At 53.7% G+C, this 57,671-nt stretch carries 57 protein-coding genes, 1 tRNA gene and 1 pseudogene (2 of these 59 cut by a window edge); 30 read left to right on the top strand and 29 right to left on the bottom strand.

Going from position 1 to position 57,671, the window contains the following annotated elements; translation table 11 throughout:
- The 3 genes from M987_RS01150 to M987_RS01160 form a co-directional block, all read right to left on the bottom strand.
- A protein-coding gene (locus M987_RS01150) for a GntR family transcriptional regulator (RefSeq protein WP_014071608.1) crosses the window boundary here: on the bottom strand, positions 1–393 show its 5' portion. The gene continues 381 nt to the left of window position 1, outside the view; only the first 393 of its 774 coding nucleotides appear in the window; its start codon is at positions 391–393; its stop codon lies beyond the left edge, outside the window.
- A gap of 91 nt (positions 394–484) precedes the next feature.
- Positions 485–1,912, bottom strand: a complete 1,428-nt coding sequence (locus tag M987_RS01155; RefSeq protein WP_014071609.1) for a glycoside hydrolase family 1 protein — start codon at positions 1,910–1,912, stop codon at positions 485–487.
- A gap of 7 nt (positions 1,913–1,919) precedes the next feature.
- Positions 1,920–3,245, bottom strand: a complete 1,326-nt coding sequence (locus M987_RS01160) for a PTS sugar transporter subunit IIC (RefSeq protein ID WP_014071610.1) — start codon at positions 3,243–3,245, stop codon at positions 1,920–1,922.
- Positions 3,246–3,544: 299 nt separating this feature from the next.
- Here M987_RS01160 and M987_RS01165 point away from each other — a divergent pair, with 299 nt between their 5' ends.
- Positions 3,545–4,561, top strand: a complete 1,017-nt coding sequence (locus M987_RS01165; protein WP_014071611.1) for a LacI family DNA-binding transcriptional regulator — start codon at positions 3,545–3,547, stop codon at positions 4,559–4,561.
- Here the strand turns inward: M987_RS01165 and lysA are convergent.
- The gene (lysA, locus tag M987_RS01170; RefSeq protein WP_014071612.1) at positions 4,553–5,815 is read right to left on the bottom strand and encodes a diaminopimelate decarboxylase; all 1,263 of its coding nucleotides are present in this window, start codon (positions 5,813–5,815) and stop codon (positions 4,553–4,555) included. The genes M987_RS01165 and lysA overlap by 9 nt on opposite strands.
- A gap of 123 nt (positions 5,816–5,938) precedes the next feature.
- Between lysA and M987_RS01175 the strand changes: the two genes are divergently transcribed.
- Entirely contained in the window at positions 5,939–6,871 is a 933-nt protein-coding gene (locus tag M987_RS01175) for a LysR family transcriptional regulator (RefSeq protein ID WP_014071613.1), read from the top strand.
- Between the two features lie 19 nt (positions 6,872–6,890).
- On the opposite strand, the gene M987_RS01180 is transcribed toward M987_RS01175, so the two are convergent.
- Together M987_RS01180 and M987_RS01185 are read right to left on the bottom strand one after the other, a co-directional pair.
- A complete protein-coding gene (locus M987_RS01180) occupies positions 6,891–7,439 on the bottom strand; it encodes a flavodoxin family protein (RefSeq protein WP_014071614.1) in 549 nt (182 codons plus the stop codon).
- A 41-nt stretch (positions 7,440–7,480) separates the two neighbouring features.
- Complete coding sequence (locus M987_RS01185; RefSeq protein WP_014071615.1) at positions 7,481–7,906, bottom strand: DoxX family protein; 426 nt, start codon at positions 7,904–7,906, stop codon at positions 7,481–7,483.
- A 177-nt stretch (positions 7,907–8,083) separates the two neighbouring features.
- On the opposite strand from M987_RS01185, the gene M987_RS01190 reads away from it, so the two are divergent.
- Entirely contained in the window at positions 8,084–8,482 is a 399-nt protein-coding gene (locus M987_RS01190; RefSeq protein ID WP_014071616.1) for a winged helix-turn-helix transcriptional regulator, read from the top strand.
- 26 nt (positions 8,483–8,508) lie between these two features.
- Here the strand turns inward: M987_RS01190 and M987_RS01195 are convergent, their stop codons facing one another.
- A complete protein-coding gene (locus tag M987_RS01195) occupies positions 8,509–9,201 on the bottom strand; it encodes an aspartate/glutamate racemase (RefSeq protein WP_014071617.1) in 693 nt (230 codons plus the stop codon).
- A 135-nt stretch (positions 9,202–9,336) separates the two neighbouring features.
- Between M987_RS01195 and M987_RS01200 the strand changes: the two genes are divergently transcribed.
- Complete coding sequence (locus M987_RS01200) at positions 9,337–9,660, top strand: cupin domain-containing protein (protein WP_014071618.1); 324 nt, start codon at positions 9,337–9,339, stop codon at positions 9,658–9,660.
- A gap of 29 nt (positions 9,661–9,689) precedes the next feature.
- Here M987_RS01200 and wzz(fepE) read toward each other — a convergent pair whose 3' ends face one another.
- Positions 9,690–10,826 carry an LPS O-antigen length regulator Wzz(fepE) gene (wzz(fepE), locus tag M987_RS01205; protein ID WP_014071619.1) on the bottom strand — a complete coding sequence of 379 codons (1,137 nt, stop codon included), beginning with the start codon at positions 10,824–10,826 and terminating at the stop codon, positions 9,690–9,692.
- 546 nt (positions 10,827–11,372) lie between these two features.
- Between wzz(fepE) and M987_RS01210 the strand changes: the two genes are divergently transcribed.
- The 5 genes from M987_RS01210 to M987_RS01230 all read left to right on the top strand — a co-directional run bounded on the left by M987_RS01210 (position 11,373) and on the right by M987_RS01230 (position 16,793).
- Positions 11,373–12,263 (top strand): carbohydrate ABC transporter permease, encoded by an 891-nt coding sequence (locus M987_RS01210; RefSeq protein WP_014071620.1) that lies wholly within the window; start codon positions 11,373–11,375, stop codon positions 12,261–12,263.
- Positions 12,256–13,158, top strand: coding sequence for a carbohydrate ABC transporter permease (locus M987_RS01215; protein WP_014071621.1), 903 nt, complete (start codon positions 12,256–12,258; stop codon positions 13,156–13,158). The genes M987_RS01210 and M987_RS01215 overlap by 8 nt, the downstream gene beginning before the upstream one ends.
- A 12-nt stretch (positions 13,159–13,170) precedes the next feature.
- Complete coding sequence (locus M987_RS01220; protein ID WP_014071622.1) at positions 13,171–14,298, top strand: ABC transporter ATP-binding protein; 1,128 nt, start codon at positions 13,171–13,173, stop codon at positions 14,296–14,298.
- Between the two features lie 13 nt (positions 14,299–14,311).
- Complete coding sequence (locus M987_RS01225) at positions 14,312–15,598, top strand: ABC transporter substrate-binding protein (protein WP_014071623.1); 1,287 nt, start codon at positions 14,312–14,314, stop codon at positions 15,596–15,598.
- Positions 15,599–15,665: 67 nt separating this feature from the next.
- Positions 15,666–16,793 (top strand): oligogalacturonate lyase family protein, encoded by a 1,128-nt coding sequence (locus M987_RS01230; protein ID WP_014071624.1) that lies wholly within the window; start codon positions 15,666–15,668, stop codon positions 16,791–16,793.
- Between the two features lie 88 nt (positions 16,794–16,881).
- Here M987_RS01230 and araE read toward each other — a convergent pair whose 3' ends face one another.
- The 3 genes from araE to kduI form a co-directional block, all read right to left on the bottom strand.
- Entirely contained in the window at positions 16,882–18,315 is a 1,434-nt protein-coding gene (araE, locus tag M987_RS01235; protein WP_254916167.1) for an arabinose-proton symporter AraE, read from the bottom strand.
- A gap of 296 nt (positions 18,316–18,611) precedes the next feature.
- The gene (kduD, locus tag M987_RS01240) at positions 18,612–19,373 is read right to left on the bottom strand and encodes a 2-dehydro-3-deoxy-D-gluconate 5-dehydrogenase KduD (RefSeq protein ID WP_014071626.1); all 762 of its coding nucleotides are present in this window, start codon (positions 19,371–19,373) and stop codon (positions 18,612–18,614) included.
- 63 nt (positions 19,374–19,436) lie between these two features.
- Positions 19,437–20,273: a 5-dehydro-4-deoxy-D-glucuronate isomerase gene (kduI, locus tag M987_RS01245; RefSeq protein ID WP_014071627.1), complete on the bottom strand. Its 837-nt coding sequence runs from the start codon at positions 20,271–20,273 to the stop codon at positions 19,437–19,439.
- A 411-nt stretch (positions 20,274–20,684) separates the two neighbouring features.
- On the opposite strand from kduI, the gene M987_RS01250 reads away from it, so the two are divergent.
- Positions 20,685–21,860 carry an oligogalacturonate lyase family protein gene (locus M987_RS01250; protein ID WP_014071628.1) on the top strand — a complete coding sequence of 392 codons (1,176 nt, stop codon included), beginning with the start codon at positions 20,685–20,687 and terminating at the stop codon, positions 21,858–21,860.
- A gap of 157 nt (positions 21,861–22,017) precedes the next feature.
- Here M987_RS01250 and M987_RS01255 read toward each other — a convergent pair whose 3' ends face one another.
- The 3 genes from M987_RS01255 to M987_RS01270 form a co-directional block, all read right to left on the bottom strand.
- Entirely contained in the window at positions 22,018–22,701 is a 684-nt protein-coding gene (locus M987_RS01255; protein WP_014071629.1) for an oligogalacturonate-specific porin KdgM family protein, read from the bottom strand.
- A 318-nt stretch (positions 22,702–23,019) separates the two neighbouring features.
- Positions 23,020–24,198 carry an acetyl-CoA C-acetyltransferase gene (locus M987_RS01265; RefSeq protein WP_014071630.1) on the bottom strand — a complete coding sequence of 393 codons (1,179 nt, stop codon included), beginning with the start codon at positions 24,196–24,198 and terminating at the stop codon, positions 23,020–23,022.
- A gap of 92 nt (positions 24,199–24,290) precedes the next feature.
- Positions 24,291–25,157, bottom strand: coding sequence for a LysR family transcriptional regulator (locus tag M987_RS01270; protein WP_014071631.1), 867 nt, complete (start codon positions 25,155–25,157; stop codon positions 24,291–24,293).
- A 101-nt stretch (positions 25,158–25,258) separates the two neighbouring features.
- Between M987_RS01270 and M987_RS01275 the strand changes: the two genes are divergently transcribed.
- Positions 25,259–25,720, top strand: coding sequence for a multidrug/biocide efflux PACE transporter (locus M987_RS01275; protein WP_014071632.1), 462 nt, complete (start codon positions 25,259–25,261; stop codon positions 25,718–25,720).
- A gap of 119 nt (positions 25,721–25,839) precedes the next feature.
- Entirely contained in the window at positions 25,840–27,069 is a 1,230-nt protein-coding gene (locus M987_RS01280; protein WP_014071633.1) for an amino acid permease, read from the top strand.
- A 126-nt stretch (positions 27,070–27,195) separates the two neighbouring features.
- Here the strand turns inward: M987_RS01280 and M987_RS01285 are convergent, their stop codons facing one another.
- A complete protein-coding gene (locus tag M987_RS01285) occupies positions 27,196–27,468 on the bottom strand; it encodes a GNAT family N-acetyltransferase (protein WP_014071634.1) in 273 nt (90 codons plus the stop codon).
- Positions 27,469–27,478: 10 nt separating this feature from the next.
- Positions 27,479–27,709: a 4Fe-4S mono-cluster protein YjdI gene (yjdI, locus tag M987_RS01290; RefSeq protein WP_014071635.1), complete on the bottom strand. Its 231-nt coding sequence runs from the start codon at positions 27,707–27,709 to the stop codon at positions 27,479–27,481.
- Between the two features lie 179 nt (positions 27,710–27,888).
- Between yjdI and M987_RS01295 the strand changes: the two genes are divergently transcribed.
- The 6 genes from M987_RS01295 to M987_RS25200 all read left to right on the top strand — a co-directional run bounded on the left by M987_RS01295 (position 27,889) and on the right by M987_RS25200 (position 35,894).
- Entirely contained in the window at positions 27,889–29,526 is a 1,638-nt protein-coding gene (locus M987_RS01295; protein WP_014071636.1) for an ATP-binding protein, read from the top strand.
- Positions 29,527–29,529: 3 nt separating this feature from the next.
- On the top strand, positions 29,530–30,231 hold the full coding sequence (locus tag M987_RS01300) for a response regulator (protein WP_014071637.1): 702 nt from the start codon (positions 29,530–29,532) through the stop codon (positions 30,229–30,231).
- Between the two features lie 163 nt (positions 30,232–30,394).
- The gene (locus M987_RS01305) at positions 30,395–31,483 is read left to right on the top strand and encodes an ABC transporter substrate-binding protein (RefSeq protein WP_014071639.1); all 1,089 of its coding nucleotides are present in this window, start codon (positions 30,395–30,397) and stop codon (positions 31,481–31,483) included.
- A 79-nt stretch (positions 31,484–31,562) separates the two neighbouring features.
- Positions 31,563–33,332, top strand: a complete 1,770-nt coding sequence (locus M987_RS01310; protein WP_014071640.1) for an ABC transporter permease — start codon at positions 31,563–31,565, stop codon at positions 33,330–33,332.
- On the top strand, positions 33,325–34,395 hold the full coding sequence (locus M987_RS01315; protein ID WP_014071641.1) for an ABC transporter ATP-binding protein: 1,071 nt from the start codon (positions 33,325–33,327) through the stop codon (positions 34,393–34,395). Before M987_RS01310 ends, M987_RS01315 begins: the two co-directional genes overlap by 8 nt.
- Before the next feature lie 281 nt (positions 34,396–34,676).
- Positions 34,677–35,894: a flagellin gene (locus tag M987_RS25200; protein ID WP_041162118.1), complete on the top strand. Its 1,218-nt coding sequence runs from the start codon at positions 34,677–34,679 to the stop codon at positions 35,892–35,894.
- 9 nt (positions 35,895–35,903) lie between these two features.
- Here the strand turns inward: M987_RS25200 and M987_RS01325 are convergent.
- The 3 genes and pseudogenes from M987_RS01325 to M987_RS01335 all read right to left on the bottom strand — a co-directional run bounded on the left by M987_RS01325 (position 35,904) and on the right by M987_RS01335 (position 37,760).
- Positions 35,904–35,977 (bottom strand) — tRNA-Gly (locus M987_RS01325).
- A gap of 80 nt (positions 35,978–36,057) precedes the next feature.
- Positions 36,058–36,807: an amidase activator ActS gene (actS, locus tag M987_RS01330; RefSeq protein WP_014071642.1), complete on the bottom strand. Its 750-nt coding sequence runs from the start codon at positions 36,805–36,807 to the stop codon at positions 36,058–36,060.
- A gap of 44 nt (positions 36,808–36,851) precedes the next feature.
- Positions 36,852–37,760 (bottom strand): annotated as a pseudogene (locus M987_RS01335) (LysR family transcriptional regulator).
- 210 nt (positions 37,761–37,970) lie between these two features.
- Here M987_RS01335 and M987_RS01340 point away from each other — a divergent pair.
- The 4 genes from M987_RS01340 to idi all read left to right on the top strand — a co-directional run bounded on the left by M987_RS01340 (position 37,971) and on the right by idi (position 41,394).
- On the top strand, positions 37,971–39,452 hold the full coding sequence (locus M987_RS01340; protein WP_014071643.1) for a UbiD family decarboxylase: 1,482 nt from the start codon (positions 37,971–37,973) through the stop codon (positions 39,450–39,452).
- Between the two features lie 11 nt (positions 39,453–39,463).
- Positions 39,464–40,048, top strand: a complete 585-nt coding sequence (locus tag M987_RS01345; protein WP_014071644.1) for a UbiX family flavin prenyltransferase — start codon at positions 39,464–39,466, stop codon at positions 40,046–40,048.
- Positions 40,049–40,064: 16 nt separating this feature from the next.
- Positions 40,065–40,781 (top strand): DUF554 domain-containing protein, encoded by a 717-nt coding sequence (locus tag M987_RS01350; RefSeq protein WP_014071645.1) that lies wholly within the window; start codon positions 40,065–40,067, stop codon positions 40,779–40,781.
- A gap of 70 nt (positions 40,782–40,851) precedes the next feature.
- A complete protein-coding gene (idi, locus tag M987_RS01355) occupies positions 40,852–41,394 on the top strand; it encodes an isopentenyl-diphosphate Delta-isomerase (RefSeq protein ID WP_014071646.1) in 543 nt (180 codons plus the stop codon).
- Positions 41,395–41,442: 48 nt separating this feature from the next.
- On the opposite strand, the gene lysS is transcribed toward idi, so the two are convergent.
- The 5 genes from lysS to xerD form a co-directional block, all read right to left on the bottom strand.
- Positions 41,443–42,960, bottom strand: coding sequence for a lysine--tRNA ligase (lysS, locus tag M987_RS01360; RefSeq protein WP_014071647.1), 1,518 nt, complete (start codon positions 42,958–42,960; stop codon positions 41,443–41,445).
- Positions 42,961–42,969: 9 nt separating this feature from the next.
- Positions 42,970–44,068, bottom strand: a protein-coding gene (gene prfB / locus M987_RS01365) for a peptide chain release factor 2 (protein WP_014071648.1) whose coding sequence is annotated in 2 segments (ribosomal slippage) — positions 42,970–43,992 and positions 43,994–44,068 — 1,098 coding nt in all. Because the reading frame shifts where the segments join, the coding sequence is not laid out codon by codon here.
- 90 nt (positions 44,069–44,158) lie between these two features.
- Entirely contained in the window at positions 44,159–45,892 is a 1,734-nt protein-coding gene (gene recJ, locus M987_RS01370) for a single-stranded-DNA-specific exonuclease RecJ (protein ID WP_014071649.1), read from the bottom strand.
- 5 nt (positions 45,893–45,897) lie between these two features.
- Positions 45,898–46,611: a bifunctional protein-disulfide isomerase/oxidoreductase DsbC gene (gene dsbC, locus M987_RS01375; RefSeq protein ID WP_014071650.1), complete on the bottom strand. Its 714-nt coding sequence runs from the start codon at positions 46,609–46,611 to the stop codon at positions 45,898–45,900.
- Between the two features lie 28 nt (positions 46,612–46,639).
- Entirely contained in the window at positions 46,640–47,536 is an 897-nt protein-coding gene (xerD, locus tag M987_RS01380; protein ID WP_014071651.1) for a site-specific tyrosine recombinase XerD, read from the bottom strand.
- Positions 47,537–47,637: 101 nt separating this feature from the next.
- Here xerD and fldB point away from each other — a divergent pair, with 101 nt between their 5' ends.
- Complete coding sequence (fldB, locus tag M987_RS01385) at positions 47,638–48,159, top strand: flavodoxin FldB (protein ID WP_014071652.1); 522 nt, start codon at positions 47,638–47,640, stop codon at positions 48,157–48,159.
- 5 nt (positions 48,160–48,164) lie between these two features.
- Here fldB and M987_RS01390 read toward each other — a convergent pair whose 3' ends face one another.
- Entirely contained in the window at positions 48,165–48,575 is a 411-nt protein-coding gene (locus M987_RS01390; protein ID WP_014071653.1) for a protein YgfX, read from the bottom strand.
- Positions 48,556–48,822 carry an FAD assembly factor SdhE gene (gene sdhE, locus M987_RS01395; RefSeq protein ID WP_014071654.1) on the bottom strand — a complete coding sequence of 89 codons (267 nt, stop codon included), beginning with the start codon at positions 48,820–48,822 and terminating at the stop codon, positions 48,556–48,558. Before sdhE ends, M987_RS01390 begins: the two co-directional genes overlap by 20 nt.
- A gap of 293 nt (positions 48,823–49,115) precedes the next feature.
- Here sdhE and ygfZ point away from each other — a divergent pair, with 293 nt between their 5' ends.
- Entirely contained in the window at positions 49,116–50,096 is a 981-nt protein-coding gene (gene ygfZ / locus M987_RS01400; protein WP_014071655.1) for a tRNA-modifying protein YgfZ, read from the top strand.
- Between the two features lie 55 nt (positions 50,097–50,151).
- On the opposite strand, the gene trhA is transcribed toward ygfZ, so the two are convergent.
- Together trhA and yqfB are read right to left on the bottom strand one after the other, a co-directional pair.
- A complete protein-coding gene (trhA, locus tag M987_RS01405; RefSeq protein WP_014071656.1) occupies positions 50,152–50,811 on the bottom strand; it encodes a PAQR family membrane homeostasis protein TrhA in 660 nt (219 codons plus the stop codon).
- 165 nt (positions 50,812–50,976) lie between these two features.
- Positions 50,977–51,288, bottom strand: coding sequence for a N(4)-acetylcytidine aminohydrolase (yqfB, locus tag M987_RS01410; RefSeq protein ID WP_014071658.1), 312 nt, complete (start codon positions 51,286–51,288; stop codon positions 50,977–50,979).
- A gap of 52 nt (positions 51,289–51,340) precedes the next feature.
- Between yqfB and M987_RS01415 the strand changes: the two genes are divergently transcribed.
- The 6 genes from M987_RS01415 (at position 51,341) to M987_RS01440 (ending at position 57,259) form a co-directional block, all read left to right on the top strand.
- A complete protein-coding gene (locus M987_RS01415; RefSeq protein WP_014071659.1) occupies positions 51,341–52,072 on the top strand; it encodes a MurR/RpiR family transcriptional regulator in 732 nt (243 codons plus the stop codon).
- A gap of 116 nt (positions 52,073–52,188) precedes the next feature.
- Positions 52,189–53,622 carry a 6-phospho-beta-glucosidase gene (locus M987_RS01420; protein WP_014071660.1) on the top strand — a complete coding sequence of 478 codons (1,434 nt, stop codon included), beginning with the start codon at positions 52,189–52,191 and terminating at the stop codon, positions 53,620–53,622.
- 125 nt (positions 53,623–53,747) lie between these two features.
- Positions 53,748–54,107: a hypothetical protein gene (locus M987_RS01425; RefSeq protein WP_014071661.1), complete on the top strand. Its 360-nt coding sequence runs from the start codon at positions 53,748–53,750 to the stop codon at positions 54,105–54,107.
- 48 nt (positions 54,108–54,155) lie between these two features.
- Positions 54,156–56,165 carry a protein-disulfide reductase DsbD family protein gene (locus M987_RS01430; protein ID WP_014071662.1) on the top strand — a complete coding sequence of 670 codons (2,010 nt, stop codon included), beginning with the start codon at positions 54,156–54,158 and terminating at the stop codon, positions 56,163–56,165.
- A 1-nt stretch (position 56,166) separates the two neighbouring features.
- On the top strand, positions 56,167–56,769 hold the full coding sequence (locus M987_RS01435) for a DsbA family protein (protein ID WP_014071663.1): 603 nt from the start codon (positions 56,167–56,169) through the stop codon (positions 56,767–56,769).
- The gene (locus M987_RS01440; protein WP_014071664.1) at positions 56,759–57,259 is read left to right on the top strand and encodes a protein disulfide oxidoreductase; all 501 of its coding nucleotides are present in this window, start codon (positions 56,759–56,761) and stop codon (positions 57,257–57,259) included. Before M987_RS01435 ends, M987_RS01440 begins: the two co-directional genes overlap by 11 nt.
- Positions 57,260–57,262: 3 nt before the next feature.
- On the opposite strand, the gene M987_RS01445 is transcribed toward M987_RS01440, so the two are convergent.
- Positions 57,263–57,671, bottom strand: partial view of an SDR family oxidoreductase gene (locus M987_RS01445; protein WP_014071665.1) — the 3' portion only. 335 nt of this gene lie beyond the right edge of the window; only the last 409 of its 744 coding nucleotides appear in the window; its start codon lies off the right edge, out of view; the stop codon is at positions 57,263–57,265.

Here is a 57,671-nt window from a genome sequence, read left to right on the forward strand (position 1 = left end):
CTCAATGATGCGGCGCAGGTTATCGATGTCCGCGCGGGTGGCCATTTTTGCGGCAAACGCGGCGATGTTACTTTCAAGCAGCTGGCGCGCCTGTAAGATTTCAAACGGGCCAACATCACTATTCAGGAAGCGCTCTTCTTCACTTTCGTGTTCTTCAGGGATGCGCATCACATAGACGCCCGACCCCTGGCGAATATCCACCGTGCCCTGCAATTCCAGCATCAGTAACGCCTCACGCACGATGGTGCGGCTGACGCCATAGGTCTCGGCAATGTTCCGCTCCGGCGGCAGGCGCGAGCCAACGGGATAATGCCCCTGGATAATTTGCGCGCGCAAATCCTCGCCAATCTCCTGGTACTGTTTTTTTTCCGGCGGGACGACTGCCTGTTCCACGATATCACCTGTACTTAGCTGTTAATGCGCAGACCGGGCATCCTCCCGGCCAGTTTGTGCACTATTTTACCAGAACCCACACTGTTTGCGCTTACTTCCATTCATCGTCAATACAGAGCGTGAGCACGCGCGCATCGCGCAGTTGCCGGAACCAGGCGGCCGACTTTTTGGCGCGTCGGGCACGGTTGTCATCCAGATCGATCTCAATCAATCCATAGCGATTTTTGAACGCATTCATGGGCGAGACGTTGTCCGTGAACGCCCACAGCATATAGCCGTGACAGTTTGCCCCCTCTTCTCGCGCCAGCAGCGTGTAGTAGAGATGTTCACTGATAAAATCGATACGGTAATTGTCTTCAATGATGCCATCACGATTGCGGAACTGCGCTTCGTTCTCAACGCCCATACCGCTTTCCGCTACAAACCAGCAGATGTTGCGATAGTCGTTTTTAATGCGCATCGCCATGTCATAGATAATGCGCGGGTAGATTTCCCAGCCGCGGGATTTGTTCATCCGCCGCCCCGGCAGTTCAAACGGCTCATAATAGTACGCGGGATGGAATGGTGTTTCCGGGTGCCAGGCGCGGGATGGCGCTTTCACCCGGTGCGGGTAATAGAGGTTGATCCCCAGTTCATCAACGGTGTTATCGGCAATCAGCGCCAGCTCTTCCGGCGTGTAATCCCACTGAACCTGGTGTTGCTCCAGCAGGGTAAAAAGCGCCTGCGGATAATGTCCGTGTACCAGCGGGTCAAGGAATACGCGGTTATAAAACAGATCGTACGTTTCGGCGGCGTGTACATCATGTGGCGCACGCGAACGAGGATAGGTCACTTCCGGGTTAAGAATGCAGCCCACCGATCCGCGATAACCTTTCTCGCGAAACAGCTTCACCACCTTCGCCGTCGCCAGCACTTTATGGTGGTTCCACTGCATCCAGGTGCCGGTATTCTGCTCATACGGCCAGCGCAGCGCATCCAGATAAACCCGGGTCTGCACCACAATCGGCTCGTTGAAGCTAAACCAGCGCGTCACTTTGGTGTGGTAGCGCTCAAACACCTTTTCAGCGTAACGCACAAACAGCTCGACGACATGCTTTGACCCCCAGCCGCCGTAGGTTTCCAGCAGCACGCCGGGCAGCTCGTAATGCTCCAGGCAGATCATCGGTTCGATCCCCTGACGGTGCATTTCGTCAAACAGGGCGTCGTAATACGCGGCGTACTCTTCGTCCACGGTGGCGTTTTCGTAGTCGGTCAAAAAACGCGACCAGTTGATCGAGGTGCGATAGTGCGTCAGCCCTGCCTGTTTCATCAGCGCGACGTCTTCGCGATACCGGTTGATAAAATCGGTCGCCACCGCCGGGCCATAGCCGTTGTGCCAGACGTGACGATCGTTTTTGTACCACAGGTCAAGCCAGGAGTCCTGCCCCGCCTTCTTGCCACTCCAGCCTTCCGTCTGCCAGGCCGATGCCGCCGCCCCCAGGATAAAATCTTTCGGTATTGATATCTGTTTGGTGCTCATCAGATCCTCACGCGTTGTTGGTGGCTTGTTGCAGTGCAGCCTGTTCAGCACGGCGGGAAGCGATCTTCACAAACGGCAGGTAAATCAGCACAGCCGTGACAATACAGATAAGCTGAGTGACGACCGCGCCCATTGAGCCGGCGGTTGAAAGCCAGGCGTTAATCAGTGGCGGCGTGGTCCAGGGCACCATTACCACGGCTTTTCCGGCAAACCCGGTGGCCGTTGCGAAATACCCGATGGAGCCTGTCACCAGCGGGGTGATGATGAACGGGATCGCCAGGATCGGGTTAAGCATGATTGGCATCCCGAAAATGACCGGTTCATTGATGTTAAAGAGGCCAGGGCCGATAGACAGCTTGGCGATCTCTTTCATCTCTTTGCGTTTGGTGGCAATCATTACCGCAATCAGCAGACCAATGGTTAAACCCGAACCACCGATACTCATATACACATCCCAGAACGGCATAGTGATGATGTTCGGTACCTCTTTGCCCTGCTCAAATGCACTCATGTTGACGGTGATCGCCCCCAGTAGCAGCGGTTCGCGGATCGGTTTGATCATCTGGTTGCCGTGAATACCGATAACCCAGAACAGCTGAGCCACAAACATCAGCAGCAGAATACCCGGCAGGCTTTGTACCACGCGCTCCAGCGGTTGTTGCACCACCTGATAGACCGCATCGTAAAGGTACATGCCAGTGATTTGATGGAAAACGAAGCCAAACGTTGCGATAACGGTAGTAGTAATGATGGCAGGAATGAGCGCAGAGAATGACGCCGCCACGTTAGGTGGTACGGTGTCCGGCATCCGAATTTTCAGGCCTTTGCGGTTTTCCAGCCAGCAGTAAATCTCAACGGAAAGGATGGCGATAAACATACCGAGGAACAAGCTGCGGGTATCCGAGAACTGGCGCAGCAGCACGTCTTTCACCACATGCATCTGCCCATCGACCATCATTTCAACCGTCGTCGGTGTAACGCAGATAAAGCAGATCACCGCCAGCAGACCCGGGAACAACGATTTGATCCCATTGATACGCCCCAGCTCAATCCCAATTAAAAACACCGCGCCGATGTTCAGAAAGTTCAGGGTGGCGTAGTTAATCGCACTGGTAATCGGTTTTAGCGCGGCGAGAAAAGAGAGCGATTCGAAACTCGCCAGGCCATTTTTCGGATCCAGCACCATGTTGGAGATCAGCACAGAGAATGCGCCAACGATGATGACCGGCATTAAGGTAATAAAAGAGGACTTGATCGCCATGATATAGCGATAGCTATTGAATTTTGTGGCGAAACTGCCCAGAGCGTCGATCAGTTTTTCCTGCAATGCCATAGGGTAATACCTCAGTGAAGGGCTTTTATTGGAGTAGATCTACAGCCGCCTGTTATTGGCATACCAAAAATAGCTTTCTGGTGCTATTCGTTCTGTGATTCACCTCCCATCATGGCAACAGGTATTCCAAATCATGATTTATAACCACTTTGGTATGCCACTTATTCCGTTTTATGCTGTGGTGATAGTCCGTTGCCAAAAAGCGTGATCGTGGTGGGGATTTTGCCCTCCCCGCTGCGCATATGTGCCTGAGTGTCTGTGATAAACTGCGAACGATTTCGTGAAAGCAGGAATTTCTAATGGCAACAATGCTGGATGTCTCATTGCGCGCTGGTGTTTCAAAAGCCACCGTCTCACGCGTGTTGAACGGCACAGGTCAGGTAAAAGAAAGCACGCGCAAGCAGGTGTTTAAGGCAATGGAAGAGTTAGGCTATCGGCCGAACTTTCTTGCGCGCTCGCTCGCGAACCAGACCAGCAACAGCATTGGTCTGGTGGTATCGACGTTTGACGGTTTTTACTTCGGACGCCTGTTACAGCAGGCATCGCGCCAAACGGAAACGCACGGCAAGCAGCTGATCGTCACCGACGGGCATGATGCTCCCGAGCAAGAAGAGATGGCCGTACAAATGCTGGCCGACCGCAAATGCGATGCCATCGTGCTTTATACCCGCTACATGAGCGAAAAAACGATCATGAAGCTTATCCATTCCGTGCAAACGCCGCTGGTGATCATCAACCGTGAAGTGAGCCAGGCAGCCGACCGTTGCGTGTTCTTCGAACAACAGGATGCCGCCTTTAAAGCCGTGGATTATCTGATAAGCCAGGGCCACCGCGAAATTGCCTGCATCACCGTGCCGATCCACACGCCAACCGGGAAAGCGCGCCTGATGGGGTATCGCAAGGCACTGGAAAAGCACGGAATTGTCTGGGACGATCGTCGGGTGAAATATGGCGATGCGGGAATGACGCGGGGATATGAACTGTGCAAAGAGCTGATCGCTGAAAACGTGCCGTTTAGCGCGCTTTTCGCCTGTAACGACGATATGGCTCTGGGTGCGTCTAAGGCGTTACATCAGGCCGGGCTGCGTATTCCTCAGGATATTTCGCTGTTTGGCTTTGATGATGCGCCGAGCGCGAAGTGGCTGGAGCCTGCACTCTCTTCGGTCTATTTGCCTATCGATAATATGATAGTGACGGCTATCGATCAGGCGATCCGGCTAGCAAAAAACCAGCCGGTCGAAACGATCCCGCCTTTTACCGGCACGCTGGTGTTGCGCGACTCAGTCACCACGGGCCCGTATTTTCACTCAAAATAGTTCCAGTGCCAGCAGTTCCTGAATGGTCTGGCGGCGGCGAATCAGCCGCGCCACGCCATTATCGAACAGCACTTCCGGTAGCAGCGGGCGGCTGTTGTAGTTAGAAGACATTGATGCCCCATAAGCCCCGGTATCATGCAGCACCAGATAATCTCCCGGCTTCACTTCAGGCAGCGCGCGGGTTTCCACTTTACCGCCCTCTTGCTGAGTAAACACATCACCCGATTCGCACAGCGGGCCAGCCACAACGGTTTCAACCCGCGGTGCCTGCGTTAAATCGCGCCCGTCTGCGGCCAACGCCGTAATGTGGTGGTAGCTGCCGTACATGGCCGGGCGCATCAGATCGCTAAAGCCTGCATCAATCAGCACGAAATGACGTGAACCCATCTCTTTCACGCTACGAACCTGCGACACCAGCACGCCAGACTCCGCCACCAGGAAGCGACCCGGTTCGATTTCCAGCTTCACCGCGTGCCCCAGATGGGCGGCAATTTTATCGCGCGCCGCGCTCCACAGGCCGTAATAGTGATCAGTATCGATCGCCTCTTCGCCTTCACGATACGGGATAGACAGGCCGCCACCAGCGGAGATCGCCTCCATATCCTGACCAAAGTCGATAACCTGACGCACCATCGCGCCGCAGACCTGCTCCAGGTGGCCGTAATCAACACCCGAGCCAATATGCATGTGAATACCCACCAGTTCCAGGCTGTAGCGCTGAATCACTTCAAGCGCAGCAGGCAGATCGGTATACCAGATCCCGTGCTTGCTGTTTTCACCGCCGGTGTTGGTTTTTTGGCTGTGACCGTGGCCAAAACCAGGGTTTACTCGCAGCCAGACGCGATGGCCAGGAGAAACCTGTCCGAGCTGCTCCAGCATGTCCACCGAGCCCGCATTCACAGGAATGCGCAGTTCATGTACGCGGGCCAGCGTAGGTTCGTCAATCAGGTCGGCCGTGAACACAATGGCATCGCTGTCGCTCTTCGGATCGTATCCGGCCGCCAGCGCGCGTTCAATTTCACCCAGAGAAACGGAATCGACCTTCACTCCCTGCTCACGCATCAGGCGCAAAATATGAATATTCGAGCAGGCTTTCTGGGCAAAACGCACCACGTCAAACTGATGCAGGGCGGCAATCTTTTCGCGGACGATCTGTGCGTCGTAGACCCACACCGGGCAACCAAATTCGGCAGGCAGACGCAGTAAATTGTCGGCGTTCAAATCGGTATCAGTCTGGTTAAGCGAGCGTGGCATGGTCTTCTCCGGGTGATGGCATTTTTTTATGATTACGCCACAGCACGAAGAGAATAAAAAATATCGTTTTATCGTGAGTCTATGCAAAAATGATATGGATGACTCTCAGATATCAGGTGCCCAATGCCCGCCGTCAACTTACGCCACATCGAGATATTTCACGCCGTGATGACCACGGGGAATCTCACCGAAGCTGCACTCATGCTGCATACCTCGCAGCCAACGGTCAGCCGCGAGCTGGCGCGCTTTGAGAAAGTACTGGGGCTGAAGCTGTTTGAACGTACACGCGGCAGACTTCATCCCACGGTGCAGGGGTTACGCCTGTTTGAAGAAGTGCAGCGTTCCTGGTACGGCCTGGACAGGATCGTCAGTGCGGCTGAAAGCCTGCGGGAATTCCGCCAGGGTGAGCTATCGATTGTTTGCCTGCCCGTCTTTTCGCAGTCATTTCTGCCTATGCTGCTGCACCCTTTTCTGACGCGCTATCCCGAGGTCAATCTCACCATCGTGCCGCAAGAGTCGCCGTTGCTGGAAGAGTGGCTTTCGGCTCAGCGCCATGATCTCGGCCTGACCGAAACGCTTGTTACCCCTGCGGGAACACAGCGCACCGAACTACTCTCTTTAGATGAAGTTTGCGTACTGCCAGCAGGGCACCCGTTAGCGCAAAAACAGATCCTGACGCCCGCTGATTTTCAGGGCGAAAATTACATCAGCCTTTCACAGACCGACAGCTACCGGCAGTTACTGGACACCCTGTTTGCCGAGCATCAGGTTAAACGCCGAATGGTGGTAGAGACGCACAGCGCCGCCTCAATATGTGCGATGGTGCGTGCAGGTGTGGGGATTGCGGTGGTGAACCCCTTAACAGCGCTGGATTATGCCGGAACCGGGATTGTTATCCGCCGCTTTAGCGTATCTGTACCTTTTACCGTGAGCCTTATCCGCCCGCTTCACCGCCCGGCGTCAGCACTGGTCGATGCGTTCAGCGCACATCTGCAAGGGGGGCTTAGCGCGCTCACTGCAAAGCTGGACGATGTGCTTAACAATATGCCCGGCTAAGTGCCGGGCATCCGTCAACTCAGTTGAAACGTTTCGCGACAGAAGCCACACGTTCACCGAATTTCACTGCGGTTTCCAGATCGCCAGATGCAATCGCACCTGCGTCCGCGTCTGACGGCGACTGCACCAGCAGCCCGACAGAACCGCCCAGGTTGTTGATATCCTGGCGAGTGGCCGCCTGGGTGTTTGACGGTGGCAGACCCAGGCTCACCCAGATACCGCCATGCTGTGAAGCCAGCGTTTGCAGATACTGAAGAGACACTTGTTTGTCACCGTTCAGGCTCGCGCTGTTGCTAAAGCCCGCGAACACTTTGTCCTGCCAGCTGCGCACAAACCAGGCTTTCGACGTGGCATCGGCAAACTTCTTGAACTGCCACGGCACGCTGCCCATATACGTTGGCGCGCCAAAAATAATCGCCTTTGCATCGTTAAGTTTTTGCCAGTCGCTTTCCTGAATATCGCCATTGCTGTCAATCGCGATCAAATCAGCACGCGCGCCTTCAGCAACCGTTTCAGCTACGCGTTTTGTGTGGCCGTAGCCGGAATAATAGATAACTACAACGCTCATAATGTGTCTCCTGATGGAATATTACTTATGAAGTCAAACATTTACGGCTGGCGCGATACGGCATATTTTCCCGCGCCGAGGAACATAATGCATAACCCACCCAGGAAATAGAGCGCTTCACTTTCCAGCGCCCAGGCTCCCACATCGGTCAGAGAATAGAATTTTCCCATCCCCACCAACAGCGTGGCGACAAGGATATTGAAGGCATAAATGAAGGCAGCAGGCCGCGTCAGCCAGCCAATGATGATAAGCACCGGTGTCACGATTTCACCGATAAATACGCCGTAGGCGATAAAGCCCGGTAACCCCTTTTGTTCCAGCAGCGCGGAGATCCAGCCAACGCCATGGTCAATTTTTGCCACACCGTGAAACAGCATCAAAATACCAAAGGTCAGCCGCAATAAAAGGCGGCCAAAATCGGGGTGGTTGGTGTAACGAGTAAAAACGGAATCAATGGTTTTCAGCATGGTGATTTTTCTTTTTGCCCACGTGCAGGGGCGCATTCAACGAAAGACAACCGACTCCCGATTGCCATTTTCGGTTCCCTGGTATCAAATAGAAACCTTACGTCGTTTTATACACGCAAACATTCGCTTGCGTAAGAAGGCACCTTTACCTCACCTGGTTACCTCGAGGGAACCACCATGACTGACTCTGAAACCATAACGAAAGAGATGCCGCCTTATAATGTGTTCGATGAACGCTGCCCGACTCGCAACGTGCTGGCACGTATCGCCGATAAATGGGCACTGCTGATCCTTGCACGTCTGGAAAATGGGCCGATGCGCTTTAATCACCTGCAACGTGATATTCAGCGGATCACCAAGAAAGTGCTGACTCAGTCGCTGCGCAAGCTGGAGCGCGACGGTCTGGTTTCGCGAGAAGTGTTTGCCACCGTGCCGGTAACGGTAGAGTACAGCCTGACGCCGCTCGGCCAGACGCTCACTGATACAGTCACCGTGCTGGCGCACTGGGTAGAAAAGAATATGGATGCGATCGTCGCCGCGCAATCAGCGTATGATGCCGCCAACGAACAAGACTGAGCCGGGCAAGCCCGGCGTCGGGCTGCTCAGGAGAGCATAAACTCAACGGCATCCGCGGCATGAATGGCTGCCGTGTCAAACACCGGGATCGGGCTGCGCTCGACCGGCACGAGCAAACCAATCTCTGTACAGCCGAAAATAACCCCCTCTGCACCCTGCTGTGCAAGCTTCTCAATCACGCTGACGTAGTACTCGCGCGACGGCTCGCTGAAGGTCCCAAGGCAAAGCTCCTCAAAGATAATCTGATTAATGCGCGCCCGGTCGGTCTCATCCGGGATCAGGCTTTCAATCCCGAATTCACGGCTCAGTCGCCTACGATAAAAATCCTGCTCCATGGTGTAGCGGGTTCCCAGCAGCGCTACGCGCGTCATTCCGGAAGCGGTAATCGCACGCCCGGTGGCATCGGCAATATGCAGGAATGGCAGCGAACAACGCGATTCAATGTGTGATGCCACTTTGTGCATGGTGTTGGTACAGAGCAAAATCCCCTCTGCACCCGCACGCTCCAGCCCCAGCGCCGCCTGCGCCAGGATCTCACCGGCTTTATCCCACTCACCGCTCGCCTGACAGGCTTCTATCTCATGGAAATCGACGCTGTGCAGCAGCAGGCTTGCGGAGTGCAGCCCGCCAAGACGTCGCTTCACCCCTTCATTAATCAGGCGGTAATACGGAATGGTTGATTCCCAGCTCATACCACCTAACAGACCGATCGTTTTCATACTCTCTCCTTCTATGTTTCTTCCAGTGAAGCAAACTTGTGATCCTGTTTCCAGTTCTTTGGCTAGCCGTTTCTTTTTATCGCGCAGTGATATAAATTAAATGAAACAATGTTTCATTACCTTGCGGAGCTAGATATGTTTATTTTTCACAAAGAGACAACGCTTGAAGATCTCGGAAACGGTGTGACTCGCCGAATTCTGGCACATGACGGAAAGATGATGGCGGTAGAGGTAAATTTCCAGCAGGGCGCCATCGGGCCAATGCACAACCATCCGCACGAGCAGTTAACCTATGTGCTTTCCGGCGAGTTCGAATTCACCATTGGCGATGAAAAACATGTCGTGACGGCGGGCGATACGCTCTACAAAGAGCCGAACATTATGCATGGCTGCGTGTGCCTGAAACCCGGCACACTGCTTGATACCTTCACACCTGTGCGCGAAGATTTTCTGCGATAAAAAAAGGCGGTGTCACCACCGCCCTCTTTTTATTGCATTTCCGCTTCCGGAAGAGGTTCCGCTAAAGGCTTGCGCATCAGCATCGCATTTTGAACTAACACAAAGCCGCAGGCGAAAAGCCCGCCAACAATGCCTGCGAGCAGCGCAATAACCAGCTTGCCCGGGCCATCTTTTTTCACCGGCAGAGACGGTGACAGCTGATATTTAAACGGCTCGAGCTTCACATCTTCAACAGACAGTTTCTGCAACTGAGCCAGATGATATTCACGGTTCTGGAAATCAGAGTTCAGCTCAGCAACATCCTTGATCGATTTTTCAATTTCCAGCTTTTGCGCAATACCGTCAGCGCCCAGCGCCACGGAATAATCCGGGTCATCTTTAACCGCCTGGCCATTACTGTAGACCGGCTTTTTGATCCCGGCGGCATTGGCCACTTCCAGGGAATAGTTCAGACGTTGCAGGTTGGTGTTGTGAATATTGGTCAGGCGTACCCGGTCTAGTTCCAGCTGCTCTTTCTCCATTCGCGTTTTCAGCGTGACCTGATTACGAATGTTCTGCATCGTTTCTTTTTCAACCAGCGCGGATACGAACTGGATATAACCTTCAAGCACGGTGCGTGCATCTGTCGCAGTCGGTGCCGTAAAGCTCAACGTCCAGGACGCATAAGGCGCTTTATCAGCATCTTTTGCCATGGTGTTATCCGCCGCTTTCATCTGCTCGGCAATATTGACCACGGCGCGATGCAACTCAACAGGATCAATATTTGCACCTTCCAGCTGCGCCATAACAAACGGCGAGGAGGTCATATATTCTTCAAGCAGCGACTGCGACTGGAATTTTTTAATAAACAGGTTGAATACGTCAGGACGTGTAATTTTTACGTCTACGTCCAGCACCTGAAGCGCCACCAGCATCTGTCGTAGTGGGTTCCACTGAGTTTGTTCTGCCGGTGTAATAACCGCTTTACTGGTCCACTTTTGCGGCAGGATAAATGCCATTGCCAGGCCTGCTACGGCAAAGGCGAAAGCCGTGACCAGAATACGTTTTTTTGCGACCCACAAGACATCCAATAATCCCAGAAGGTCAATCTCTTTATACTCATGTGCCGGGGAGGCATGACGGGAAAAATCCACATCCGTATTTTTTTTAAAATCCATGACTGACATAGCAATTCTTCTATTTTGATGGCGCAGTGAATCTGCCTGAGAGGTCCCTGAGCGATCGATGATACAAGAAAGTAAGAATTATCTGAATGCCAAAAGTTTAAAACCTGATACCCGACTATCAGAATTAGTAGTAAAAATTTGCGCGATATCACGTATGTTAATCCTTCTTTCTCACGCCTCATCCACTCTTCAGGCGTTTTTCGCTGACTCTCATTCGGGTTAAAAATGCCACCTTCCTCACTTTATTGAAACAGCGTTTCGACATCGATCACATTTCCATCATTAAGCGAATGACGCGGAAACAAATAGCAATAAAATAAAATAAAACGATGTTTTAGTATTCAAGAACAACGGTTCGCTAGTTTTTAAAACCCTGACAGGGCTTGTCAGACCAACTCAGAAAAACGTTTTATAAAACATAAGGTAATGGAGTAACCGTAACGCGTTTCATACCAAACACACATCCCCGGGCCAGCCATCAGGCATGGGGCGACAGCATCACAATCGGATTCCGTTTTAAAACCATTGATTGCCAGGTAGGTATGTATGAATGAAAACAAAATGCTGGGGCTAGCGTGGATATCACCCTACATAATCGGGCTGATAATCTTTACCGCGTTTCCCTTTGTCTCATCGTTCTTTCTCAGTTTTACTGATTACGATCTGATGAGCCCGCCGGTGTTTAACGGCATCGAGAACTATCGTTACATGTTTACGGAAGATACTCTCTTCTGGAAATCCATGGGCGTAACTTTTGCCTATGTATTTTTGACCATTCCATTAAAACTGGCATTTGCTCTGGGAATTGCTTTTGTTCTGAACTTTAAATTACGCGGCATCGGATTCTTCCGTACTGCGTACTATATTCCGTCGATCCTCGGCAGCTCCGTAGCAATTGCGGTTCTGTGGCGTGCACTGTTTGCCATCGATGGCCTGCTGAACAGCTTTATTGGCGTATTTGGCTTTGACCCGGTGAACTGGCTGGGTGAACCCTCTCTGGCGCTGATGTCCGTGACCCTGCTGCGCGTCTGGCAGTTCGGCTCTGCGATGGTTATCTTCCTTGCCGCGCTGCAAAACGTTCCGCAGTCACAGTATGAAGCGGCAATGATCGATGGCGCATCAAAATGGCAGATGTTCATGAAAGTGACCGTGCCGCTGATTACGCCGGTGATTTTCTTCAACTTCATCATGCAGACCACCCAGGCGTTCCAGGAATTTACCGGGCCGTATGTCATTACCGGCGGCGGGCCAACCTACTCGACTTACCTGTTCTCGCTCTACATCTACGACACCGCGTTCAAATACTTTGATATGGGCTACGGCGCTGCGCTGGCCTGGATCCTGTTCCTGGTGGTTGCCGTCTTTGCCGCTATCGCCTTTAAGTCTTCGAAATACTGGGTGTTCTACTCCGCCGATAAAGGAGGCAAAAATGGCTGATATCCAACAACTCTCCACGGCGAGAAGCATTGCTGAGCGCGAAGTGGCTCGCACGCTGCGCAAAGAGAAAATCAACGCCAGTATCCGCTATGTGATCCTGCTGTTTGTCGGCCTGCTGATGCTCTATCCGCTGGTGTGGATGTTCTCGGCGTCGTTCAAACCGAACCACGAGATCTTTACCACCCTGAGCCTGTGGCCGGCACACGCCACCTGGGACGGCTTTATTAACGGCTGGAAAACCGGGACTGAATACAACTTCGGCCATTACATGCTGAACACCTTTAAGTATGTGATCCCGAAAGTGATCCTGACCATTATCTCCTCCACCATCGTGGCGTACGGTTTTGCCCGCTTCGAGATCCCGTGGAAAAAATTCTGGTTCGCGACGCTCATCACCACCATGTTGCTGCCAAGCACCGTTCTGCTTATCCCGCAGTACCTGATGTTCCGTGAAATGGGCATGTTGAACAGCTATATGCCGCTGTACCTGCCGCTGGCGTTTGCCACCCAAGGGTTCTTCGTCTTTATGCTGATCCAGTTCCTGCGTGGTGTGCCGCGTGACATGGAAGAAGCGGCACAGATTGACGGCTGTAACTCCATCCAGGTGCTGTGGTACGTGGTAGTGCCAATTCTGAAACCGGCCATTATCTCGGTCGCGCTGTTCCAGTTCATGTGGTCAATGAACGACTTTATCGGGCCGCTGATTTACGTCTACAGCGTGGACAAATACCCGATTGCACTGGCTCTGAAAATGTCCATCGACGTCACCGAAGGTGCGCCGTGGAACGAAATTCTGGCAATGGCGAGCATCTCCATTCTGCCATCCATCATTGTCTTCTTCCTGGCACAGCGCTACTTCGTACAGGGCGTAACCAGCAGCGGAATTAAAGGTTAAGAGGGAAATATCATGGCTGAAGTTATCTTCAACAAACTGGAAAAGGTGTACTCCAACGGCTTCAAAGCGGTACATGCTATCGACCTGAAAATCGCTGAAGGGGAATTCATGGTGATCGTCGGGCCATCCGGCTGCGCGAAATCCACCACCCTGCGAATGCTGGCCGGGCTGGAAACCATCAGCGGCGGTGAAGTGCGCATTGGCGAGAAAATCGTTAACAACCTGGCGCCGAAAGAGCGCGGGATTGCGATGGTGTTCCAGAACTATGCGCTGTATCCGCACATGACGGTGCGTGAAAACCTGGCCTTCGGTCTGAAGCTGAGCAAGCTGCCAAAAGATCAGATTGAATCTCAGGTAAATGAAGCGGCGAAAATTCTGGAGCTGGAAGAGCTGCTCGACCGCCTGCCACGCCAGCTTTCCGGCGGCCAGGCGCAGCGTGTGGCCGTCGGCCGCGCGATTGTGAAAAAGCCGGACGTGTTCCTGTTTGATGAACCTTTATCAAACCTCGACGCCAAACTGCGCGCCTCGATGCGCATCCGTATTTCTGACCTGCACAAGCAGCTGAAGAAATCCGGTAAACCAGCGACCACCGTGTACGTGACCCACGACCAGACCGAAGCGATGACCATGGGTGACCGCATCTGTGTGATGAAGCTCGGTCACATCATGCAGGTGGATACTCCGGATAACCTCTACCACAAACCGAAGAACATGTTCGTGGCGGGCTTTATCGGGGCGCCAGAAATGAACATTCGTGCCAGCAAACTGGTGGAAAAAGAGGGACATCTGCATATCACCATCGGCAATGAAACCATGCCGCTCAACGGTGAAAAGCAGGAGAAAGTGTCCGGCTATGCGGGCCAGGAGATCTTCTACGGCGTGCGCCCTGAATTTGTTTCGCTCTCAGACGAACCCTTCCAGGAAGGTGGTTGCAGCGGCGAGATGGTGCGTGTGGAAAACATGGGTCATGAGTTCTTTGTGTACCTGAAAGTCGCGGACTACGAACTGACCGCCCGAATTCCTTCCGACGAAGCTAAGCCAATGATTGATAAAGGCCTTCATCGTAAGGTGTACTTCAAGTTTGATATGAATAAATGTCATATTTTTGACGCAAAAACTGAACAGAACATCTCTCTCTAATGGAGTTATAAAAATGAAAAAAGTGCTTTTAAGCGCCGCTATCTCCGCTACCCTGGGCCTTACTGCTTTGCCATCGATGGCACAAGATGTTGATTTACGTATGTCCTGGTGGGGCGGTAATGGCCGCCACCAGGTTACCCTGAAAGCGCTGGAAGAGTTCCACAAGCAGAACCCGGATATTAACGTGAAAGCGGAATACACCGGGTGGGACGGTCACCTGTCCCGTCTGACCACCCAGATTGCTGGCGGCACCGAACCGGACGTAATGCAAACGAACTGGAACTGGCTGCCGATCTTCTCCAAAAACGGGGAAGGCTTCTACGATCTGAACAAAATGAAAGATGTGATCGACCTGAGCCAGTTCGATCCAAAAGAGCTGCAATCCACCACGGTGAACGGCAAGCTGAACGGTATTCCAATTTCCGTCACCGCGCGCGTGTTCTATTTTAATGACGAAACCTGGAAAAAAGCGGGTGTCGAATACCCGAAAACCTGGGATGAGCTGATGGCCGCAGGTAAGGCCTTCGAGAGCAAGCTTGGCAAGCAGTATTATCCTGTCGTGCTGGAACACCAGGACACCCTGGCGCTGCTGAACTCCTACATGATCCAGAAGTACAACATCCCGGCTGTGGATGAGCAGACCAAAAAATTCTCCTACAGCAAAGAGCAGTGGGTGGAATTCTTCCAGACTTATAAAAAGTTGGTTGATAGCCACGTTATGCCAGACACCAAATACTATGCGTCATTTGGTAAGAGCAACATGTACGAGATGAAGCCGTGGATCCAGGGTGAATGGGGCGGAACCTATATGTGGAACTCCACCATTAACAAATATTCCGACAACCTGAAGCCACCAGCAAAACTGGAGCTGGGTAATTACCCAATGCTGCCGGGTGCTACCGATGCGGGCCTGTTCTTCAAACCGGCACAGATGCTGTCGATTGGTAAATCCACCAAAAACCCGGAAGCCGCAGCCAGGCTGATTAACTTCCTCCTGAACAGCAAAGAAGGTGTGGATACGCTGGGTCTGGAGCGTGGCGTGCCGTTGAGTAAAGCGGCGGTGCAATTCCTGACTGAAGACGGCACCATCAAAGAGAGCGATCCTTCCGTTGCGGGCCTGCGTCTGGCGCAGTCTCTGCCAGCGAAATTGTCCGTATCACCTTACTTTGATGACCCGCAGATTGTGGCCCAGTTCGGCACCTCTCTTCAGTACATCGACTATGGCCAGAAAACCGTAGAAGAAACTGCCGCTGACTTCCAGCGTCAGGCTGAACGTATCCTGAAACGCGCTATGCGCTAAGCCCCCGGCCAGAACATACCCTGCCACTGACGGTGGCGGGGTATTTTTTTATCTCAAGGAGAGAAAAATGAAAGGCAAAATCATCCCGCTGAATTTTCGCACTCGCCAGGATCCTACAACCGGGCACGAGGTGATACGGATGACGCCCCCGCACATTATTTGTCACCGGAATTACTTCTATCAAAAATGCTTCACCCGTGATGGCAGCAAGCTGATTTTTGGCGGTGCGTTCGAAGGCCACTGGAATTACTACCTGCTGGATATTGCGAAACAACAGGCAACCCAGCTTACCGACGGAGCCGGGGATAATACCTTTGGCGGCTTTTTATCGGATGATGATAAATCCCTGTGGTATGTAAAAAATAACCGCGAACTCCGGCGCGTCGACCTCGACAGCCTTGAGGAGTTTATCGTCTATGACGTTGACGACGAATGGGTGGCGTATGGCACCTGGGTGGCAAATTCAGAGTGCACAAAGCTTGTCGGGATCGAAATCAAAAAGAGCGACTGGCAGCCGCTGACCGACTGGGGCAAGTTCCGCGCGTTTTACTTTACCCAGCCTGAATGCCGCCTGATCAATATCGATTTACGCACTGGTGAACGCCGGGTGATGTTGCAGGAAAACCGCTGGCTCGGGCATCCGATCTATCGCCCGTTTGACGACACCACCGTCGCGTTTTGCCATGAAGGCCCGCGTGACGCCATTGACGCGCGCATGTGGCTGATTAATGCCGACGGCAGCAACGTGCGCAAGGTTCGCCAGCACGCGCCCGGCGAGAGTTTCACCCATGAATTTTGGGTCCCGGACGGCTCCGCGCTGTATTACGTGGAGCATAAAGAGAACGACCCGAAACGCTATCTGTGCAGCGCCGATCCGCAGACGCTGGAAAACCGCCAGTTGATGTCGATCCCACCCTGCTCTCACCTGATGAGCAACCACGATGGCGCGCTGATTGTCGGTGACGGCGCACCGCACAATACCGGAGATATCAGCCTCAACGATCCGTTTATCTGGGTATTTGATGTTCGCGCGGGAACGCAAAAGGCCGTTTGCCAGCACAACACCAGCTGGAAAGTGCTGGATGGCGACCGTCAGGTGACGCATCCGCATCCGTCATTTTCGCCTGACGATGAGTGGGTGCTGTATACCTCGGATGCCGAAGGAATGCCGGCGCTGTATTTAGCGAAGGTGTAAAAAAAGCCGGGTGGCGGCGATGCCTTTCCCGGCATACATTTGGCGCTACTTTGTAGGCCCGGTAAGCGTAGCGCCACCGGGCACACCATCAGACGCCGATATCCCGCAATTTCTCGCCTTTCATCAGCTTACGTTCAATGTGCTCAAGCGTTACCCCTTTGGTTTCCGGAATCAGCCAGAAGGTCACACCGATAAAGGCCACGTTCAGCACGGTGTACAGCCAGAACGTCCCCGCCGCGCCAATCGAATCCAGCAGCGTCAGGAATGTCGCGCCGATAATCATGTTCGACACCCAGTTGGTGGTTGTGGAACAGGTAATCCCGAAGTCACGGCATTTCAGCGGCTGAATTTCAGAGCACAAGATCCACACAACCGGTGCGGCGCTCATCGCATAACCCGCAATACACATCATGGTCATGCCGACAGAGAGCCAGGACAGCCCGCTTGATGCCGTGCCGTTATCGAACTGCATCAGGCAGTAGCCGAGGATCAGCGTGCCGATGGCCATCACACTAAAACCAATTTTCAGCGCCGGTTTACGTCCGGCTTTATCAACGGTGAACACCGCAATAAAAGTGGCGAACATAAAGGTCAAACCGACCACCAGGGTAGCTATCATCTGTTGCTCGGTGGTGGTAAATCCGGCCATTTTGAAGATGCGCGGGGCATAATACATGATGATGTTCATGCCGGTGAACTGCTGCATCGCCTGCAACAACATGCCGAGGAACACCGCGCGCCGCACGTTGCGGTTGGCTTTAAATAACGCCCAACCACCCTGCTTCAGCTTCAGGCTTTCACGGATTTCGTTCAGCTCATCACGCGCTTTTTCAGACGTATCACGCAACATGCGCAGCACCTCTTCCGCCTCCACGTGACGCCCTTTTTGTGCCAGCCAGCGCGGGCTGTTTGGCAGGAATATCACCAGCACAATCAGCAGCAACGCAGGCAGCGCCAGCACACCCAGCATTGCCCGCCAGTTACCGCTGTAGCTGAAATATGTATCGGACAAAAACGCCAGCACAATACCGAGCGTGACCATCAGCTGATACATACTGATCATCTTGCCGCGCACGTTCTCGCTCGCCATTTCTGACAGATAAAGCGGCGCGGTGTACGACGCAATCCCCACCGCCACGCCCAGCAGTACGCGGGACAGCAACAGCAATTCCACACCGGTGGCAAACGCAGAGCCGAGTGAACCGGCCACGAACAGAATGGCGCCAACCATCAGGCTGTATTTACGCCCAAGGCGGAACGAAAGCCAGCCGTTAAACAGCGCACCGATGGCCGCGCCGAGCATCATACTGCTCACCACCCACTCCTGAAGGCGGCTGCTCAACGTAAAGTGATCGGTAATAAACGGCAACGCACCGGCAATCACGCCGATATCCAGCCCAAACAGCAAACCGGCTACCGCTGCCGCGATAGAGACAAACTGGTTCATGCGGCGGGTATCGCGCAGCGCGCCGGGCATGAGGGTAGAGTCATTTATAGATGTCATATTTTCCTGCCTGAACAGCGAAATTCGTTAACTGAAATTACGAGATGGCGAAAAAAAGTGTCAGGCGGGAATCTGCGAAGATATGGATAATTTCGCTGCGACATACCGATCTGTGATGGACATTACAATTTCAACTAATGCTGAATAATCACATATTTTTACTAATTAGTTAATTTTTAAGCAATAAAAGCGTGATTTATGTCATTCATGATTTTTTGGTATGGATTTTTCATCTTTACCTGTATGGATAATGACATTTTTTGAGCAAAAAAAACCTCCGCCGCAAGGCAGAGGTTCTTCATCAGAGGGCGGAATTAACGCGCCAGCCAGCCACCATCAACTGCCACGGTATAGCCGTTAATGTAGTCAGAAGCCGGGGATGCCAGGAATACAATCGGCCCCATCAGATCGCTCGGCAGGCCCCAACGGCCAGCCGGGATACGGTCGAGGATTTCCGCGCTACGCTGTTCATCCGCACGCAACTGCTGGGTGTTGTTGGTCGCCATGTAGCCCGGTGCAATCGCGTTGACGTTGATGTTGTGCTTCGCCCACTCGTTTGCCAGCAGACGGGTCACGCCCATTACGGCACTTTTTGACGCGGTGTAAGACGGCACGCGGATACCGCCCTGGAACGACAGCATAGAGGCGATGTTAATGATCTTGCCGCCTTTACCCTGAGCGATAAAGTGCTTCGCCGCCGCCTGAGACATAAAGAACACGCTCTTGATGTTCAGGTTCATCACGTCGTCCCAGTCGCGCTCGCTGAAGTTGATAGCATCTTCACGGCGGATCAGGCCTGCGTTGTTGACCAGGATATCGATATGGCCGAATTCTGCCACAGCGCGATCCAACAGCTCAGGAATGGTATCGATTTTACGCAGGTCAGCGGTCAGGCTCAGGAAACGACGGCCCAGTGCGGTAACGCGTTCAATGGTTTCAGTTGGTTCAACAATGTTGATGCCGACGATATCGCAGCCAGCTTCCGCCAGACCTAATGCCATACCCTGGCCCAGACCGGTGTCACAACCGGAAACCACAGCCACTTTACCCTGTAGAGAAAATGCATCCAGAATCATGTTAGTTCCTTAATCTTTTAACGCCTGTCACGAACAGGCAGGTTTATGCTTAACTGCCCGCGACTAGCGCAGATCTTTAACAGCGACGTGGTCCATATCATCAAAGACCTGGTTTTCACCGACCATACCCCAGATAAAGGTGTATGCACGGGTTCCCACGCCTGAGTGAATAGACCAGCTCGGAGAAATCACGGCCTGCTCGTTATGCATCACGATATGACGCGTTTCCTGCGGCTGCCCCATCATGTGGAACACGCAGGCATCTTCTTCCATGTTGAAGTAGAAATAGACTTCCATGCGGCGCTCGTGGGTATGGCACGGCATGGTGTTCCACAGGTTGCCCGGTTCAAGCTCGGTCAGCCCCATGCTGAGCTGGCAGGTTTCCAGCACATCGGGAACAAAGTATTTGTTGATGGTGCGGCGGTTGCTGGTGAGGTTGTCGCCAAGCGTGACCGGGGCAACGTCCGCAGGTGTCACTTTTTTGGTTGGATACGTGGTGTGGGCTGGCGCGCAGTTGTAGTAGAACTTCGCCGGTTTGCTGCTATCGATGCTGGCGAAGACCACTTCTTTCGCGCCTTTACCTACGTACAAAGCATCGCGATGACCAATCTCGTAACAGTGGCCATCTACGGTGACAGTGCCAGGTCCGCCGATATTGATAACGCCCAATTCGCGACGTTCCAGGAAGTAGCTCACGCCAAGCTGTTTGCCCACTTCGCTGCCCACGGAAACCGTTTTTGCCACCGGCATGATGCCGCCAACAATAATGCGATCGATATGGCTGTAGACCATGGTGTACGCGTCGGCTTCGAATACCTTCTCAACTAAAAACTCGTTGCGCAGCCCCTGAGTATCCAGCGTTTTTGCGTGCGCACTGTGGATGCTTTGTCTGACGTCCACGGTAACCTCCAGAATTGATCGTGCCAGAAGGCAAAATAATTAACGAAACATCGTTCCGTTTTCTCGATAGGCACATAGTATCGCCTGAGAAATGGCTTTTCAATTGTATTTAAAACAACGTTTCACTTTTTCTGTGTCTTTATGCCAGAAATGATGTTTCGATCACGATTGTTGAGGGGTTGACGCAGAAATGGCTAAAAGCGTTCTGGATGTTAATCATAATAAACAATAAGTTATAAAACCTTTGAAATTCGACGGTATACAAAACATTCAGCGTTAAAAATCTAAGATGACATCACGCGCATCAATTTTTCTTACAAATTGCGCCATCAGTCACACATATTGAAACGATGTTTTGATAATTTAACACCCAGTTTTTAACTCAATTTTTATCGTATAAAGGAGTGCATTATGGCTAAAGGTATGCGGGTCAAGCTGAACTACGAGGTCAGCCGCGATCCGGATACGGGCGTGGAAGTCACCCGCCTGACCCCACCCGAAGTAACCTGTCATCGCAACTACTTCTATCAGAAGTGCTTCTTTAACGATGGTAGCCACCTGCTGTTCGCAGGAGAGTTTGACGGGAACTGGAACTACTACCTGCTGGATCTGAAAAAAGCCGAAGCGGTGCAGCTGACTGAAGGTACTGGCGATAACACCTTTGGTGGATTCCTCTCTCCGGATGATAAGTCCTTCTATTATGTGAAGAACGATCGCACGTTGCTGGAGGTGAACTTACACACTCTGGCCGAGCGAGAAGTTTACCGCGTCTCTGACGAATGGGTGGGTTACGGTACCTGGGTGGCCAATAGCGACTGTACCAAACTGGTCGGTATTGAGATTGCCAAAAGTGACTGGACGCCGCTCAACGACTGGAAAATTTTCCACGACTTCTTCCATAAAGGGCCACACTGCCGCCTGCTGCGCGTGGATCTTAAAACCGGTGAAAGCTCAACCATCCACGAAGAGAAAAACTGGCTGGGTCACCCTATTTATCGTCCGTTCGACGACAACACCGTGGCTTTCTGCCATGAAGGGCCGCACGACCTGGTGGATGCCCGCATGTGGCTGGTCAACGAAGATGGCAGCAACGTGCGTAAAGTGAAAGAGCACGCAGAAGGTGAAAGCTGCACCCACGAATTCTGGGTGCCGAATGGTTCTGCACTGGTTTACGTCTCGTATCTGAAAGGTCAACAGGGCCGCACGATTTACAGCTTTAACCCGGATACCGGCGTTAACGATGCCGTCATGCAGATGCCTGCCTGTTCACACCTGATGAGCAACTTCGACGGCACAATGCTGGTTGGGGATGGCTCCGGCACGCCGGTCGACGTGAAGGATACCAGCGGTTATACCATCGATAACGATCCGTACCTTTATGCCTTTGATGTGGCGAAAAAAGCGTATTTCCGCATCGCCCGTCACGATACCTCCTGGGCAACGGTGGCCAATAGCCGCCAGGTGACCCATCCGCATCCATCCTTTACCCCGGATGATAAAGCGGTTCTGTACAGTTCCGATAAAGACGGCAAACCTGCACTCTATATCGCGAAACTCCCCGAGCAACCTGAAATGTTGCATGCATGATTTGAGTTAGTGTTTCTGTAACTGGCCTTGCCCTCCTTTATGGAGGGCTTTTTTTTGGGTTCGGTGCGTGCTCTTTGCCCGGCGGCGTTTTTCCGGGCACAAAAAAACCGGCTCACGTGGAGCCGGTCTTTTTCCCGGAGGCACTGCTTATTATTTATTAGAAAGAGTACGCCACACCTAAACGGAAACGGGTCTGACGCTCATCGGTATCTTTCACGCCCACGTTACCCACTTCAACATATGGCGCCCAGTTTTTATCCAATTTGTATGCCAGCTTGGCGTTATATTCGTTGGAGTAATCTTTATTGTTATTACGAATCACACCTTCTGAGCTTTTCGCGTAAACATAGTTCAGCTCGGTACGGAAATCGCCCATCACCCAGCCAACCCACGCATCGCCACGGTTTACTTTATCATCGTCTTTATTCGAACTTGACGGGTAACGGGTATATTCATAGCGGTAACGCGCGGCAACATAGAACCCATTATCAAAACTATATTGCAAGTGCAGGTTCGGTTTATAAATAGTGCGACTGTCATTACTCTCAATCGTAAACGCAGGCGTCAACGAGATATTATCCGTTGCTTTCCAGCGCCAGCTAATCTGGTCTTCGTGGCCGTTACCCACCACATCCGCAAACGGCTGGTCAGCTTTATCACCGCCAGATTTCCATTTCGCTTCAACCGAAAAACCTAAGCCGTTTTCAAAACGGTGTGAAACAGATACGCGGTCTGCGTTAGAGCCGCTATCAATGTATTCATGACGTAAGTCAACAGTAACAGCCTGAGCTGCAAAAGACGCACCGACAAGAGACGCAAGAGCCAGAGATTTCTTAAACATGAAAAAACCCTCAATTGAAATAATGTTTCGTTTTTATGGAATTGCAGTTTATTTTTTTATAAACGTAATTTTAGTGACAAGGATCGTAATTATTTGTTTCATTTTTTTTGGCAAAGATCGACGTGAACCCCGTCAACAAAAAAAGGGGCTTAACGTGAATTTTTATGGGAGAGATCACACAAAGAACTTAGCGAGGAAAATAATTTTGCGTGCAAGTATTACTGATAACTTTAGATTTACCTTAAAAGCGTAAAAATATGATTCTTGATGTCAAAAAAAACCTCCGGGCAGGAGGCTTTAGTGTCGGCTGATGGGATATTACCTTTCGATCGCTAACGCAACCCCTTGCCCACCGCCGATACACAGTGTGGCGAGCCCCTTGCGGGAATTACGTTTCATCATTTCATGGACCAGTGACACCAGGATCCTACAGCCGGATGCGCCGATCGGGTGACCCAGTGCGATCGCCCCGCCGTTGACATTGACGCGCAGTGGATCCCACTCCAGCATTTTGCCTACCGAAATAGCCTGAGCCGCAAAGGCTTCGTTCACTTCAATAAGATCCACATCACTGAGATGCCAGCCCGCACGCTCCAGGCAGCGACGGGTCGCGTAAACCGGTGCGATCCCCATTAAGGCCGGGTCAACGCCTACGCTGGCAAACGCCTTGATGCGGGCCAGTACGGGTAAATCCAGCTCCTGAGCTTTGCTTTCACTCATCATCATTACCGCTGCGGCACCGTCATTAATCGAGGATGCGTTCCCGGCCGTCACCGAGCCCAGGGTTTCAAATGCGGGATTCAGCTTAGCCAGCCCTTCGGCGCTGGCATCGGTACGCGGTTGTTCATCCGTGTCGACAACAACAGATTCACCGCTCTGGCGGAGCGTGCTGACAGGCACGATTTCATCGCGAAACCGCCCGGAATCGATAGCCGCGCGGGCTTTTTGCTGTGAGCTTAGCGCGTAAGCATCCTGAAGTTCACGGCTGATGCCGTATTCACGCGCCAGATTTTCCGCCGTCACGCCCATGTGGTAGTCATTGAACGCATCCCACAGCCCGTCATGCACCAGGCTGTCGATAAGCTGGCTGTTGCCCAGCTGCGCGCCAGTACGGCTGTCGGTGAGGACGTGCGGGGCGCGGCTCATGTTTTCCTGCCCACCGGCAATCACCACATCCGCTTCACCACACTGTATCGCCTGGGTCGCAAGATGCAGCGCTTTCAGACCAGAGCCACAGACATCGTTGATGGTAATTGCAGACACGGTATTCGGCAGGCCGCCTTTGAGCGCCGCCTGGCGCGCAGGGTTTTGCCCGGCACCGGCAGTCAACACCTGACCGAGGATCACTTCGTCGATTTCATGCCCGGCGATCCCGCTGCGTTCCACCAGTGCCTTCACCACCACGCTGCCCAGATCAACGGCAGAATGGCGCGACAGCGCTCCCTGAAAACAGCCGATAGCCGTACGCAACGCACCCACTATAACGACATCTTTCATCACGACCTCTGTATAAAATGACATGACGATAGTAGAGGATTGTTATCAACAATTGACGCAATTGTTTAAAAAAAGTGAGTTTAGTCACAGGATTAGCGTGCATCCTGCAAATACTGGCGTAGCCAGCTTCCGGCGACGCCAGGCGGGGATCGTTTGTTCCACAGCAGATCAATCCCGATCGCGCGCGGCCAGCCCGGAACATTCAGCTGCACCAGTGATTTCGCCGCCGCGAACTCATCCACCAGCGCGCATGGCAGCGCGCACCAGCCAAATCCCTGCACCGCCATACTCAAGAGTAACAGGTAATTGGGCGCTGACCAGACCGGCCCCCGCGCAAGCGTGGTTTCCCGCTCAAGATAGGTGCTCAGACGCAACTCGCGCCAGCCGTGCAGTTCGTCGGCCTGCGTCTGATGTTGCGCCGCAAGGGGATGCTCGGCAGAAACATAGATGGCCATCCGGGTCTGCATGGGCAGCCGGGTGGCACCGATATCGGTCGGGTAGCTGTCACGTGCTTCCGTCAGCCCGACCTGCGCCCTCTCTTTCTGGAGAAGATCGATAACATCCTCTTCCTCGCCGATCAGACATTCGAATTCCGTATGGGGAAAACGCTGGTCGAACTGTTTCATCAGGTCTTCCAGCACGTCCGGGTTCAGCGTATCGGAAAGCACAAACGTCAGGCGTGCTTCGGTTTGTGCTGTCAGCGATACCGCCAGCTCGTCGAGCCGCGCGCTGGCGGCAAGGATGGATTGTACATAGCCCAGCACCTGCTCGCCCTGCGCGGTTAAGACAGGCTGACGCGCCGAGCGGTCAAACAACTCGAACCCCAGGTCTGCCTCAAGATTGGCAATAGAGGTACTGATGGTGGACTGGCTTTTACGCAGCCGACGCGCGGCAGCAGAAAACGAACCGGCGGCAACGGTTTCAACAAACGCCGTGAGGGCTTCGGGTGAATAGCGCATGAAGTATCTATTTTATCGATGGATACCATCTTTTATATATCATCTTTAACGATAAAAATAGGCCGCAACACCGCCCATTCTGGCGAATTAACGAGGTCACTATGCAACATCAGGATGCACTCCAGCGTAAGCTGCCGGAGCGAATCTTTCATGCGGTTTGTTTTGAAGGAATTGCCACGGCGATCCTCGCCCCGACGGCCGCGTGGTTAATGCAACGTTCAGTCGTTGAAATGGGCGGCCTGACCATTATTCTGGCCACCACGGCGATGCTGTGGAATATCATTTATAACTTTGGCTTTGACCGCTTCTGGCCCGTACAGCGGGTAAAACGCACGGCCAAAGTCCGCGCCCTGCACGCGCTAGGATTTGAATGCGGTTTTATCGTGATCGGCGTAACCATCGTGTCTGCGGTGCTCGGCGTCACGCTGCTTCAGGCATTTACGCTGGAAATCGGTTTCTTCCTGTTCTTCCTGCCCTATACCATGTTCTATAACTGGGCGTATGACACTCTGCGCGATAGATTCATCAAGCGCCGCCAGCAACGACGCGCCCTGGCAGGCTAATCCTCCCCTGGCCGGACACCCGCTCCGGCCAACCTCCTCAGAAGCAACGGCGATCTCCTCTCATAATTATGGTAAATTGCACTCCTTTTTGTTCGTTTTATAGTTGATACGTTGCTCTAATGTCGAAAATTTGGTCAAAAGAAGAGACTCTCTGGAGTTTCGCCCTCTACGGCACAGCCGTGGGCGCAGGAACCTTGTTCTTGCCCATTCAGCTCGGCTCCGCAGGTGCCATTGTCCTGCTCATTACTGCCCTCGTGGCGTATCCGTTAACCTACTGGCCGCACAAAGCGCTGGCGCAATTTATCCTGTCGTCGAAAACAAAAGGCAACGAAGGGATCACCGGGGCGGTTAGCCACTACTACGGAAAGAAGATCGGTAATCTGATCACCACGCTCTATTTTGTCGCCTTCTTTGTGGTGGTGCTTATTTATGCGGTGGCGATTACAAACTCGCTCACCGAACAGCTGGCGAAGCGCATGACGGTTGATCTTAGTGTGCGGGTGATGGTGAGTTTTGGCGTGGTGCTGGCGCTGAATCTGATCTTCCTGATGGGACGGCATATCACCATTAAAGTGATGGGATTTTTGGTCTTTCCGCTGATCGCCTACTTCCTGTTTTTGTCGCTGTATCTGACCGGTAGCTGGCAGCCTGAGCTGCTTACCAGCCAGATGGCATTCGATCAACATACGTTGCACCAGGTGTGGGTTTCTATCCCGGTGATGGTTTTCGCTTTTAGCCATACCCCGATTATCTCGACGTTCGCGGTCGATCGTCGCGAGAAATACGGTGACGCTGCCATGGGTAAATGCAAAAAAATCATGAAGGTGGCATACCTGATTATCTGCCTGAGCGTGCTGTTCTTCGTGTTCAGCTGCCTGCTTTCCATTCCTCCGTCTTACATTGTGGCGGCGAAAGAGGAAGGGGTAACGATTTTGTCGGCGCTGTCGATGATGCCCTCTTCTCCTGCCTGGCTTGGGATTTCCGGCATTATTGTCGCCATTATCGCGATGTCGAAATCGTTCCTCGGCACCTATTTTGGGGTGATTGAGGGGGCGACGGAGATTGTGAAGTCGTCGCTGAACCAGGTCGGGGTGAAGAAAAGCCGCGCCTTTAACCGCGCGGTTTCCATTCTGGGCGTGTCGCTGATTACCTTTGTGGTGTGTTGTATTAACCCGAATGCGATTTCGATGATTTATGCCATCAGCGGTCCGCTGATCGCCATGATTTTGTTTATTATGCCGACGCTGTCGACGTATTTGATCCCATCGCTGAAGCAGTATCGTTCGGTGGGGAATTTGCTGACGTTGATTGTTGGGGTGTTGTGTGTGTCGGTGATGTTTGTGGGGTGATTCGAAGAATGAGAACGCAGGCTGTTCCGTTCACTTCGATTCCAGCAGAAAATTGATTCTTCACCGCCCGTGAACGGGAAAAGGGGGCCACCTCGGCCCCTTTTTCAATCCCGGCTCCCGATACTGTTAAGCCCGAATATCGTCATACTCCCGCGTATTATCAAACTCATGCTTCGCAAACGGGCACAGCGGGATAATCTTGCGGTTCTCACCGCGCATCTTCTCTACGACTTTCGCCACCAGCTGTTTACCGACGCCCTGCCCTTTCAGGCTCGGATCGACATCAGTGTGCTCGATAATGCTCAGGTGCTCGCCGGTCGGGACAAACACAATCTCGGCGACCTGATTTCCGTCAGCATCATTCACATAAAACTTGTTATGGCCTTCCAGAATATCCATAGTTCCTCGCTTATTTTTGGCGATACTTCAGCGCACCGCTTGGGCAGGTATCAATCACACGAATAACTGTTTCTACATCCACTTCATCCGGGATGATCCACGGTTTGCGTTTCAGATTGAATAGCTTAGCGCTACCGCGTACACAATTTCCTGAATGCTTGCAGATCCCGGTGTTGAAGTAGACATCTATTTTTTCCCCGGTATAGGCCCGGTAACCTGCATCCAGTAGTTCTTTATCCATGACATTGCCTCTGTAATTATTATGGTGCTGAACAAAGCATAGCCTCGTGGGATCCTGATGGCTATCCATGCAAAAAACGAAAAGCCAGCTCACAACTCTGTTTTTGTCAGATTGCGCGCCACATTTCCCCATGTCAGGCTCCGCGAATATCTCATTTTTGTATTTCAGCCGCAGGACATATGAAACGCAGACTCCCTTTTCAGGTGAAGCTTTTTTTATCTCTGGTGTTTTTTTCCTGCCTGCTATTAGCGCTGCTGGGTGCGATCCTGTTCCATTTTATTGACCGACAGCTGCACCACGATCTCGGGCAACGTGCACGGGTGCAGGCCAGCGAAATAGCCCTGATGCCAGGGCTTGCCGATAAAGTCGCCGCCAGAGATATCACCGGTATCGCCCGCTTAATTCAGCCTTTACGCGCAGAAAGTGATGCCAGTTATATTGTCATCGGGGATACGCGCGAGCAGCATCTGTATCACTCAGAGTCACCTGAACGTCTTAATTTACCCATGATTGGTGGGGATAATGCCGAGGTCTTAAAGGGAAAGACCATTATTTCCGTACGCAAAGGTGGGATAGGTGTTTCATTACGCAGTAAAGCCCCGATATTTAATGCCCAACATCAGGTGATCGGGATTGTCTCGGTGGGTTATCTGACCTCGTACATTGCCAATATTAATGCCCGCATCCTCTGGCAGTCGGGGTTATATGGCATTGGACTTTTACTTTTGCTGTTTATTTTTTCCTGGCTGTTTACCCGTAACCTCAAAAAGCAGATGTTCCGCCTCGAGCCCAAAGATATCGCCCAGCTGGTACTGCAACAAAAAGCCCTGCTTGAAGCCATGTACGAGGGCATATTTGCAGTCAATGCTGAAAAGCAGCTGATTTTAATAAACCGGGCAGCGCGAGAAATGCTGGATATTCGCCAGAGCGAGAAAGAGCTTATCGGCAAACCGCTCGATGAGGTCTTGCAGACCTCACCCGGTTTCTTTTCACAGCGCTATGCCTCAATAAGCAGCGGCAGCCACGATCAGATTGCCGTCCTTAATCATCGGGAAGTGATCGTTAACCGTGTGGCCATTGAGGTCGAGCCGAATGTGGAAAGCGGCTGGGTGTATAGTTTCCGCGATAAAAACGACATTAACACCCTCAGCAGCCAGCTGAGCCAGATAAAGCGGTACGCTGACAACCTGCGCATTATGCGCCATGAACAGCTGAACTGGACCGCCACCCTCGTCGGGCTGTTGCAGATGAAGCATTATGACGAGGCCATTCGCTACATTCAGGCCCAGTCCGATGGCGCGCAAAAGGTGCTGGATTTTGTCTCCGCCCGTTTTACTTCGCCGGCATTGTGCGGGCTGCTGCTGGGGAAATACGTCAGCGCGCGCGAAAAAGGCGTTGAACTGCTTTTCGACCCCGCCTGCCAGTTAACCCACATGCCGTTGACGCTCAACGAAACAGAGCTGATGTCGGTTATTGGTAACCTGCTGGATAACGCCGTGGATGCCACGCTGAAAGCACCCGTTCCCGCCGCAGTGGAACTCTATATTTCAGACAGAAACCAGGAGCTGCTGATAGAAGTGGCCGACCGGGGCTGCGGCGTGGACGATGCCATGAAGCCGCACATTTTCCAGCAGGGGTTCAGCAGTAAACCCGACTCCGGCAACGAAATAACCGGCTCCGAGCACGGTATCGGTCTGTTTCTGGTGGCAGGATATATTGATAAGGCCGGTGGCAATATCGAAATCACCGACAATACCCCGCAAGGGACTATTTTCACGGTGTTTATTCCCTTTAAACCTTCCGTTCGACAGGGCTAAAACATGACTACTACCCGGGCAATTGATGTCGTCATTGTTGAGGACGAACCTCACCTCGCCGAGCTGCATCGTGAGTATATTGAGCAGAATTTCCATTTGCGCGTTGTCGGCATTGCCCCTTCGCTGGAAAAGGCGCGCGAGCTGATTAGCCGCCATCAACCACGGTTGATTCTGCTCGATAACTACCTTCCGGATGGCAAAGGCGTGAATTTAATCGACAGTCCACTGCTGAAGAGTTTTGAGTGCTCAGTCATTTTCATCACTGCGGCCAGCGATATGCAAACCTGTAGTCATGCCATGCGCAGCGGCGCGTTCGACTACCTGATAAAACCGGTGTTTTTCCAGCGCCTGCACGCCTCGCTTGAGCGGTTTTTGCGCTTCATCCACACCGTACAACAGGTGAAGGTGGTGGACCAACATGCGCTGGATCGCCTGTTTAATCTGCCCGCGGCTGAGTCCTCTCCAGCCCCTTCCACCAAAGGGATTGAACCCAACACCCTGGAGCGCATTACGCGCTTTTTCACCGATAACCCTGACAGTAATATGTCTGTAGAAGAAGTCGTGGAAAACGTGGGGATCAGCAAAACCACGGGCCGTCGCTATCTGGAATACTGCGTGGAGAGCGGGTTTATTAGCATCGAAATGTTGTACGGCAATATTGGCCATCCAAGACGGCTATATCGCAAAGCGCCCGCCAAAGAATAATCCGCAAACCGGATGGCGTTTTGCGGATTTAATGGTGTTAATTGCCGAAACAACGCCGACAATCACACTTCGGAAGCGGGGCTTTCGCCCCCCTATTGTCTGATGTTCCCCATACGCTATGTTGACCATTAGTTCCTCAAATGTAACTAAAAGGTTAATTATAATGTCGAACACTTTCCGAATTTCTCTGCTTACCGCTACCGTACTGATCTCTACGTCTGCAATGTCTGCTTTACCGCAGAGCTACCCTGCCGAGTATCAAAAAGTCGTGGATGCCGCGACCAAAGAGGGCAAAGTGGTGATTTACTCCACCACCGACACCAAAGCTGCCGGGCCGCTGATTGAGGGCTTCGAGAAAACCTATCCGGGCATTAAAGTTGAATACAACGATATGAACAGCACCGAGCTGTACAACCGTTTTATCAGCGAGCAGGCTTCCGGTGGCGGCAGCGGTGATGTGGTCTGGAGCTCCTCAATGGATACCGCGCTGAAGCTCGCCACCGACTATGCGCAGGAGTACAAATCCCCTGAGCAAAGCCAGCTGCCAAAATGGGCGGTCTGGAGCGATAAAGCCTACGGCACTACCTATGAGCCGGTGGTCTTTATCTACAACAAACGCCTTATCCCCGCGGCCGAAGTACCGGATTCACACGCGGCGCTGGCCAAACTTATCGCCAGCCAGAGCGATAAGTTCAAGAGCAAAGTCACCACCTACGACATCGAAAAATCCGGGCTGGGCTTTATGCTCTCCGTTCAGGATTTCAAGGCCGATCCAAACTACCTGAAAACCCTGGCTGACGTCGCCAAAGGCGGTTTAGCCGTGCAGTCTTCAACCGGTACGATGATGGAAAGGGTATCGTCAGGTGAAAACCTGATTGGCTTTAACATCCTCGGCTCCTACGCCGAAGCCCGCGCGAAGAACGATCCGTCCCTGGGCATCTCCTATCCGAAGGATTACACCCTGGTGTTATCGCGCGTGTCCTTTATCAGCCAGCAGGCGCAAAACAGCAACGCCGCGAAGCTGTGGCTGGACTATGTGCTGTCAGAAAAAGGACAAAGTATTCTGGCGAATCAGGCTGATATCCCGTCCATCCGTAACGATATCGAAGGCAAAAATGATATCGACGGCCTGACCAAAATTCTGGGCAACGCGCTGAAACCGATCCCGGTTGATGAAAGCCTGCTGGAATACCTGCAACCGAAAAAACGTCTGGACTACATCAAACAGTGGCGCGAAGCCGCCGCCAAATAAGTCCGGGCATAGCGCGGCGATTCTGCCGCGCTCCTTCTCCTGATGTCGTTGTTCTGGGTTCCAGCACCAGGGATACACTATGAATGCATTACACAGAAAGTGGCAAAGCCTGCCTCGCGGCGTAGTGGTGTTGATAACCGCTCTGGTTATCTATGTTCCGCTGTCGTTCATCGTGATACAGAGCTTCTTATCCGCTCCCTTTTTCTCTCCGGCTAAAGAGTGGAGCTTTGAATCATTTGGGTTTATTTTCACCGATCCCGATTTCTATAAAGCACTCAGAAGCGGTTTCATTCTCGCGTTCGGTCTGGTCATCATCGCCATTCCGCTTGGTGGGGTACTGGCGTTTCTGATGGTTCGCACCGATTTACCTGGCCGCCGTCTGATTGAGCCGCTGATCCTGGTGCCGATTTTTGTGTCGCCGATGGTTCTGGGCTTTGGCTATGTGGTCGCCGCCGGGCCGGTTGGGTTTTTATCTCTGTGGGCGCAGTCGCTGATTGGTTTTGTGCCCTGGAATATCTACGACATGTCGAGCATCGTGGTCATCGCTGGCCTGACGCATGTTCCGCACGCGTATCTGTACATCTCCTCGGCGCTGCGAAGCGTGGGCTCTGATGTGGAAGAAGCCGCGCGCACGGCGGGAGCTTCTCCGTTACAGGTGATGACCTCCGTCAGCCTGCCGATGGTACGCCCGTCGATTCTGTACGCCATTGTATTGCTGTTCTTCCTCGGGCTGGAGGTGTTTGGCCTGATGCTGGTGCTGGGCGATCCTGAGGGCAACATGGTGCTGGCAACTTACCTGTACCAGCTGACCAACAAACTTGGCACGCCGTCGTATCACCTGATGGCAGCAGTGGCCGTGGTGTTGATTTGTATCACCATCCCACTGGTGATGTTACAGCGCCGCCTGATGCGCACCGCCAACCGCTTTGTGACCGTGAAAGGCAAGGCGTCACAGGCGCGTGCTTTACCACTGGGCAAATGGCGCTGGGTGGCTGGTGGCGTGGTGGCATTCTGGCTGACCGTGACCATTGGCGTTCCGCTGCTTGGCGTGGTGCTGCGCGCGTTTATCTCGAACTGGGGGGTGGGAGTTTCTCTCTGGGATGAGCTTTCCCTGAGCACCTTCCGCACGATCTGGGCTCAGCCAAACCTGCTGCGTGCCATCGTCAACTCGATGTCTATCGGCGTGATTGGCGGCGCACTGGCCGTGGCCTGTTATCTGTTTGTCGGTATTGCCATGCACCGCAAACCGGACAACACCACGCGGTTCCTCGATTACAGCGTGCTGGTGCCACGTGCGGTGCCGGGTCTGCTTGCGGGTCTGGCATTCCTGTGGGTGTTCCTGTTCCTGCCAATGTGGCTGGACAACTCGCTGAAATCTGGCTGGCTTTCCGGGTTTTTCTGGTCCGACTGGATGCGCGAAAACCTGATTGTCTGGCTGCGTTCATTACGCAGCACCATCTTCAGCGTCTGGCTGGCCTACACAGTGGTGTGGATGGCGTACGGGTTGCGGCTTATCTCCTCAACGCTGCTCCAGGTCGGGCCTGAACTTGAAGAAGCGGCGCGCAGCACAGGGGCAACGCGCGGGCAAATTACCCGTCACGTCACCATTCCGCTGTCACGCTACGGTCTTATCGGCTCATGGTTGTTGATGTTCCTGATCTTTGAACGCGAATACTCAACCGGTGTGTATCTGCTTTCGCCGGGTACGGAAACCATCGGCTCGATGCTGGTTTCCCTGTGGGCGGCAGGTGCCATTGATATCGTGGCTGCGCTCTCTTTTATTAACATCCTGCTGGTCGTGGTAGGTCTGGGCATCGCCCTTCGCTTCGGAGTTAAATTACATGATTGAATTAGCGGTCGAAAATCTGCACTTAACCTACGGCGACAACCCGGTGTTAAAAGGGGTTTCCATGAACCTCAAACGCGGTGAAGTGGTTTCCTTGCTGGGGCCATCGGGCAGCGGCAAGACCACATTGCTGCGTGCGGTTGCGGGCCTGGAAAAACCAACCCAGGGTTCGATTATCATCGGCAAAAATAGCGTTTACAACGGCACGCCACGCAGTGAGATCCCGGCAGAAGAACGCAATCTGGGGCTGGTGTTTCAGTCCTACGCTCTGTGGCCTCACAAAACCGTTTTTGAGAACGTGGCGTATCCTTTAAAGCTGCGTAAGGTCGCAGCGAAAGAGGTAACCCAGCGCGTTCAGGACGTACTGGATCAGCTCGGCCTGGGCCATCTGGGTAAGCGTCACCCGCACCAGCTTTCCGGTGGTCAGCAACAGCGTGTGGCGATTGGCCGGGCGCTGGTCTATAACCCGCCGGTGATCCTGCTGGATGAACCGCTCTCGAACCTGGACGCCAAGCTGCGCGAAGAGGCCCGCGTGTTCCTGCGCGAGCTGATTATCAAGCTCGGCCTGTCGGCGCTGATGGTCACGCACGATCAGAATGAAGCCATGTCGATTTCTGACCGTATTCTGTTGCTTAACAACGGCAAAATAGAGCAACAAGGCACGCCGCAGGAGATGTATGGCTCGCCAAAAACACTATTCACCGCCGAGTTTATGGGCAGCAATAACCGTCTGCATGGCAAAGTGACAGAAGTCCGCGATGGCAAAGCGCACATTGAAGGCAACGGCTGGAGGTTATGGGGCCAGGCGGCTGAAGGCGTGAAAGCAGGAAGTGAAGCCACGGCGGTTATCCGTGTAGAGCGCGTAGCGGTGTTGGAAGGCCCTGGTGAAAACCAGCTTGAACTGCCGTTACTTACCAGCATGTATCTGGGGGATCGCTGGGAATACCTGTTCCGTACGGCGGGGGATGATTTTGTGATCCGAGCCTATGGTCATGACGTTCGGGATCCTCAGCACTGCCATTTGTCATTACCGGAAAAACACGTCTGGATCTTCCCGAAAGGGTGATTAAAGGCCGGACGTTTCTGCCATTGCCCGGTGGCGCTGTGCTTACCGGGCCTACAAAACGAAAATATCCAGATTTCGGTAAAGTCACCTCTAAAATATAGTGGTTAATTTAACCTAAATATATCCTCTTCCAGGACGATGATCTCTCAAAGCATAATACTAAGAAAAGCAGGTGAACGATGGCTGGGATCATCACCAACGTCAATACTCTGGTAGTATAAAATACCGCGTTAAAAAACAGTTCCGTATTACAGCAATCCGTTGAGCGACTCTCCTCCGGGATGCGAATTAACAGCGCTAAAGACGATGCGGCAGGCCAGGCGATTGCTAACCGTATGGGAAGCCAGATTAAAGGTCTTCTTCAGGCGCAGCGAAACGCCAGCGATTCGGCCAGCGTTAGCGTTTCAGCCGTGACCTCTTCAGTGCTCTACAGCGATATCTCCACGCTGCCGTCGCGCACGGTGTCAGGGCTTTCTTTTGTGGACGACAGCAACGCGGCGATGGGCGCCGATGCACTGGTAAGCAGCAACGGCAAAAACTATATCCAGCAGGGAACGGACTATTACGAAGCCGAACTCAACTGGGGCCCGACTGGCGCAATGCAGGCCAAAGTCACCGATCCCACGGCGCTGACGACCCTGACATCGCCGGTTAACGTCACCACGACACCAGCGGTAGATTTAACGACGGTAACCCCCTCCTTCCTGGACAGCAGCGGGAATGCGGTATCCGGTGCCGCGCGGCTGGTGAAAAACGGCAGCTCGTATTTCATGGAAGTGGACAATGGCGGAGGCGATTTTCGCTATTATGCCGCCTCTATTGCTGTCACCAGCGATGGCGGAACGCCCGCCGTTACCGTTCAGGCAAACACCGCGACTGCGCAAAACACCTTTACGGATGTCAGCACCGTCGGCGGCACATCATACGTAACGATCGACCCGGCGAAGATGCAGCTGAACTATACGGACAACGACGGCAAAACCTTTGCTAACGTGCTCGATAGCGACGCTGACGGGAACTATGTGATGAACCTCGGCGCAGACGGAAAAAGCGCCACTCTGGTACAGCAAAGTGACGGCTCACTGCTGATTAAGACACTCAACGGCAGCGGCGAGATCCAGATTTATTATCCCAACAGCTATACCGCGTCTACCGATGCCGCAACGGGCTGGACCACCATCAATCTGCGGGAAACCGGAGACGGGATCCGTCTGCGCAACCCGGAAGATCCGCAGGCAACCCTCGATGCGGCGATTGCCCGTGTCGATCAACGCCGTAGCCTGCTGGGCGCAACCATGAACCGCCTCGAATCCGTGCAGAATGTGCAAACGGCAACCTCCACTGCACTGAGTGCCTCGCGTTCGCGAATTGAAGATGCTGATTACGCCGAGGAAGTATCGAAAATGTCTCGTTCGCAGATTGTGCAACAGGCGGGGAACTCGGTGCTGGCAAAATCGAATCATCTGCCGGATGCGGTACTTTCGTTGTTGCAGGGATAATTGGCGTGATGGAGCGGGTGAAGGGAATCGAACCCTCGTATAGAGCTTGGGAAGCTCTCGTTCTACCATTGAACTACACCCGCTTTGAAGTGCGTAAAGCATTATAGGCCTTACGCACTTTCACACAAGCCTCTTGATGACTAAGTGGCGATAAAATAATCACTTAGCATTTCGGTTTGCTGCCCTGGACCGGGAGATAACGCTGCGGATCGATGGCAGTAGCACGGTAGCGGATCTGGAAATGGAGCTTCACCGAGTCCGTCCCTGTGCTGCCCATCGTCGCAATCTTCTGCCCTGCCTTCACGTTCTGCCCGTTGTTCACCAGCATGGTGTCGTTGTGCGCATATGCGGTGATGTAATCTTCACCATGCTTAATCATGATCAGATTACCGTAGCCACGCAGCTGGTCGCCGACGTAAACCACCTTCCCGGCACCGGATGCGTAAACAGGTGTCCCGCGCGCCGCAGAGATATCAATGCCCTTGTTCCCGCCCTCAGACGTTGAATACGGCATCACCACTTTGCCGCTGGCAGGCCAGAGCCAGCAGCGCTGCCCGACCGGCGGCCAGGATGATTGCGGTACCGCGTAAGATGGTGTCACTTTGGCGGTTTTCGTTTTAGACGACGCGGAATTTTTTGCGGTAGAAGAAGAGCCGCCGTTAACCTTCAATTTCTGCCCCACCTCGATGGTGTAAGGCGGAGAAATGTTATTCAGACGCGCCAGATCTTTCACGCTGGTCCCCGTTGTGCGGGAAATTCGATACAGCGTATCCCCGCGCTTAACGGTGTACACCGCCCCGGAATAGCCGCCCATATCGGAGGATTTACTGCCAGAACATCCCGCCAGCAGTAACGTTAGCGTCAGAAGGGATAAGGCAATAATAGGGTTTCTGGTCAGGCTTCCTGCAAACAAAACAGATCCTCGGTCAGCGTAAATGGCGCACTATGATACCAGCCTCAATCCTGATGCCCAACAGCTGCTGCAAACGGATATCCGTGGGCAATAATTTCCATCATTTCCGGCATATAGGGCATTGCGGGCAACTTCACCAGCGCCGGGTAGAAAATCTGCGGCGAGGGAAACACATCCACCACGTAACAGTGGCTGAGCTTACGGGCATCCACCTCAGAAGAAGGCAGTAGCGTGGCGGCCTGCAAACCAGATTCCAGCCAGTCCAGAATGACGCCAGGCTGGGTGATATACATAATCACTTTCGGATTCACGCCCGCTTTGCGAAACAGATCGATCAGCATCTCATAGGTGCCGGAGTCCTTTGCCCGGTGCAGCAATACCAGTGGAAAATCACCCAACGCGGTGTAATCAAACGGGTTGGCTGGTGCAGCAGGCAGGCAGGATTTAGCAATCACCGCCACCAGCTTAATCGGGTCGAAGGAAACATAATCGAACCCTTCACTGCGATAAGGTCGCTGAATAAGCGCGACATCGATTGTCCCGGCATTAAGCTGCGTCTCTAAATGACTGGAATCCGACACCGAAATATTAATTTCGGCATGAGGATGGCGGCGATATAACTCTAATAACAGCGGTTTAAAATAGGACTGAAAAAGATGGGTTAAACCGATGCGTAACTGAAATTTATCTTTCTGCGCAATTTCAGTTGTTTCGCGTGCAGTATCTTCAACCTGGCGTAATATTTCACAGGCTTTACGATAAAGAAAATAACCGGCTTCCGTCGGTTCAAGTCGATTTCAACGGCGCGTAAATAACGCGACCTGTAATTCTTCTTCCAGCTCCTGAATGCGTTTACTGAGCGGCGGCTGCGCCATATTGAGCGACTTCGCCGCCTGGCTCACCGAGCCCTGCTCCACCACTCTGCAAAAATAACGTAGCCTTTTCAGATCCATAGTGAACGCCCCTTCTCTTTTTCGCCTGCCAGTATCACACCCGATATCGCAAAGGGGAAGTTTTTCCTTATACCGCATTTATTTAACATTAATAACAAACCTGCAAATTAAACCTTTTTGATCTGGTTCGCCTCCGGTAAACGGTATTTGTCGGAATAACGGTGCCGCAATATCGTAGAACCACTCCTGTTACCTGAGATGGAATCCATCATGTCAAATAGCGATAACAATGTTCATGACCTGCGTTCCGCGCTGGCGTTATTAAAAACGCTGCCGGGCGAATATGTTGAAACCAGCGTTGAAGTTGATCCTCACGCCGAACTGTCGGGTGTTTACCGTTATGTTGGTGCAGGCGGAACCTGCCAGCGCCCAACCCGTAAAAACGGCCCGGTGATGGTATTTAATAAGGTGAAAGGCTTTCACGATATCAGTGTGGCGATTGGTCTTAATGGTTCACGCAAACGCGTCAGCCACTTTCTGAACTGCGAGCCGGAAAAGCTCGGCCACCTGCTGAAAAACTCCGTGCAGAACCCAATTTCACCGGTCATCGCGCGCGATAACGCGGTCTGTCAGGAAGTGGTGCATCTGGCCACAGACGAAGGCTTCGACCTGCGCAAACTGCTACCTGCGCCAACCAATACCGAAGAGGATGCAGGCCCGTATATCACCATGGGATTGTGCTACGCCTCTGACCCGGAAACCCACGAGTCCGACATCACCATTCACCGCCTGTGCGTGCAGAGCAAAGACGAGCTCTCCATGTGGCTGACCCCTGGCCGCCATATCGATGCGTTTCGCATGAAGGCCGAAGCGGCAGGTAAACCGCTGCCCATTTCCATCAGCATCGGCGTTGACCCGGCCATCGAGATTGCCGCCTGCTTCGAGCCGCCAACCACCCCACTTGGCTTTGACGAGCTGAGCGTGGCGGGCGCGTTACGCGGCCACGCGGTTGAGATGGTGCAGTGTAAAACCATCAACGAAAAAGCAATTGCCCATGCCGAAATCGTTATTGAAGGCGAGCTGCTGCCAAACGTGCGCGTGCGCGAAGATCAGAACACCAATACCGGTAAAGCCATGCCGGAATTCCCGGGCTATACCGGCGAAGCCAAAGAAGCTATCCCGGTCATCAAGGTGAAAGCCGTTACCCATCGCCACAACCCAATCTGGCGCACTACCGTTGGGCCTGGTGAAGAACACGTGAACATGGCTGGTATCCCAACGGAAGCCAGCATCCTCGATATGGTTGAGCGCGCCATGCCGGGCAAACTGCTGAACGTGTTTGCCCACTCCGCAGGCGGCGGCAAGTTACTGGCAGTGATGCAATTTAAGAAAGCAGCAGCAGTAGACGAAGGGCGCCAGCGCCAGGCGGCACTGCTTGCGTTTTCTGCCTTCCCGGAACTGAAGCACGTCATTCTGGTGGATGAGGATGTCGATATTTTCGACAGCGACGACGTGATGTGGGCGATGCAGACCCGCTACCAGGGCGATGTGGACACCGTATTCATCCCCGGCGTGCGCTGCCATCCGCTCGACCCGTCACAGGTGCCGGAATACAGCCCGAGCATTCTCCAGCAGGGGATGTCGTGCAAAACCATTTTCGACTGCACCGTACCGTTCCATCTCAAGCACCACTTTGAACGTTCGAAATTCAAAGAGGTAGATGTGAAACGCTTCCTGCCAGACTTCGAGTAAGAGGAATTAACGTGACCACGCAACGTATCATCATCGGGATCAGCGGTGCATCGGGATTCCAGTACGGCGTTAAAGCGCTTGAGCTACTGAAACCACTGGATCTGGAAGTGCATCTGGTGGTGTCTAAAGGGGCTGAGCGCACCTGCGAACTGGAAACCGACTATCAGCTCGATAAGGTGATGGCGCTGGCGGATGTCGTTCATCCCATTAGCAATCTGGGGGCGTCGATATCCAGTGGTTCGTTTAAAACGCTGGGAATGCTGGTTGCCCCTTGCTCCATGCGAACGCTTGGCGCAGTGGCTCACTGCCTGACGGACAATCTGCTGACCCGCGCCGCCGATGTGGTGCTGAAAGAGCGGCGTCGTCTGGTCCTGCTGGCCCGCGAAACACCGCTGAATCTTGGGCATATCCGCAACATGGCTGCGGTAACGGAAATGGGCGGGATTATCTTCCCGCCGGTTCCGGCGCTTTATCAGCGGCCGCAGAGTACAGATGAGATCATTAATCACAGCGTCAGCCGCGCACTGGACCTCTTCGGTCTGGACGTGAAAAACATCCCGCGCTGGGGCGAAGGCAACCTGCTCTACACAGAATAATATTTAGGAAAACATCATGTTAATTGGTCCTTATGTGAATGGCGCAGCCGTCATTCTGGGTGGATTTGCGGGCTCTCTGGTCGGGACACGCATCCCTGACCGGGTGAAAACCGCGCTGCCCTTGACGTTTGGCCTTTGCTCCGTGGGTCTGGGCATCAACCTGGTTATCAAAGTGAAGTTTATGCCCGCCGTGGTTCTGGCCATGGTGCTGGGCGCGGTGATTGGCGAACTCTTCTTTCTGGAAAAACAGATTGGCAAAGCGGCGGGAACCACGCGCGGGCTGATCAACCGTATTTTCCCGCCGGTTCAGGGGCTATCGCATGACGAATTTACGGAAAAATTTGTCGCCATTCTGGTGCTGTTTTGCGCCAGCGGAACGGGGATTTTTGGTGCGATGCATGAGGGAATGACCGGCGATCCGTCTATTCTCTACATCAAAACTGTGCTGGATCTCTTTACTGCGGCTATCTTCGCCACCATGCTCGGCTTCTCGGTGATGACCATCGGTATTCCGCTTATCGCTGTGCAGGTCGCACTGGCCACGCTTGCGGTGTTTATTCTGCACCTGATCACGCCTGATATGATGGCCGATTTCTCCTGCGCAGGCGGGCTTATCATGGTGGCGACCGGGCTTCGCATCTGCAACATTAAGGCATTCCCGGTGGCCAATATGTTACCCGGTCTGATACTGGTTATGCCTTTTTCAGCTCTGTGGGCCAAACTGTTCGTATAAGAATGCCGTATAATAAAGCCGCAGGTGGTGGTGCACAGCCCTAACCTGCGGTCTTTGTACTGGAGCAATAATGAGCATTCAAGAACACGTCATTTTAGTAAATGACCAGGGAACGGTAATTGGCACTCAGGAAAAATACGCCGCACACACGTCACATACCCCGCTGCATCTGGCCTTCTCATCCTGGCTGTTTAACGCAAAAGGCGAATGTCTGGTGACACGGCGCGCCATGAGCAAAAAAGCCTGGCCCGGCGTCTGGACCAATTCCGTGTGCGGTCACCCTCAATCCGGTGAAGAGATTGAACAGGCCATTATCCGCCGCTGCCGCTTTGAAGTGGGTGCAGAGATTACGGACATTACTGCCGTCGCGCCTGAATTTCGCTACCGTGAAGCCGATCCTTCCGGGATTGTCGAAAACGAGATCTGCCCGGTTTATGCCGCACGCGTCACTGCCGGCATCGTCATCAACCATGATGAAGTGATGGAATACCAGTGGGTCGCGCTGGAAGCGTTATTCTGTGCGCTGGACGCCACGCCGTGGGCATTCAGCCCGTGGATGGTGATGGAAGCCACCGCCGCCCGCGACGCGCTCCGCACGTTCGCCGCACAATAAAAAAGCCCCGGCGATAATCGCACGGGGCTTTTTTTACGTCCTGACGGCTTATTTCACCGGACGCATCGCCGGGAAGAGGATCACGTCACGGATGGTGTGGCTGTTAGTGAACAGCATGACCATACGGTCGATACCAATGCCCAGGCCCGCTGTTGGCGGCAGGCCGTGTTCCAGTGCAGTCACATAGTCTTCGTCGAAGAACATCGCTTCGTCGTCGCCTGCGGCTTTCGCATCAACCTGATCCTGGAAGCGCTGCGCCTGATCTTCCGCATCGTTCAGCTCGCTAAAGCCGTTGCCGATTTCGCGGCCACCGATGAAGAATTCGAAGCGGTCAGTGATTTCCGGGTTCTCGTCATTACGACGCGCCAGCGGAGACACTTCAGCCGGGTATTCGGTGATGAAGGTAGGCTGAATCAGGTGCGCTTCGGCCACTTCTTCGAAGATCTCGGTCACGATACGGCCCAGACCCCAGCTCTTCTCAACCTTGATACCGATGCTTTCTGCAATCGCTTTCGCAGAGTCGAAGTTATCCAGGTCAGCCATCTCAGTTTCTGGACGGTATTTTTTGATAGCTTCGCGCATGGTCAGCTTAACGAACGGCTTACCAAAGTCGAACACCTCATCACCATAAGGTACTTCGGTGGTACCCAGAATGTCCTGTGCCAGGGTGCGGAACAGAGATTCGGTCAGCTCGATCAGATCTTTGTAATCTGCGTAAGCCATATAGAGTTCCATCATGGTGAACTCTGGGTTATGACGAACGGAGATACCTTCGTTACGGAAGTTACGGTTAATTTCGAACACGCGGTCGAAACCACCCACCACCAGACGCTTCAGGTACAGTTCCGGCGCGATACGCAGGTACATGTCCAGGTCCAGAGCATTGTGATGCGTGATAAACGGACGTGCAGACGCGCCGCCTGGGATCACCTGCATCATTGGGGTTTCCACTTCCATAAAGTCACGGTTAACCATGAACTGACGGATACCGGCCATGATCTGGGAGCGGATTTTGAAGGTCTTGCGGGATTCATCGTTAGAGATGAGATCCAGGTAACGCTGACGATAGCGCGCTTCCTGATCCTGCAAACCGTGGAATTTGTCCGGCAGTGGGCGCAGTGCTTTGGTCAGCAGACGCAGTTCGGTACAGTGGATAGACAGCTCGCCGGTCTTGGTTTTGAACAGCTTGCCTTTCGCGCCCAGGATATCGCCCAGGTCCCACTTCTTGAACTGCTCGTTGTAGATACCTTCTGGCAGATCGTCACGGGAAACGTACAGCTGAATACGGCCGCCAACGTCCTGTAAGGTCACGAAAGAGGCTTTACCCATGATACGACGCGTCATCATACGGCCAGCCACAGACACTTCTACGTTCAGCGCTTCCAGCTCTTCGTTTTCTTTGCCGTCGAAGTCAGCGTGCAGTTGGTCTGAGGTGTGGTCACGACGAAAATCGTTCGGGAACGGCACGCCCTGCTCGCGCAGTGCAGCCAGCTTCTCGCGGCGGGTTTTCAGTTCGTTGTTAAGATCGACTACCGCGTCAGCGCCCTGTGCTTGTTGTTCAGACATGTTGGTTCCTCATAACCCTGCTTTCAAACTTGCTTCGATAAATTGGTCCAGGCTGCCATCCAGCACCGCCTGCGTGTTACGGGTTTCAACCCCGGTACGCAGGTCTTTGATGCGGGAGTCATCAAGGACGTAAGAACGAATCTGGCTGCCCCAACCGATGTCTGACTTGTTGTCTTCCATCGCCTGTTTCTCAGCATTTTTCTTTTGCATCTCCAGTTCATAAAGCTTCGCTTTCATCTGCTTCATGGCCTGATCTTTGTTCTTATGCTGGGAACGGTCGTTCTGGCATTGTGTCACCAGCCCGGTAGGAATGTGGGTAATACGTACCGCAGATTCCGTACGGTTAACGTGCTGACCACCCGCACCTGACGCGCGATACACGTCGATACGCAGGTCTGCCGGGTTGATTTCGATATCAATATCATCTTTCACTTCCGGGTAGACAAACGCGGAGCTGAAAGAGGTGTGGCGACGGCCACCAGAATCGAACGGGCTCTTACGTACCAGGCGATGAACACCCGTTTCGGTACGCAGCCAGCCGTAAGCGTAATCGCCAATAATCTTGATGGTAACGGATTTCAGGCCCGCGACTTCGCCTTCGGACTCTTCGATGATTTCGGTTTTGAAACCACGCGCTTCAGCCCAACGCAGGTACATACGCGTCAGCATACTGGCCCAGTCCTGAGCTTCTGTACCGCCAGAACCTGCCTGGATATCGAGATAGCAGTCAGCGCTATCGTACTCGCCGGAGAACATACGACGGAATTCAAGCTGCGCCAGCTTCTCTTCCAGCACGTCGAGCTCTGCTACAGCTTCGTTAAAGGTTTCTTCGTCGTCGGCTTCGACGGCCAGCTCCAGCAGACCGGAAACATCTTCCAGACCCTGAGCCATTTGATCCAGCGTATCTACGATGGCTTCGAGAGAGGAACGCTCTTTACCCAGCGCCTGTGCGCGTTCAGGTTCGTTCCAGACGTCCGGCTGTTCCAGCTCGGCGTTTACTTCTTCAAGACGCTCTTTCTTGGCATCGTAGTCAAAGATACCCCCTAAGAACGTCGGAGCGCTCGGTGAGGTCCTGAATGCGGTTTTTTACCGGATTAATTTCAAACATGGTCTGTTTTCTTTTATGGACTTGTCAAAATGCGGTGATAAGAGCGGGATTGTACCGAATCCACGCCCTTTTTTATAGAGATTACTGACGCTAAATTGGCCAGATATTGTCGATGATGATTTGCAGGGAGCGGTTACCGCGAAACTCGTTAATATCCAGCTTGTAGGCAAGCTCGACTTCACGCACGCCGTTGTCCGGCCAGATGGCGGTGTCGACGTTAAAGGCAATCCCGTCGAGCAACGGGCCGCCGCCTGACGGCTCGACCATCACCTTAAGATGGCGTTCACCAACAATACGTTGTTGCAGCAGGCGAAAACGCCCATCGAACAGAGGTTCCGGGAACATCTGTCCCCACGGGCCTGCATCACGCAGCATCTGCGCCACGTCCATGGTCATTTCTGCGGGCGTTAACGCGCCATCGGAAACCACTTCACCCTGTAACAAAGACGGGTCGATCCAGTCCGTCACCAGCTCGCCAAACAGGCGCTGGAACTCGTCGAACTTCGACGCTTCCAGCGACAGACCCGCCGCCATCGCGTGCCCGCCGAACTTGATCATCAGCCCTGGGTGGAGTGTATCCAGGCGCTCCAGCGCATCGCGCATGTGCAACCCATGAATCGAACGGCCCGAACCTTTTAGCGTGCCATCCCCTGCCGGGGCAAACGCGATCACCGGACGGTGAAAACGCTCTTTGATGCGCGACGCCAGAATGCCCACCACGCCCTGATGCCACTCGGGGTGATACATCGCCAGGCCACCAGGCAGCGTATCGCCACTGCGTTCCAGCTTTTCGCATAGGGTCAGCGCTTCGGCCTGCATCCCCTGCTCAATCTCTTTGCGGGTCTGGTTCAGCGCATCCAGTTCGTTTGCCAGCATCCGCGCTTCGCCGATGTTGTCACACAACAGCAGCGCAACGCCGACGGACATATCGTCCAGCCTTCCGGCGGCGTTCAGACGTGGCCCGAGGGCAAAACCTAAATCGCTAGCCGCCAGCTTAAGTGGGTCACGGTTGGAGATTTCCAGCAGCGCTTTAATGCCGGGACGACATTTTCCTGCACGGATACGGCTTAACCCCTGCCAGGTTAAAATACGGTTATTGGTATCGAGCGGCACAACGTCCGCCACGGTGCCCAGCGCCACCAGGTCGAGATATTCCGCCAGGTTCGGCATCGCAATACCGCAGGCTTCAAACCAGCCTTTTTCACGCAGCAGCGTGCGCAGGGCCAGCATCAGATAAAACGCCACGCCCACACCGGCCAGTGATTTGGACGGGAATTCACAGTCGCGCAGGTTGGGATTGATGATTGCCTCGGCGGCAGGCAGGGTATCACCCGGCAAATGGTGATCGGTAACCAGCACCGGGATCCCCAGCGCATGCGCCCGATCGACACCGGCATGTGACGAGATCCCGTTATCCACGGTCATGATCATCTGCGCGCCAAGCGCATGGGCCTGATCCACCACTTCCGGGCTCAGGCCGTAGCCATCTTCAAAGCGGTTAGGCACCAGATAGGTGACGTTATCGCACCCGAGCGCGCGCAGGCTGAGCACGCTCAGCGCCGTGCTGGTTGCGCCGTCGGCATCAAAATCACCGACAACCACAATCCGCGTCCCTTCACGGAACGCGTCGTAGAGCATCGCGGTGGCGGTTTCTACGCCGCTCAGCTGCTGCCAGGGCAGCATCCCTTTCACGCTGCGTTCAAGATCGGCGGTATTTAACACGCCCCGGCTGGCATAAAGCCGACGTAAAAGCGGTGGCATATCCGCAGGGAGATCTGCGTTCTCATTCACTTCACGACGGCGGAGTTGGATGGGTGCTTTCACGCGGATTAGTTACCACCAAACTGTTTCTGGTGCGCGTCGAGGAACTCTTTCATCTCTTTCGGCCCCTGATAACCTGGCACAACGTAGCCATTGCTCAGCACGATAGCAGGAGTGCCGTTCACGCCAAACTGCACGCCCAGCGCGTAGTGGTTAGCGATATCAATGTCGCAAGACGCAGGCTTAACGCCTTTGCCGTTCATTGCATCATCAAACGCTTTGTTGCGGTCTTTCGCACACCAGATAGCCTTCATGTCCTGCTCTGGCTGGCTCTGCACGCCCGCACGCGGGAAGGCCAGATAGCGCACGGTGATCCCCAGCGCGTTGTAGTCTTTCATCTCTTCATGCAGCTTGTGGCAGTAGCCACAGGTGATGTCGGTGAAAACAGTAATGACGTGTTTTTCCTGCGCCGCTTTATACACGATCATCTCTTTTTCGAGCGCGTTCAGGTTTTTCATCAGCAGCTGGTTAGTCACGTTCACCGGCTGTGCGCCGCTGACATCATACATTGGCCCCTGAATGATGTGTTTGCCATCTTCGGTCACGTACAGCACGCCGCTGTTGGTCAGCACGGTTTTCATACCGGCGACTGGCGCAGGCTGGATATCGCTGCTGGTCACGCCAAGCTTGGTCAGTGATTGCTTGATTGCGGCATCGTCAGCGTGAGCAAAACCGGTAAAAGAGGCTGCCAGCAAAGAGAACAGCGCTAAAGACTTTTTCATATTCAATCCTATTACAATTCGTCGGCACTCACGCGCGTGGGTGGTGCTGTTGGTGAAGCTGCCGCAGGCGTTCCGTCGCGACATGGGTATAAATTTGCGTCGTTGAAAGATCGCTGTGCCCAAGTAGCATCTGCACCACGCGTAAATCAGCTCCGTGGTTTAGCAGATGCGTCGCGAAGGCATGACGCAAAACGTGCGGCGACAGTTTTTCACTATCGATACCTGCCAGTGTGGCGTAATGCTTAATGCGATGCCAGAAAGTTTGCCGCGTCATCTGTTGCGCACGCTGGCTTGGGAAGAGCACATCAATAGAAACGCCGTTCAACAACCACGGGCGGCCGTGCTCCAGATACGTTTCCAGCCAGTACACCGCCTCTTCTCCCAGCGGCACCAGCCGTTCTTTGTTCCCTTTACCGATCACACGTACAACGCCCTGACGCAGACTGATGTCACTCATCGTCAGCCCGACTAACTCAGAAACACGCAAACCGGTAGCATACAATAGCTCAAGCATGGCTTTATCGCGTAACTCCAGCGGCAGGTCAACCGCTGGCGACTGTAATAATCTCTCAACTTGTGCTTCGCTCAGATCTTTAGGCAGACGCTGCGGGAGTTTAGGCGAGGCCAGCATCGCGCTGGGATCGTCGGCACGAATTTTCTCACGATAAAGGTGCTGGAACAGCCGCCGTATGGCGCTTAACAGGCGCGCGGAGCTGGTTGCTTTGTAGCCGCCCTCAATGCGTTCGGCCAGCAATCCTTGCAGGTCATCGCTTTGCGCGTTCTCAAGCCCCAATTCCCTGTGCGCCAGCCACTCCACCAGCAGGGTGAGGTCACGTCGATAGGCGCTAATGGTGTTGTCGGCCAGGTTTTTCTCCAGCCACAGCGCATCGAGAAACTGTTCAATGAGTGCGAGATCCTTTTCCACATCAGCCCCTTTGTTTCTGCAATCCGCGCATTATGCCTGATTGCCACCGCTTTCTGGTACACTACGCGCAAAGTCAAAGCAAGAATTGAGATATTTACGCGATGAATATTGGTCTGTTCTACGGTTCCAGCACCTGCTACACCGAAATGGCGGCAGAAAAAATTCGTGACATCATTGGCCCGGAACTGGTGACGTTGCACAACCTGAAAGATGACGCGGTCGCGCTAATGGAACAGTACGATGTGCTGATCCTTGGCATTCCGACATGGGATTTCGGTGAGATCCAGGAAGACTGGGAAGCCATCTGGGATCAGCTTGATACCGTCAACCTCGACGGCAAAATCATTGCCATGTACGGGATGGGCGACCAGTTAGGTTATGGCGAGTGGTTCCTTGATGCGCTGGGAATGCTGCACGATAAACTGGCTCTGAAAGGCGTAACGTTTATCGGTTACTGGCCGACCGATGGGTACGAGTTCACCAGCAAAAAACCGATTATTGCCGATGGGCAGCTTTTTGTCGGGCTGGCGCTGGATGAAACCAACCAGTACGACCTCAGCGAAGAGCGAGTGCAAAACTGGTGCGAGCAAATCCTGGGTGAAATGGCCGAGAAGTTTAGCTAACCGCCCTATTCCTGCGTCGGTTGTTGCAACACCATCCGACGCAGATCCCGCCACTCCACTTCATCCATACTGTCCGCTGCCAACCACAAGTGCTGACGACGCCCACCGCCCACCTTACGTAGCCTGAGCATCATGCCGGAACTGAGCATCCATGGCGTGCCGATAATTTCCCACTCTTTCCCCTGCCAGCGCAGGCGTGAATCCATCATCAGTTTGATTTCGCCCTGACGGGCATTGATACGGCGCTGACTACGCACGCTGTCAAACACCACGAATGACAGTAACAGCAGCCAGAGAGGGGTATAGCTAAGCGGCCACGGCATCAGTAAAACAAATGCCGCGACCAGGCCGTGGAGCAATAAAGACATCCACTGCGAGCGCCATGAAACGCGAAGATCAGATTGCCACAGGACCACGTTCCCGATTCCGTGTTTGAATTAATTGCACCATCCGTTGCAACTCGGTGTCGGCGGGTTTGCCGTGGTTCATCAGCCAGTTGAACAAATCAGGATCGTCGGATTCAAGCAGGCGAACGAACAGACGCTTGTCATCTTCGCTTAAGCTGTCGTACTCGTATTCGAAGAAAGGCATGATGGAAATATCAAGTTCACGCATTCCGCGACGGCAAGCCCAGTGGATACGGGCCTTGTTGTTAATATCCATGTTCTTTTTCCTGCATTACGTTTGGCACAGTCGGTGTCCCGTTCGGTATGCTTTATTTCTGCCGGGAACTCTGGCTAGTGTAACGTGTTTTTGACCGTTTCTTTACTGGAATATTGCAAACCCGGAGCAGGGTTCCAGAATAAACCCTATAAAGAGAGCGGATTACACTATTTTGCGTTGCGCTACGCAGAAGTCAGATATGGCACGAATGGTCTGCTGAAAGCGCTTGCAATGACAACAGTCTCTTTTACCATTAGGCATTATCAAAGCGTTAAGCAATTCAGGACATCACTATGGCTTTTACTCCATTTTCTCCTCGCCAGCCCGTCGCCTCTGCGCGTCTGCCGCTGACGCTTATTACCCTTGATGACTGGGCGCTGGCAACACTGACCGGTGCCGACAGCGAAAAATATTTGCAGGGTCAGGTGACTGCTGACGTCAGCCAGATGACGGAAAATCAGCATTTACTGGCCGCGCACTGCGACCCGAAAGGCAAAATGTGGAGCAACCTGCGTCTGTTCCGTCGCCAGGGCGGGTTCGCGCTTATCGAGCGCCGCAGCCTGCGCGATGCCCAACTGACCGAACTGAAAAAATACGCGGTCTTTTCTAAGGTCACCATCGCGCCTGACGATGAGCATGTCCTGCTTGGCGTTGCCGGGTTCCAGGCGCGCGCAGCCCTGAAAAATCTGTTCAGCGAACTGCCGGATGCCGAAACACAGCTGGTGCACGACGGTGCAACCTCAATCCTGTGGTTTGAGCACCCGACGGAGCGTTTCCTGCTGGTGACAGACCTCGCCACCGCTGAACGCGTCACCGACGCCTTGCGTGGTGAAGCTCAGTTGAATAATAGCCAACAGTGGCTGGCACTCAACATTGAAGCCGGGCTGCCGGTGATTGATGCGGCAAACAGCGCGCAATTTATCCCGCAGGCCACCAACCTACAGGCGCTAGGCGGTATTAGCTTTAAGAAAGGTTGCTACACCGGCCAGGAAATGGTCGCGCGCGCAAAATTCCGCGGTGCGAATAAACGCGCGCTGTGGACGCTGGCAGGCCACGCCAGCCGCGTACCGGAAGCCGGTGAAGATCTGGAGCTGAAAATGGGTGAAAACTGGCGCCGTACCGGCACGGTTTTAGCCGCAGTACAGCTGGACGATGGCCGCGTGCTGGTGCAGGCGGTCATGAATAACGACATGGAGCCAGACAGCGTGTTCCGCGTGCGTGACGATGCCAAAACCCTGAGCATTGAGCCACTGCCGTATTCGCTGGAAGAGTGATGATTACCCGCCCTCTCCCTGTGGGAGAGGGCATCAGACCGCACGGTGCAAAAAACTACACCTGCCCCACGTACAAATAAATCGCCAGGAAGTGACACACGCTTCCGCCCAGCACGAAGCCATGCCAGATGGCGTGGTTGTAAGGAATACGCTTACAGACGTAGAAAATCACGCCCAGCGAATAGACCACGCCGCCAACGGCCAGCAAGGTTACCCCACCCGCCGCAAGCTTGATTGCCAGCTGATACACCACAATCAGCGATAGCCATCCCATCGTCAGATATGTCACCAGCGACAACACCTTAAACCGGTGCGCAATGGTCAGCTTAAACAGAATACCCAGCAGCGCCAGGCTCCAGATCACAATCATCAGGCCACGCGACAGCGGCGAGTTTAACCCCACCAGCAAAAACGGCGTGTAGGTGCCTGCAATAAGAAGATAGATAGCGCAGTGGTCAAATTTCTTGAGCCAGATCTTGGCCCGCTGATGCGGAATAGCGTGGTACAGCGTCGATGCCAGAAACAGCAGGATCATGCTCCCGCCATACAGGCTGTAGCTGGTAATCGCCATGGCGCTGGCGTTGGTATCCGCCGCCTGCACCAGCAGTAACACTAAACCGACAATCCCAAATACCAGGCCAATGCCGTGGCTAATACTGTTGGCTATTTCCTCAGCCAGCGAATATCCCTGTGCGATTAATGGCTTGCTCACCATAAGTAACTCCGGGAAAACAAAAGATGATTATTCATCGCCTGACTATGCTAACTGAGAATGATTCCAGTGAACACCTGTTAGCTAAAATAAAGTTAGCTCTCAATTTTTTAATTTACAATCATAGAGTTACAAAAATATTTCAGCTAACAAATGTGTTTATTTATATTAAAGGCATTTAAAATCAATCACATAAAACTGGGTCTGCCCCGGATAGATTTCAGCAATCACACTTCTCAGCGTCCCCACCGTCATGTTTTCCTGCTCAGCATGTTTTTCCGTCAGCGAATCCAGCGTGACGGTCGACGTGCCCGTCACCTCGATGGTGCAAAAATAGCCGTCATCTTCATAACGCCCAACGCGCAGGATATCGCCGGTTTTAAAATGGGATTCACTTTCGTCACGAATGGTGATGGTTTTACGCCCGGCCAGAATGTCATCCTGAAAGCGCTGAAAAAAAGTGATGTCGTTTGGCTGCATGTTATTATTCCCTGAAGATAAAGTCTGATGAGTGAGTGTAGCCACTGTGAGCATGTTCTCCCATTCCGCCGTTGCCAGTCTCAACAATCTGGAGATGATGGTCTACAACTATGTCATTAAAAATCGTGACAAAGTGATGTACATGACCATCCGTGAACTGGCGGATGCAGCGGGGGTTTCGACCACCACTATCCTGCGATTTTGCCGCAAGCTCAGCTGCGAAGGCTACTCCGAATTCCGCGTGCGCTTTAAACTCTATTTAGAGCAGAACGAACCTCAGCAGGCAAATTTCGGCGCCAGCGAAATAATTAGCTTCTTTAAAAGCGTCAATAATGAAGAGTTCGATGCGTTATTAGATGATGCCGTTGATATTATATTATCCTCTGAACGCATTATATTTGTCGGCGCTGGCACATCAGGATCGCTTGCAAAATATGGCGCACGCTTTTTCTCAAATATCGGAAAATTCAGCAACCATATCGATGATCCTTATTTCCCGGTAACCAACGACATGGCCAAAAATGCGCTGGCGATCGTGCTTTCCGTTTCGGGAGAAACAGAAGAGATCCTGCGCTTCGCCAGCCAGTTCAGCCTTCACCACTGCAAGGTGCTGTCGATTACCAGCCACGAGCACTCCCGCCTGGCAAAGCTGGCAGACTTTAATCTCTCCTGGCATGTTCCGCAAACGCGTATTGCCGGCGTTTATGATATTACAACGCAAATTCCCGTCATCTATATTCTGGAATCGCTGGGGCGTAAACTGGCGAAGAAATTAACAGAATAAAACACCCTGTTTTTTCGATGTGACAAATCACATTTTCTGAGAATTGTTATATCGTGACATTTAATTCCGCTTTGCTAGACTCGAACGCATTAAGTCATAAATTGAGAATAGCAAAGATGAAAAAACTCACCTTACCAAAAGATTTTTTATGGGGTGGCGCAGTTGCGGCACACCAGGTTGAAGGCGGCTGGAACAAAGGCGGTAAAGGGCCAAGCATTTGTGACGTGCTGACTGGCGGCGCCCACGGCGTACCGCGCGAAATCACCCAGCAAGTGGAGCCAGGCAAATACTACCCAAACCACGAAGCTATCGACTTCCATGGCCACTACAAAGAAGACATCAAGCTGTTTGCTGAAATGGGCTTCAAATGTTTCCGCACCTCTATCGCCTGGACCCGCATCTTCCCGAAAGGTGACGAAACGCAGCCAAATGAAGAAGGGCTGAAGTTCTACGATGACATGTTCGACGAACTGCTGAAATACAACATCGAGCCGGTTATCACCCTCTCCCACTTCGAAATGCCGCTGCACCTGGTGCAGGAATACGGCGGCTGGACCAACCGTAAAGTGGTGGATTTCTTTGTACGCTTCTCCGAAGTGGTCTTCGAGCGCTACAAAAACAAGGTCAAATACTGGATGACCTTCAATGAAATCAACAACCAGCGTAACTGGCGCGCGCCGCTGTTCGGCTACTGCTGCTCTGGCGTGGTCTATACCGAACACGACAACCCGGAAGAAACCATGTACCAGGTGCTGCACCACCAGTTCGTGGCCAGCGCTCTGGCGGTGAAAGCAGCACGCCATATTAACCCGGAAATGAAAGTCGGCTGTATGCTGGCGATGGTTGCGCTCTATCCGTTCTCCTGCAAACCAGAAGATGTGATGTTTGCTCAGGAATCCATGCGCGAGCGCTATGTCTTTACCGACGTGCAGTTGCGTGGTTACTACCCGTCTTACGTGCTGAACGAATGGGAACGCCGTGGTTTCTCCATCAAAATGGAAGCGGGCGACGAACAGATCCTGCGTGACGGAACCTGTGACTATTTAGGTTTCAGCTACTACATGACCAACGCCGTGAAAGCGGAAGGCGGTACCGGAGATGCTATTTCCGGCTTCGAAGGCAGCGTGCCGAATCCGCACGTGAAAGCATCAGACTGGGGCTGGCAGATTGACCCGGTAGGTCTGCGTTATTCCCTGTGTGAGCTATACGAGCGTTATCAGAAGCCGCTGTTTATCGTCGAAAACGGCTTTGGCGCATATGACAAAGTGGAAGAAGACGGCAGCATCAACGATGACTATCGCATCGACTATCTGCGTGCTCACGTGGAAGAGATGATGAAAGCGGTCACTTACGATGGCGTGGATCTGATGGGTTATACCCCGTGGGGCTGCATCGACTGTGTATCATTCACTACCGGCCAGTACAGCAAACGCTACGGCTTTATCTATGTGAACAAACACGACGACGGCACCGGCGACATGTCCCGCTCCCGCAAAAAGAGCTTCGAGTGGTACAAAGGCGTGATCGCCAGCAACGGCGAACAGCTGTGATCCTTCGCCCTCTCCTCCCGCAGGAGAGGGCAAACCACTTATCTTCCAGACACTTCTTTACAGCTTTCGCGTTGCCAAAAAACCTGCGCCCTATAAGATAAGCCTCGTGAATATTTGAGGCGAACATGATCAAGCGACAACGCAAAGCAATCCTGCTTGTAGCCCTGGCCTGTCTGGTGGTGTTGGTATGCACCGCCCAGCGGATGGCCGGGATGCACGCGCTTGTCATGAATGCTACCGCCTCAGCCCAGTCCGTTCAGCAGGGTCAGGATACCAGCGACGCGCCGGTGACGCCGTGCGAACTCAGCGCAAAATCACTGATGGCGGTGCCGCCTGTGCTGTTTGAAAGCGCACTGTTCGCCGTTACCCTTTTGCTGGCGCTGTTGGCAGCGATTCCACCGTGCCGCGAACGTCTGTGGCCTCCCCGCGTTATCTCCCCACCCCGATTGCGGGTGCATCTGCGATTATGCGTCTTCCGTGAATGAGCATTCGCCTGACACATCAGGTTAATTCATCATTTACGGAGAAAATTTATGTTTACTGTATTCAGGCGGCTGCTGGTCGGCCTGCTTTGGCTATGGCTACCCCTCAGCCAGGCCGCCGACACAGGCTGGCTGCGCGCCGCCGATAATCAACACGCCAGCGTCAGGCTGCGTGCCCAAACTGAAAACAGCGGCGAAACCCGCCTGCTGCTGGACGTTGCCTTACAGAAAGGCTGGAAGACCTACTGGCGATCGCCGGGAGAAGGCGGGATTGCCCCGGCGATAACCTGGCATCAACCGCTGGAGGCGCTGTGGCGCTGGCCAACGCCCGAGCGTTTCGACGTGGCGGGTATCACCACGCAGGGATATCACGGCGACGTCAGCTTCCCCATAACCCTGCGCGGCAACGTGCCCGAACGCCTTAGCGGCGTGCTGACGCTATCCACCTGTAGCAACGTCTGTATTCTGACCGACTACCCGTTCTCACTGGATTTGACGGCCTCTACAGGCGGTGGCTTTGATTATGATTTCAACCGGGCGATGGGCACGCTACCGCTCAGCAGTGGATTGACATCGGCGCTTAGCGCTCGCTACGCCTCCGGCAAGCTGACGGTGACCGCGCAACGCGACGCGGGCTGGCAGCAGCCATCGCTATTTATCGATAGCATGGACAATATCGATTTCGGCAAGCCGAGCTTCTCCGTGCGCGACGGCACGCTCACGGCCACCGTGCCGGTGTCCGACAGCTGGGGCGAGACGGCACCGGATCTCAGCGGCAAAACCCTGTCGCTGGTGCTGGCCGATAGCGGTCAGGCGCAGGAGTCCAGCCTGCTTATCGGGCAAGGCAGCTCAGCGCCAGCCCCTGCCTTAGGCTGGGTATTGCTGATGGCACTGGTGGGTGGATTAATCCTCAACGTGATGCCCTGCGTACTGCCCGTGCTGGCGATGAAGCTTGGCACGCTGATGCAAACCGAACATCAGGCGCGCGGTCAGGTGCGCAGGCAGTTTCTGGCTTCGGTGTGCGGGATAGTCATGTCGTTCCTCGCGCTGGCGCTGATGATGACCGTGTTACGTTTAGGCAACCAGGCGCTCGGCTGGGGCATCCAGTTCCAGAATCCGTGGTTTATCGCTGCGATGGCGCTGGTGATGGTGCTGTTCAGCGCCAGCCTGCTGGGGTTATTTGAGATCCGGCTTCCCTCCTCTGCCAGCACCTTCCTCGCCACACGCGTCGGCAATGGGCTGGCGGGCCATTTCTGGCAAGGCGCTTTTGCCACCCTGCTGGCGACGCCGTGTACCGCGCCGTTTCTCGGTACTGCCGTGTCGGTGGCGCTGGCGGCACCGCTCCCGCTGCTGTGGGGCATTTTCCTGGCGATGGGGATCGGAATGAGCCTGCCCTGGCTATTTGTCGTCGCCTGGCCGGGGCTGGCGAAGCGGCTGCCGCGCCCCGGTCGCTGGATGAACGCCGTGCGGGTCGTCCTTGGCATGATGATGCTCGGTTCGTCGCTGTGGCTGCTGAGCCTGCTGGCAGTGCACATCGGCACCCTGCCCGTCATCACGCTGGGTGTGGTGCTGATCCTCATTCTGCTGCTGGTGACGGCCTGGCGCTACCGCTGGCAAACGGCACTGCGCGCCGGAGCGTTAGCCATTGTGGTTGCGGGTGCAGTCGCGTTTGTGACCAGCTCCGGAGGAGAAAACTCCCGTCGCGATCGGGTGAACTGGCAGCCGCTTAGCGAACAGGCTATTGCCCGTGCACTGGCGGAGAACAAGCGCGTCTTCGTCGACGTCACCGCCGACTGGTGCGTGACCTGTAAAGCCAATAAATACAACGTGCTGCTTAGCGACGAGGTGCAGGACGCGCTTTCAGCGCCGGATATCGTCGCCCTGCGCGGAGACTGGAGTCGCCCCTCCGCCAGCATTAGCCAGTTCTTAACCACGCGCGGCAGCGCCGCCGTGCCGTTTAACCAGATTTACGGACCGGGACTGCCGCAGGGCCACGTGCTGCCTGCGCTATTGAGCCGCGAAGCGGTGTTAACCACCCTGTCCGATGCGAAAGGAAAATAACATGAGAGCTTTTGTTGCTTTACTGCTGCTGTCTTTATCAACGCTCAGCGTTGCGGCGCCATCCGAACAATCTTCTGATGACCAGCTGGCAGAACTGCTGTTTAACGACCCCTACAGCCCGCGAACCGGTGCCAAAGAGCCAAAACTGACCATTGTCTCGTTCACTGACTACAACTGTCCTTACTGCAAGCAGTTCGACCCCATGCTGGAGAAAATCGTGCGTGATAATCCTGACGTGCAGCTGATCATTAAGCTGCTGCCGTTCAAGGGACAAAGCTCGGTGAATGCCGCTAAAGCGGCGCTCTCAGTATGGCGTCAGCAGCCCGATACGTTCTGGCCGCTGCACCAGCGTTTGATGATGAAAAAGGGCTATCACGATGATGCCAGCATCGCGGCGGCACGGGTGAAGACCGGCACGGACAACATCACGACGGATGAAAAAACCATGGACTCGCTGAAAATGAACCTGATTTTGTCGCAGGTGCTGAATATCCAGGGCACTCCGGCGACGATTATCGGCGACCAAATGGTTGCGGGTGCGATCCCCTATGACGATCTGGAGGAGCTGGTGAAAGCGCAGCTGGCATCTTCCCGTGGCAAGTAAACTCACGCGCCTGCTGCGCGAGCTCGTGCTGTGGCTGTCGATTGGCGTTGCCGTGAGCATCGCGGTGGACTATTTCCGCCAGCCTGCGCTACCGCAGAATTTCTCCGCGACAGCGCTGCAAACCCTCGACGGTGATCCCGTTGATCTTGCCGCCATGAGCAGGGATCGGCCGCTGCTGGTCTACGTCTGGGCGACCTGGTGTGGCGTGTGTCGTTACACCACACCCGCGGTGGCGACGCTTGCCGCAGAGGGCGGTAACGTAATGTCCGTTGCGCTGCGCTCTGGCGATAACGCCATGCTGGAAAAGTGGCTTGCGAAGAAGAAGATGACGCTGCCGACGGTCAATGACGCCAGCGGAGAGCTGGCGCGTCAGTGGGACGTTCAGGTAACGCCGACGCTGGTGGTCATTTCTCACGGTGAGGTGAAGTCGATCACCACCGGCTGGACCAGCAGCTGGGGCATACGCCTGCGGCTGTGGCTGGCGTCGTAGGTTTTACTTTCCGCCAGCAAGCTCGAGGAAACTGCCGGTCACATAGGAAGCTTTGTCGCTCAGCAGCCAGGCAATGGCCTGAGCGACTTCCTCCGGCTGACCGCCGCGCTGCATTGGCAGCAGAGACTTGACCCTATCCACACGCCCCGGCTCGCCGCCGGAGGCGTGAATATCGGTGTAAATCAGCCCGGGACGCACGCAGTTGACACGAATGCCCTGTGCGGCCACCTCCAGCGCTAAGCCGGTGGTCAGTGAATCCACCGCCCCTTTCGATGCGGCATAGTCCACATATTCTCCCGGCGCGCCTAAGCGCGACGCCGCCGAAGAGACATTCACAATGGCCCCGCCCTGGCCGCCATGCTTATGCGACATGCGTTTCACCGCTTCGCGGCAACAGAGAAAATAGCCCGTC

The sequence above is a fragment of the Enterobacter soli ATCC BAA-2102 genome, from assembly GCF_001654845.1.
GTDB lineage: Bacteria > Pseudomonadota > Gammaproteobacteria > Enterobacterales > Enterobacteriaceae > Enterobacter > Enterobacter soli.

Coding starts and splice junctions, on each gene's coding strand:
- M987_RS01265 (WP_014071630.1), bottom strand. CDS start 24,198: ATGAAAGATGTCGTTATAGTGGGTGCGTTGCGTACGGCTATCGGCTGT.
- M987_RS01350 (WP_014071645.1), top strand. CDS start 40,065: ATGTTAATTGGTCCTTATGTGAATGGCGCAGCCGTCATTCTGGGTGGA.
- dsbC (WP_014071650.1), bottom strand. CDS start 46,611: ATGAAAAAGTCTTTAGCGCTGTTCTCTTTGCTGGCAGCCTCTTTTACC.
- lysS (WP_014071647.1), bottom strand. CDS start 42,960: ATGTCTGAACAACAAGCACAGGGCGCTGACGCGGTAGTCGATCTTAAC.
- M987_RS01300 (WP_014071637.1), top strand. CDS start 29,530: ATGACTACTACCCGGGCAATTGATGTCGTCATTGTTGAGGACGAACCT.
- M987_RS01200 (WP_014071618.1), top strand. CDS start 9,337: ATGTTTATTTTTCACAAAGAGACAACGCTTGAAGATCTCGGAAACGGT.
- M987_RS01210 (WP_014071620.1), top strand. CDS start 11,373: ATGAATGAAAACAAAATGCTGGGGCTAGCGTGGATATCACCCTACATA.
- M987_RS01425 (WP_014071661.1), top strand. CDS start 53,748: ATGATCAAGCGACAACGCAAAGCAATCCTGCTTGTAGCCCTGGCCTGT.
- M987_RS01255 (WP_014071629.1), bottom strand. CDS start 22,701: ATGTTTAAGAAATCTCTGGCTCTTGCGTCTCTTGTCGGTGCGTCTTTT.
- M987_RS01275 (WP_014071632.1), top strand. CDS start 25,259: ATGCAACATCAGGATGCACTCCAGCGTAAGCTGCCGGAGCGAATCTTT.
- M987_RS01175 (WP_014071613.1), top strand. CDS start 5,939: ATGCCCGCCGTCAACTTACGCCACATCGAGATATTTCACGCCGTGATG.
- M987_RS01190 (WP_014071616.1), top strand. CDS start 8,084: ATGACTGACTCTGAAACCATAACGAAAGAGATGCCGCCTTATAATGTG.
- M987_RS01415 (WP_014071659.1), top strand. CDS start 51,341: ATGTTCTCCCATTCCGCCGTTGCCAGTCTCAACAATCTGGAGATGATG.
- M987_RS01185 (WP_014071615.1), bottom strand. CDS start 7,906: ATGCTGAAAACCATTGATTCCGTTTTTACTCGTTACACCAACCACCCC.
- sdhE (WP_014071654.1), bottom strand. CDS start 48,822: ATGGATATTAACAACAAGGCCCGTATCCACTGGGCTTGCCGTCGCGGA.
- M987_RS01220 (WP_014071622.1), top strand. CDS start 13,171: ATGGCTGAAGTTATCTTCAACAAACTGGAAAAGGTGTACTCCAACGGC.
- M987_RS01420 (WP_014071660.1), top strand. CDS start 52,189: ATGAAAAAACTCACCTTACCAAAAGATTTTTTATGGGGTGGCGCAGTT.
- M987_RS01310 (WP_014071640.1), top strand. CDS start 31,563: ATGAATGCATTACACAGAAAGTGGCAAAGCCTGCCTCGCGGCGTAGTG.
- idi (WP_014071646.1), top strand. CDS start 40,852: ATGAGCATTCAAGAACACGTCATTTTAGTAAATGACCAGGGAACGGTA.
- M987_RS01270 (WP_014071631.1), bottom strand. CDS start 25,157: ATGCGCTATTCACCCGAAGCCCTCACGGCGTTTGTTGAAACCGTTGCC.
- yqfB (WP_014071658.1), bottom strand. CDS start 51,288: ATGCAGCCAAACGACATCACTTTTTTTCAGCGCTTTCAGGATGACATT.
- M987_RS01165 (WP_014071611.1), top strand. CDS start 3,545: ATGGCAACAATGCTGGATGTCTCATTGCGCGCTGGTGTTTCAAAAGCC.
- M987_RS01295 (WP_014071636.1), top strand. CDS start 27,889: ATGAAACGCAGACTCCCTTTTCAGGTGAAGCTTTTTTTATCTCTGGTG.
- fldB (WP_014071652.1), top strand. CDS start 47,638: ATGAATATTGGTCTGTTCTACGGTTCCAGCACCTGCTACACCGAAATG.
- ygfZ (WP_014071655.1), top strand. CDS start 49,116: ATGGCTTTTACTCCATTTTCTCCTCGCCAGCCCGTCGCCTCTGCGCGT.
- trhA (WP_014071656.1), bottom strand. CDS start 50,811: ATGGTGAGCAAGCCATTAATCGCACAGGGATATTCGCTGGCTGAGGAA.
- lysA (WP_014071612.1), bottom strand. CDS start 5,815: ATGCCACGCTCGCTTAACCAGACTGATACCGATTTGAACGCCGACAAT.
- M987_RS01160 (WP_014071610.1), bottom strand. CDS start 3,245: ATGGCATTGCAGGAAAAACTGATCGACGCTCTGGGCAGTTTCGCCACA.
- kduD (WP_014071626.1), bottom strand. CDS start 19,373: ATGATTCTGGATGCATTTTCTCTACAGGGTAAAGTGGCTGTGGTTTCC.
- M987_RS01340 (WP_014071643.1), top strand. CDS start 37,971: ATGTCAAATAGCGATAACAATGTTCATGACCTGCGTTCCGCGCTGGCG.
- M987_RS01430 (WP_014071662.1), top strand. CDS start 54,156: ATGTTTACTGTATTCAGGCGGCTGCTGGTCGGCCTGCTTTGGCTATGG.
- M987_RS01435 (WP_014071663.1), top strand. CDS start 56,167: ATGAGAGCTTTTGTTGCTTTACTGCTGCTGTCTTTATCAACGCTCAGC.
- M987_RS01230 (WP_014071624.1), top strand. CDS start 15,666: ATGAAAGGCAAAATCATCCCGCTGAATTTTCGCACTCGCCAGGATCCT.
- M987_RS01225 (WP_014071623.1), top strand. CDS start 14,312: ATGAAAAAAGTGCTTTTAAGCGCCGCTATCTCCGCTACCCTGGGCCTT.
- yjdI (WP_014071635.1), bottom strand. CDS start 27,709: ATGGATAAAGAACTACTGGATGCAGGTTACCGGGCCTATACCGGGGAA.
- M987_RS01280 (WP_014071633.1), top strand. CDS start 25,840: ATGTCGAAAATTTGGTCAAAAGAAGAGACTCTCTGGAGTTTCGCCCTC.
- M987_RS01250 (WP_014071628.1), top strand. CDS start 20,685: ATGGCTAAAGGTATGCGGGTCAAGCTGAACTACGAGGTCAGCCGCGAT.
- M987_RS01195 (WP_014071617.1), bottom strand. CDS start 9,201: ATGAAAACGATCGGTCTGTTAGGTGGTATGAGCTGGGAATCAACCATT.
- M987_RS01285 (WP_014071634.1), bottom strand. CDS start 27,468: ATGGATATTCTGGAAGGCCATAACAAGTTTTATGTGAATGATGCTGAC.
- M987_RS01315 (WP_014071641.1), top strand. CDS start 33,325: ATGATTGAATTAGCGGTCGAAAATCTGCACTTAACCTACGGCGACAAC.
- M987_RS25200 (WP_041162118.1), top strand. CDS start 34,677: ATGCGAATTAACAGCGCTAAAGACGATGCGGCAGGCCAGGCGATTGCT.
- M987_RS01180 (WP_014071614.1), bottom strand. CDS start 7,439: ATGAGCGTTGTAGTTATCTATTATTCCGGCTACGGCCACACAAAACGC.
- M987_RS01305 (WP_014071639.1), top strand. CDS start 30,395: ATGTCGAACACTTTCCGAATTTCTCTGCTTACCGCTACCGTACTGATC.
- M987_RS01215 (WP_014071621.1), top strand. CDS start 12,256: ATGGCTGATATCCAACAACTCTCCACGGCGAGAAGCATTGCTGAGCGC.
- M987_RS01155 (WP_014071609.1), bottom strand. CDS start 1,912: ATGAGCACCAAACAGATATCAATACCGAAAGATTTTATCCTGGGGGCG.